Source organism: [Enterobacter] lignolyticus SCF1 (genome assembly GCF_000164865.1).
In the GTDB taxonomy this organism is placed as follows: domain Bacteria; phylum Pseudomonadota; class Gammaproteobacteria; order Enterobacterales; family Enterobacteriaceae; genus Enterobacter_B; species Enterobacter_B lignolyticus.
The window spans coordinates 1316598-1374268 of record NC_014618.1 but is presented as its reverse complement, the minus strand read 5'-3'; the positions used below and the strand labels follow the sequence as shown (position 1 = coordinate 1374268).

Sequence of the window (57671 nt, the reverse complement as noted above, 5' to 3'; positions counted from 1 at the left end):
GCGGACCTGGCCCCCAGCAACCTGACTATCTGGAAAGGCTCCCGCTCGCTTAAGGAGGACCACGCCGGCAACTATCTGCACTACGGCGTGCGCGAATTCGGGATGACGGCTATCGCCAACGGCATCGCCCATCACGGCGGGTTTATCCCCTATACCGCCACCTTCCTGATGTTCGTCGAATACGCCCGCAACGCCGCGCGCATGGCGGCGCTGATGAAGGCGCACCAGATTATGGTCTACACTCATGACTCCATCGGCCTCGGGGAAGACGGTCCGACGCATCAGGCGGTGGAGCAGCTTGCCAGCCTGCGGCTTACCCCCAACTTCAGCACCTGGCGGCCGTGCGACCAGGTGGAAACGGCGGTGGCGTGGAAAGCGGCGGTCGAGCGCAGCCACGGCCCGACGGCGCTGATTCTGTCGCGGCAAAACCTGCTGCAGATGGCGCGTTCGACGGAGCAGGTGCAGGCCATCGCCCGCGGCGGATACGTGTTAAAAGACGCGGGCGGTAAACCGGACCTGATTCTTATCGCCACCGGCTCGGAGGTGGAAATTACCGTACAGGCCGCCGAAACGCTGCGGGCGGAAGGGGTGAACGTCAGGGTGGTGTCGCTGCCATCGACCGACGTGTTTGACGCCCAGGACGAACAGTACCGCGAATCGGTGCTGCCGTCAGGCGTCACCGCCCGGGTGGCGGTAGAGGCCGGGATCGCCGACTACTGGTATAAATACGTCGGCCTTAAGGGGGCCATCGTCGGCATGAGGCAATACGGTGAGTCCGCCCCTGCGGACAAACTGTTCCCGCATTTCGGCTTCACCGTCGACAACGTGCTCGCTCAGGCGAGAAAAGTGCTTAACGGGTGATCCACAGCGTGGGCCAGGCATCTGGCCCCTGCCAGTTATCGCATACCGGCATACCGGCATACCGCACCAGGCGAAAGCGCTGGCCGTCATAGCGCCAGCGCGTCTGTACGCCGCAGTCGCCAGCGCCCCGCAGCTTTTCAAGGGTCGTCAGCTCCTGCGTTTTACCGTCAAACGTGGCATTTACCAGCTCAATATCGCGGCTGTCGCTGTCCGGGGGCAGAAACGGCAGGCGCAGGTTTATCTGCCGGGCGGTGAACGGCTTTTCGCGGGAGACCAGCCAGGCCAGGTAAATGGTGTTGTAGGCGCCGGATTCGCAGCTCTGGATCAGCAGCGCCTTTTCATCGGTCAACGGCGTGACCCAAATCTCGCGGCGCTGAGGGTCGAGCGAGCAGGCGCTGTTGTTCATGCGCACGTTGCCGTAATCCAGCAGATCGTTGAGCTCTTCGCGGCTGAACGGCGCCGCCGTGGGGTTGACTCTGGCGACCGACTTCAGCGCCGGGGCGGGCGGCACGCTCAGCGGCGGCTCGTCGCCCTTGCCAATCCAGGCGGTCTCGCTGCCCACGCGCTTTTGCCGGTCGTCAATAAACAGCAGCGCCGCCTTCAGCCCCGCCAGGGAGATGCTCTGGTTGCCCTGCTTCAGGCTAATCGCCTGCCCGTCCTGAATATGCTGCAAAAAGCGATTGATCGTCGCGCTGTCGCTGGTGCTGAGCAGCCACGGCGCCACCTGCCAGCGCTCGCCGGCCAGCGTCAGGGGGCGTCCGTCAAACAGCAGCCGCGGCGCGATGGCCGGCGTCTTCGGCAGCAGGTTCTCCGGCCCCCCCAGCTCGATGCGCAGACCGGCATCGGTGTGAGCGCCAGCGCTGCGGCCAAGCGTCATCACCAGTCCGCGGTGGTTCCCGACGTTGCGGGCAAGACAGAAATTCTGGTTGTTGCAGGTCACCAGCCAGTCGCCAAACGCCTGCTGCGCAGGGGCGGCCCACGACGTAAACGACGGGCACCAGGCCAGAAAAAGAAGGAAAATGAGACGGTAGTGCACAGAACAACCCCAGAAGAAAAAAAACATCATGCTCTGGGGTCATCCTGGCGTAACGCGGCGGTTACGCTCAATCGGATTAGTCCATTAAACCCGCGTTTTGCAGGTACTGCAGCAGAATTACCGCCTTGCCGTCACAAATTTCGCCGCGCTTCATCATCGCCAGCGCCTCAGCAAACGGCAGCTCCAGCACCTCAATGGCTTCATCTTCGACGCCGCCGCCGGCGTTCGCGCGCAGGCTGTCATCGTATTCGGCGATAAAGAAGTACACAATTTCGGTCACGCCGCCCGGCGACATATACAGCTCGAAAACTTTGCGCACCTCGCCGACCTGGTAGCCGGTCTCTTCGATGGCTTCTTTGCGGATGCAGGCTTCCGGCTCGTCGTCATCCAGCAGGCCTGCGCAGGTTTCTATCAGCATGCCGTTTTCATTGCCGTTAACCCAGGTGGCGATGCGGAACTGGCGTACCAGCACGACCGTCTGCTTGCGCGGGTTATAGAGCAGAATGGTGGCGCCATTGCCCCGGTCGTAGACCTCCCTTTTATGGCGGATGACGTCGCCATTTTTTTGCGTTAAATCGTAGGTGATATTGCGTAATATGAAGTAGTTGTCTGACAGGATCTTATCTTTGATAACATCAATCTTGAACGACATACGGTCTCCACAGCGTCAGAGTGAATAAACATCTTACGCCGCCGCTCCCGGTTTGTCGTCAGCGGGCCTTTCCGGAAAGCGTCTGTTTTTGTATGACGGTGCGCAAAAGCGGCATGATAATTTACAATATCTCCTTAATTTCTCCACGTTTGCTTCAGGCCATGCCGCTACAGTGTGCGAAGCTGTGTCATAACAAGAAAATGAGCAAAATGAGGTCCTGATTCCAATGGCGAATTTCTTTATCGATCGCCCCATTTTTGCCTGGGTACTGGCCATTCTGTTGTGCCTGACCGGAACCCTGGCAATTCTGTCGCTGCCCGTTGAACAATATCCCGATCTGGCGCCGCCGAACGTGCGCGTTACGGCCAACTATCCCGGCGCCTCGGCGCAAACGCTGGAGAATACCGTAACGCAGGTTATTGAGCAGAACATGACCGGGCTCGATAACCTGATGTATATGTCCTCGCAGAGCAGCTCCGCGGGCCAGGCGACGATTACCCTCACCTTTAGCGCCGGAACAGATCCCAACGAGGCGATGCAGCAGGTGCAAAACCAGCTGCAATCGGCGATGAAGAAGCTGCCGCAGGCGGTGCAGGATCAGGGCGTAACGGTGCGTAAAACCGGCGATACCAACATCCTGACCATCGCCTTCGTCTCCACCGACGGCAGTATGGACAAGCAGGATATCGCCGACTACGTCGCCAGTAATATCCAGGAGCCGCTGAGCCGTATTAACGGCGTCGGCGATATTTCGGCCTATGGTTCGCAATACTCGATGCGCATCTGGCTCGACCCGGCGAAGCTCACCAGCTACCAGCTAACCACCAAAGACGTCACCGACGCCATCTCTTCGCAGAACGCGCAGATTGCCGTCGGTCAGCTTGGCGGGACGCCGTCCGTCGATAAGCAGGCGCTGAACGCGACGGTTAACGCCCAGTCGCTGCTGCAAACGCCGCAGCAGTTCCGGGATATCACCCTGCGCGTTAATAAGGACGGCTCGCTGGTGACGCTCGGCGATGTCGCGAAAGTGGAGCTCGGAGCGGAAAGCTACGATTACCTCAGCTTTTACAACCGCAACCAGGCCTCTGGCCTGGGGATTCAGCTGGCGTCCGGCGCCAACGAGATGCAAACGGCCGAGCTGGTGTTGAATCGTCTGGATCAGCTGTCGCACTACTTCCCGCACGGTCTTGAATACAAAATCGCCTATGAGACCACCTCCTTCGTGAAGGCGTCGATTCACGATGTGGTGAAAACACTGCTGGAAGCTATCGCGCTGGTATTTCTGGTGATGTATTTGTTTTTGCAGAACTTCCGCGCGACGCTTATCCCCACTATCGCCGTACCGGTGGTGCTGATGGGCACTTTCGCCATCCTGTATGCCTGCGGCTACAGCATTAACACCCTGACCATGTTCGCCATGGTGCTGGCGATAGGCCTGCTGGTGGATGACGCCATCGTGGTGGTGGAAAACGTCGAGCGCATCATGAGCGCCGAAGGGCTTTCGCCGAAAGAGGCGACGCGCAAGTCGATGGGGCAGATACAGGGCGCGCTGGTGGGGATCGCCATGGTGCTGTCGGCGGTCTTTGTGCCGATGGCCTTTTTCGGCGGCACGACCGGCGCCATCTATCGCCAGTTCTCCATTACCATCGTCTCAGCCATGGTGCTGTCGGTGCTGGTGGCGATGATCCTCACCCCGGCGCTGTGCGCCACGCTGCTCAAGCCGATACACAAAGGGGAAGAGCACGGCAAAAAAGGCTTCTTCGGCTGGTTTAACCGGGTGTTCAACCGCAACGCCGAACGCTATGAAACCGCGGTGGGCAGGATCCTGCACCGCAGCGTGCGCTGGATGCTTATCTATGTGCTGCTGCTCGGCGGCATGGTCGTGCTGTTTATGCGTCTGCCGACCTCCTTCCTGCCGCAGGAAGACCGCGGTATGTTCCTCACCTCGGTACAGCTGCCCAGCGGCTCAACGCAACAGCAGACGTTGAAGGTCGTTAAAAAAGTCGAGAACTACTTTTTCAGCCACGAGCAGGCCAACGTCGCCTCCATCTTTTCCACGATCGGCTCCGGCCCCGGCGGTAACGGGCAGAACGTGGCGCGTATGTTTGTGCGTCTGAAAGACTGGGATGCGCGCGATCCGAAAACCGGCAGCTCCTTTGCCATCATCGAACGCGCCACAAAGGCGTTTAATCAGATAAACGAAGCCCGCGTCTTCGCCAACAACCCGCCAGCCATCAGCGGGCTGGGCAGTTCGGCGGGGTTCGATATGGAGCTTGAGGATCACGCCGGTCAGGGCCACGCGGCGCTGATGGCGGCCCGCGATAAGCTGTTAGCGCTGGCGGGCAATAATGAACAGCTCACCCGCGTGCGCCACAACGGCCTCGACGACAGCCCGCAGCTGCAGGTGGATATCGACCAGCGCAAAGCGCAGGCGCTGGGCGTGTCGATCGACGATATCAACGATACCCTGCAGACGGCCTGGGGCTCAGACTACGTTAACGACTTTATGGATCGCGGCCGCGTGAAGAAGGTTTACGTGCAGGCCGCCGCGCCGTATCGCATGCTGCCGGACGATATCAATTTGTGGTATGTACGCAACAGCAGCGGCGAAATGGTGCCCTTCTCCGCCTTTGCCAGCTCCCGCTGGCAAACCGGCTCGCCGCGCCTTGAGCGCTACAACGGCTACTCTGCGGTTGAGATTATCGGTGAAGCCGCGCCGGGCGTGAGTACCGGCACCGCAATGAACGTCATGGAGAAACTGGTCAGCCAGCTGCCGACCGGCTTTGGCCTTGAGTGGACGGCGATGTCTTACCAGGAGCGCCTCTCCGGCTCCCAGGCGCCCGCGCTGTACGCTATCTCTCTGCTGGTGGTCTTCCTGTGCCTCGCGGCGCTGTATGAAAGCTGGTCAGTACCGTTCTCCGTCATGCTGGTGGTACCGCTGGGGGTCATCGGCGCGCTGCTGGCCACCTGGATGCGCGGCCTGGAAAACGACGTTTACTTCCAGGTGGGGCTGTTAACGGTTATCGGCCTGTCGGCGAAAAACGCCATTCTGATCGTCGAGTTCGCCAACGAGATGAACGCCAAAGGCCAGGACCTGCTGGCCGCGACGCTACACGCCTGCCGCCAGCGTCTGCGCCCCATCATCATGACCTCGCTGGCGTTTGTCTTCGGCGTGCTGCCGATGGCGACCAGCACCGGGGCAGGCTCCGGCAGCCAGCACGCGGTCGGTACCGGCGTGATGGGCGGGATGATTTCCGCCACGGTGCTCGCCATCTTCTTCGTCCCGCTGTTCTTTGTGCTGATTCGCCGCCGTTTCCCGCTGAAGGAACCGCACGAATAATAGCCAGACACAAAAAAGGCGACCTGTCGGTCGCCTTTTCTTATCATGCTCTTTATTTAGCGCAGTGGTTTACTACAGAAAATCATTTACGAAGCATGCCTTCGATAAAGTCTTTCCAGTTCCCCAGTTCACGTTCAATCATAATGGCCTCTCTTATTATTATCGTTAGTTTAAGGAAACTCTCTTGCGATGTGAAGATCATTTAACCAATTGCTATGATTGCTCCTCCTGGGGCGGGTTACTGGCTTAAGATAACTATGGTGCTATACCTATAAATTTAATGTGACTTATCGCAATATTTTGAAACACCCAGGTAAATCAGCCAATTTCGTTATTTATGCACTTATATTGATAATTTACTCATATAAGGGCTAAACCTTTTCCGCCGCAGAACATTATCCCTCCCGCGCTAATTCGCGTATTATTCCATCGAAAAATTTGAGTAATTTGCCTGCGTTATACAAAAAGGATTAAACATGATTACGATGTACGGAATAAAGAACTGCGACACCATCAAAAAAGCCCGCCGCTGGCTGGAGTTGCAGCAGCGGGAATACCGCTTCCACGACTATCGCGCCGACGGCCTGGATCGCGCGCAGCTGGATGCGTTTATCGGCGAACTGGGCTGGGAAGCGCTGCTGAACACCCGCGGCACCACCTGGCGTAAACTGGACGAAAGCCTGCGCGCCTCGATTACCAACGCCGATGCCGCCGCCGTGCTGATGCTGGAAATGCCGGCAATCATCAAACGCCCATTGCTCTGCGCGCCGGGTAAGCCTATGCTGCTGGGTTTCAGCGATTCCAGTTACCAAACATATTTTAACGAGGTGTAGTTTATGTCTTGCCCGGTCATTGAGCTGGCTCAGCAGCTGATTCGCCGCCCTTCCCTTAGCCCCGATGATGCAGGATGCCAGGCGCTGATGATTGAGCGACTGCGCGCCATTGGTTTTACCGTCGAAGCGATGGACTTTGGCGACACGCAAAACTTCTGGGCGTGGCGCGGTAAGGGCGAAACCCTTGCCTTTGCCGGACATACCGACGTCGTCCCGGCAGGCGACGCGAACCGCTGGATCAACCCGCCGTTTGAGCCCACCATTCGCGACGGTATGCTGTTTGGCCGCGGCGCGGCGGATATGAAAGGATCGCTGGCGGCGATGGTCGTGGCGGCGGAGCGCTTTGTCGCCCAGCACCCGAACCATAAAGGGCGGCTGGCGTTTCTGATAACCTCCGATGAAGAGGCCAGCGCCACCCACGGCACCGTCAAAGTGGTGGAAGCGCTGATGGCGCGTAATGAGCGCCTGGACTACTGCCTGGTCGGCGAACCGTCGAGCACCGAAGTGGTCGGCGATGTGGTGAAAAACGGCCGTCGCGGCTCGCTCACCTGCAATCTGACCATTCACGGCGTCCAGGGCCATGTCGCCTACCCGCATCTGGCCGATAACCCGGTCCACCGCGCCGCGCCGATGATTAACGAGCTGGTGGCTATCGAGTGGGATAAAGGCAACGACTATTTCCCGCCGACCAGCATGCAGATTGCCAATATCCAGGCAGGCACCGGCAGCAACAACGTGATCCCAGGCGATCTCCACGTACAGTTCAACTTCCGCTTCAGCACCGAGCTGACCGACGAGGCGATTAAAGCGAAAGTGGTGGCGCTGCTGGATAAACACCAGCTGCGCTACACCCTCGACTGGTGGCTCTCCGGCCAGCCGTTCCTGACGGGACGCGGCAAGCTCGTTGATGCGGTCGTCAACGCCATTGAGCACTATAATGAGGTGAAACCGCAGCTGCTGACCACCGGCGGAACGTCCGACGGACGCTTCATCGCCCGCATGGGCGCGCAGGTCGTGGAGCTGGGGCCGGTGAACGCCACCATTCATAAAATAAATGAGTGTGTGAACGCGGCCGACCTGCAGCTGCTGGCCCGCATGTATCAGCGTATTATGGAACAGCTGGTTGCTTAACGAGACATTACAAAGAGGTATTGCACATGGACTGGCTGGCTAAATACTGGTGGACCCTGGTGCTGGTTTTTTTGGTCGGCGTTATCATTAACGTCATCAAAGATCTCAAGCGCGTGGATCACAAAAAATTTCTCGCCAATAAACCGGATCTCCCGCCGCATCGCGATTTTAACGATAAATGGGACGATGACGACGACTGGCCGAAGAAAGAGCAGAAGAAGTAACCCGCGCGTCACTCCGCCCTCTCCTGCAACGAAGAGGACGGAGTGAGCGATAATCACATCAGCTCAATCACATCATCATCTTTCGGCGTGCTGCCGCTGAGCGCTTCATCGAAATAGTGCTTCGGCACGGTAAAACGCAGATGGTCGAGCGCCAGCTGCACGCTGCGGTCGTCAATGGCATGCCCCAGGTCCTCCACGATATCCAGCGTCACATCGCCACCGGCGTTCACCAGCGCCTCCTGCGCCGCCACGGCGTGGGCCAGATCAATGACCCGGTCTTCTCCGCCGTGAATCAGATGAATCGTGGTCGACGTATCGGCATGCGACGGCAGCGTGGCAAAACGGCCGTTAAACGCAATGACGCGTGAGGCAAGGCCGGGTTCAGCCTTGATGCTCTCAAGCGACATAATCGCCCCCTGGGAAAAACCGATCAGCGCCGTCGCCGTCGGCCCGACGCCGCTCTGCGCCTGCCAGTACTTCACGGTGGCGATAAACGTCGGCATGATAGCGTCAACGCGCTGCTGGCGGTTCTCCTCCGTTACGCCCTGAACGGAAAACCACTGACGCCCCGGGGCGGGCCCGCAGGGTTCAGCGCCGCCGATGCTGACGATCAGCGCATCGGGAAACAGCGGCGCGAAGAAGCTGCCAATCTGCCCCATCGACACCGGGTTGTCGCCAACGCCATGAAACAACAGCAGCAGCTGTTTCGCCGGAGCGGACGGGCTTTGAACAACAAAATGGTCGTGTTTCATGGCAATCTCCTTACTGTATTGGCGAGAAGTCTACGCCGTTGACCGGTAATGACCATGACATTTAACTGAATGAGTTAGTTAAAAAAATTGCAGCTGGCCGACCTCTTCGCGCAGCGCCGCTGCGCGTAGCGGGTCGCGCGCCAGCAGCGCCCTGCCCGCCTCTTCACGCATGCGCGCCAGCAGCGCCTTACGCCCCGGCAGGCCTAACGCCTGGCACAGCGCCGACTCATCGTCCTGCTGCTGCAGCCGCCCGCGCAGCGCCGGGCAGGGCTCGTGAACCTGCAGCAGCAGGCGGTTAAGGCTGCCTGCCGCCGCCAGCAGCGGACGGTGGGCAAAGGCGAATCCGGCCGCGTCGAGCCAGTCTTCATCAGTAAGAATAGCCGTTGGCTGTCGGCCAGGCGCAAGCTTTTGCTCCCGCCAGCGGTCAAGCCACGGGGCATCGCGATATAAGCGCTGCTGCTCGTCCTGCGCCAGTTGGCGACCGGCAGACGACAGCGGATACAGCGCCATAGCGGTATAGCAGCCGCTGCTGGCCTCGCGCTGGGTGCCCAGCCGCACCAGCATGAAGCCGCAGCGCTGCCAGAAGCGCCACAGCTCCTCGGTATAGCCGAAGCTCACCGACAGATAATCGCAGCCTGACGCATTCTCCACGGCCGCCGCGATCGTCCGCTGCCCGAGGCCTTCGCGCTGGCGGTCCGGATGTACGGCAATACGGCTGATCCTTCGCCCGGTTAGCGTTGCCGCCAGCGGGCTGCCGCCGTGGGCGGCCAGAGACTGCGCCACCAGGCTGCCGCGCGGACGCCGATACCCCGCCCATACCGCTTTGCTGAGCTCAGCCGACAAACCGCCCTCATCCACCAGCCACAGCGCGCCGACCAGCGTTCCCGTCGTCAGGCGGGCGGCGGTAAAGTGCTGCCCTGGCGCATCCATCATGCGCCGCAGATCGAGGGGCGAAGTGCGGTAATGCGCCGCCGTCAGCAGCCGATACATCGCCGCAGGCAGCGCCGGACTGTCCCGCCACGCCGTCTGCCCGACCGGCTGAATCTGCACGTCACCGCCAGCGGCGGCCGGGAGCGAGTCATCAAACAGCAGCAGTTCGCTGACCACCGCCTCCAGTGGGCATCCGGCGGCCCAGCGTACCGGCATCTCTAACGTAAAGCGGCGCAGGCGGCTGAACCGGGCGCAAAACTTGAGCAAAAAACCGCGCCCGGTGCCTTCATACCCCTGCACTGTGGTCGTCAGCAGCGTACGGGGAAAACGGGAGGCAAGCTGATACAGCAGCGGAGCCGGGATAGCGGCGGCCTCATCAACGATAAGCCAGTCGGCGCGCTCGTCGGACGCCAGCAGCGCGTCCGGCGCCAGAAAGCGAAACTTATCGCCGGCAAACGCCGCAAGGACGTCGGTTGCGGCCCGGGTCGGCGCGGTGACGATGGCCGTACCGGCCAGGCGGGAAAGGTGCATCCCCGCCAGCGCCGACTTGCCCCGCCCGCGCTCCGCGGTAACCGCCGCAACGCCGGGCGGCATGGCGGCAAGCGACCGGAGGATAGCCGCCTGCTCGCGCAGCGGCTGCCCCGACGCGGCATGCCAGTGAGGTCGCGGCGCAGCGTCGATTGCCGGGAACGGCTGCGCCTGTCGCCAGACCACGGTCTGCGGCGATGCGGCGACCGTACGGCAGAAGTGCGCCACGAAATGCGGCGTCGCAATCGGCTCGGTGCCATCGCTCCAGCGCAGCGAATCGGCGTCCGGCAGGGAAACCCAGCGGTCAAAATCCGGCACCAGCAGCACCAGCCAGCTCCCCGCCCGCAGGGTACCGGCAAGCGCAGCAAACGCCGCAACGTCAAAGCCCTCGCGGGCATCAAAAAAGGCGTGGCGGTACTCGCGTCCCAGCCACGTTTTCAGTGCGCCGGGCGCGCAATAAGGCGCCGCCACCGGCTGCGGGCCGATCCACAGCCCGTCATCGCCAAGCCGCGCGCGCAGCGCGGCCGCCTGACGCTCGCACCACCCGCCGTCGCCGCTCAGCACCAGCAGGCGGCGAATGCCTTCTTCAGCCATCCGCGCGGCAAGCGCGGACAGCGCGTCCATCTCCGCCATCAACGATTACAACGCTTTGCCGAAGGTGTTGCACTGGGCCGGATCGCCGCTGTCGAAACCCCGCTTAAACCAGGTGTAGCGCTGCTCGGAGGTGCCGTGGGTGAAGCTGTCCGGCACCACGTGCCCCTGGCTTTGCTGCTGCAAACGGTCGTCGCCAATCGCCTGAGCGGCGTTCAGCGCCTCCTGCAGGTCGCCATTTTCCAGTACGCCCTGCTGCTTCATGCTGTGCCCCCAGACGCCGGCAAAGCAGTCGGCCTGAAGCTCCATACGGACCGACAGGCGGTTCACTTCCGCCCGGCTTGCCTGCTGCTGCATCTGACGGACCTTCGGCTCGATGCCCAGCAGCTTCTGCACGTGGTGGCCCACCTCATGGGCGATAACATAGCCCTGGGCGAAGTCGCCATCCGCGCCGAGCTTGTGCTTCATGTCATCGTAGAAGGAGAGGTCGATATAGACGGTGCTGTCCGCCGGACAGTAGAACGGCCCCATCACCGACTGGCCGGTCCCGCAGCCGGTGCGGGTCGCGCCGCGGTACATCACCAGCTTCGGCTGCTGGTACTGACGGCCCATCTTCTGGAAAATCTGCCCCCAGGTGTCTTCCGTGGTCGCCAGAATAACCGAGGTGAATTTCGCCGCTTCGTCGTCTTTCGGGCTGATGGACTGCTGGGTCGCGGGCGACGTCAACGGCTGGCCGGTAAGCAGGCCGGTCAGGTCGACGCCGTAGTAGCCTGCCACGACCACCACCAGCAGCAAAATAATCCCCCCCTTGCCGCTGGGGAGACGAAAACCGCGCCCGCCCATCATCGGCGCGCCGGAATCATTTCGTCTGTCTTCTACATTGTCGCTCTCGCGACGACCTTGCCAACGCATAACAACCTCTATCAGTCCTGATAATGTTCGTTAGATCGTAGGTGGTTCGGCGGAGGATTACCATAGTAAACAAGGCGGAGGGCATCAGAGGATGACGAGCATCCTCTGATGAATAGCGGGAAACGCGGTTAGTCGAGGTTAACGCCCAGACGACGCGCCACTTCTTCGTAGGCTTCGATCAGGCCGCCCAGGCTCTGGCGGAAGCGGTCTTTATCCATCTTGTCCATGGTCTCTTTGTCCCACAGGCGGCTGCCGTCCGGGGAGAACTCGTCACCCAGCACCACCTGGCCTTTGTACAGGCCGAACTCCAGCTTAAAGTCGACCAGGATAAGGCCCGCGTCGTCAAACAGCTGCTTCAGCACGTCGTTCGCTTTGTAAGTCAGCTCTTTCATGCGCGCCAGGTTTTCTTTGCTCACCCAACCAAATGTCTCGCAGTAGGACTCGTTCACCATCGGGTCGTGCATGGCGTCGTTTTTCAGGAACAGGTCAAACAGCGGCGGGTTGAGCTCTATCCCTTCCTCAATGCCCAGACGCTTGACCAGAGAACCGGCGGCACGGTTGCGCACCACGCACTCTACCGGCACCATCTCCAGCTTTTTCACCAGACACTCGGTGTCGGAGAGCAGTGCTTCCATCTGGGTCGGGATGCCCGCCTGCGCCAGCTTGCTCATAATGAAGTGGTTGAACTTGTTGTTCACCATTCCTTTACGGTCAAACTGCTCAATACGCGCGCCATCCCCTGCTGACGTATCGTTGCGGAATTCGAGCACCAACAGGTCCGGGTTTTCCGTGCTGTAAACGGTTTTCGCTTTGCCGCGATACAACTCAGCTTGCTTTTGCATTTTGAATTACTCCAGATATGAGAAATTAACAGTAAATCCCTGTATTTCTACCGACGCACACGTTTGCGTATACCGGCAGAAAAAAGGGCCGGATCGCTCCGGCCCTGTCTATTACTTACTAAACGCCGCCTGGAATACGGATACCAGCGCGTCGTTCTGCGATTGCGTCAGCGTGTGGCCTTTCGGATCGATGAACTGCATGCTGCTGCGGTTATCGAGGTCGCCCACCTGCAGTTTGTAATCGCCCGAGGTCAGACCCGGATCGCGGGTCCCCAGCGCCTGCCAGCCGCTGTCAGACAGCGGTTTGTAGGTGATGGCGACGCTGCCCTGAGAACGGGTGCTGTCGGTGACCTTCATGCCCACTTTTTCAAGCGTTGCCGGCAGACGCTGCCAGACCTGATTAAACGGCGCACGCACCACCAGCATCGGCAGACCGGTATCGTCCGCAGCGCTCTGCACGTCGAAGGTTGCCCCGGCGCGGCTCTGCGCGGCGTTCTGCGCGTTGGTCGCGTTCTTATCCAGACCGGCGGAAATCACGTTCAGCATTTCGGCGCTGTAGCGCTGCATGGACGCGGCGTCGGCCACCGGCTTGCCGCCCTGCTCCAGATTGATCAGTTTCACCACCACGGCCTGCTGATAGCCCTGCGGTTTCACAGAGATTTGATAGCGGCCGCGGTACTGCTGATCTTCATCCAGACGGTTCCACTGCACCCAGTCGGTGTTCAGCGACTGGCTGGCGTCGTCACGTTTGGTGATGGTGTAGTTTTTCGCCTGAACGATGCTCACCACCTGCGGCCACAGGGAACCGCTACGCCCGCTTTCTACCAGCAGGGTCGCCGTGTCGCCGGTAAACTGCGTGCGGGCGCCGGACACCAGCGCCAGCGGCTGAGCCGGTGGACGGATATCCAGCGATTTACCCGTTGCACCGTCGCCTCTGGCAACCGGGATGTTGTAATCACCGTTCTGAATCGGCAGGATCATTCCCGCCGGCGCATGAAGTTCAGAAAGCGGCGCCGCCTGCAGATAGGCTTCGTCGCCGCTCACCTGGCGCTTATAGCGCGAATCTGAGCTGCATGCTGCAAGGAGCAGAACAAGCGAAACACCCGCAACCTTCGCCAGCTGCGACTTCTGTACTGAGTAAGCCATCAAATCTCCCTAAACTTTACAGCAAACCGGCGTGCTTGAGCGCGGAAGCCACCACATCACGACCATGGTCGGTAATCGGTGTCATCGGCAGACGCAGCGTATCGGTCGCCACAAGTCCCAACGCCTTACATGCCCATTTAACCGGGATAGGATTGGGTTCGACAAATAATTTATTGTGTAACGGCATCAGACGCTGATTGATAACGCGGGCCTGCGCATACTGCCCTTCAGCCGCCAGTTTACACATTTCCGCCATATCGCGCGCGGCAACGTTAGCGGTCACGGAAATCACGCCGTGTCCCCCTAACTGCATAAAATCCAGCGCCGTGGCGTCATCGCCGCTCAGCAGAAGAAAGTCGTCTGAAACCAGCTCTTTGATCTGATGAACGCGACTTAAGTTCCCGGTCGCTTCCTTAATGCCGACAATATTTTTAATTTCGGCCAGACGACCCACGGTTTCCGGCAGCATATCGCAGCCGGTACGGGACGGCACATTATACAGGATTTGCGGCAGGTCAGTATGTCCGGCGATCGCTTTAAAGTGCTGGAACAGCCCTTCCTGAGTCGGGCGGTTATAGTACGGCGTCACCGTCAGGCAGCCGACGATGCCCGTGTTGTTAAAACGCTCGGTCAGGCTGATCGCCTCGGCGGTCGCGTTCGCGCCGGTGCCGGCAATCACGGGAATACGGCCATCGGCCAGCTCCACGGTCATCAGCACTACATCGCCGTGCTCGTCATGGCTCAGCGTGGCGGATTCGCCGGTCGTCCCAACCGAAACAATCGCCGACGTTCCGTTGGCGACATGATAATCAATCAGTTTTTTCAGGCTTGAACGGTCGACATTACCTTTCTCATCCATCGGCGTGACAAGCGCTACAATACTTCCCGTGAACATGGACCATCCTCAGTGCAGGAGCAGACAAGGTTCCAATGGTACGTTTGGAACTGTAATAAAAGCAAGCGACCCGAGCGACTCCGGATGTTGTATGCCGGTTTTTTTTATGCTTTCCTAGTTATTAACCCACCTTTGCAAAGGAAGAACAGGTTTGACAGCCTCATTACATCACTACCTGGTTATTACCGCACTGGGTGCCGACCGCCCTGGCATCGTGAATACCATTACCCGTCACGTCAGCAGCTGCGGCTGTAACATCGAAGATAGCCGACTGGCGATGCTGGGCGATGAGTTCACGTTTATCATGCTGCTTTCCGGCTCGTGGAACGCCATTACCCTGATTGAATCCACCCTGCCGTTAAAAGGGGCGGAACTGGATCTGCTGATTGTGATGAAGCGCACAACCGCGCGTCCGCGTCCGGCGCTCCCCTCCACCGTTTGGGTACAGGTCGACGTTCCTGACTCGCCGCACATTATCGAACGTTTCACCGGGCTCTTCGACGCCCACGAGATGAACATCGCCGAACTGGTGTCGCGCACGCAGGCGAACGAGCAAGATGCGCCCGCCCAGCTCTTCATCCAGATTACCGCTCATAGTCCTGCCTCGCAAAACGCGTCAAATATCGAGCAAGCGTTCAAAGCCCTATGTACAGAATTGAATGCACAAGGCAGTATAAACGTCGTCAATTATTCACAGCATGATGAACAGGATGGAGTTGAGTAATGAACCCACTGAAAGCCGGTGACATCGCACCGAAATTTAGCTTGCCCGATCAAGACGGCGAGCAAGTAAATTTAACCGACTTCCAGGGACAGCGAGTTCTGGTTTATTTTTACCCGAAGGCTATGACCCCAGGATGCACCGTGCAAGCCTGCGGCCTGCGCGACAATATGGATGAGCTAAAAAAAGCGGGCGTTGAGGTGCTGGGCATCAGCACTGACAAACCGGAAAAGCTCTCCCGTTTTGCCGAAAAAGAGCTGCTTAATTTTACCCTGCTGTCCGATGAAGACCACCAGGTCTGCGAACAGTTTGGCGTCTGGGGGGAGAAATCCTTCATGGGCAAAACCTACGACGGCATCCATCGCATCAGCTTCCTGGTGGATGGCGACGGCAAAGTCGAGCACGTGTTTGACGACTTCAAGACCAGCAACCACCACGACGTGGTGCTGAACTGGCTGAAAGAAAGCGCCTGACTATCCTAAGATAACGCCCCGAACCGGGGCGTTATTTTTTTATGCCTTACTCGCCAGCTTCCAGATGGCGGCAACATTGCGCGCCGTCGTTCGCAGGTTATACTCCGCTTCCTCCAGCGCTTCCGGCAGCGTCACCACGTGCGTCAGGATCGATAGCGCCGCATCGATACCGTGTCCGAACACCACCGGGTGATCGGCCTGCAGCCCGCCGGCCAGGGCTATCACCGGCTTATGGTGACGTTTCGCCACCCGCGCCACGCCGATGGGCGTCTTGCCGCAGATGCTCTGGCTGTCGAGCCGCCCTTCCCCGGTAATCACCAGATCCGCATCGATAAGCTTCTCCTCAAGCGCCAGCGTTTCGACCACTATCTCAACCCCCGCCCGCAGCCTGGCGTTGAGCAGGCCGAGCAGCGCCGCCCCCATGCCGCCCGCGGCGCCTGCGCCTGGTGCCTCCAGCACCTCAATGCCGGTAGTTTGCGCCATCAGGCGCCCCCAGTTGGCTAATGCCGCATCAAGCCGTGCGATCGTTTCGGGGGTAGCTCCTTTTTGCGGGCCAAACACCGCCGAGGCGCCGCGCGGCCCGCACAGCGGGTTATTCACATCGCAGGCGACGGTGATAGCGACATTGGCCAGTCCCGGATGCAGCCGGCTGACGTCTATCTCCGCCAGCGCCTCCAGGCCGCCGCCGCAGCGGGCGATCTCTTTGCCGTTCTCATCCAGCAAACGCGCGCCTAACGCCTGCATCATACCCGCACCGCCGTCGTTAGTGGCGCTGCCGCCGATGCCGAGGATAATCTGCTCAACGCCCTGCTCCAGCGCGGCGACGATAAGCTCGCCGGTGCCGTAGCTGGTGGTATTAAGCGGGTTACGCAGCGGCGGCGGAACGTGGTGCAGCCCGGAGGCCGCCGCCATTTCGATAATCGCCGTCCGGCCATCGCCCATCATTCCCCAGCGCGCCGTAACCGGCGTGCCCAGCGGCCCCATGACCTCGCTGTCCTGATAGCGCCCGCCGCTGGCCTCCACCAGGGAATCGACGGTGCCCTCGCCCCCGTCCGCCATCGGGACTTTGACGTACTGCGCCTCGGGATAGATTTCACGGAAACCGGCCTCAATGGCGCAGGCCACGCCCATCGCCGACAGGCTCTCTTTAAACGAATCGGGTGCAATCACAATCTTCATTAGGGTTATCCTGCAAGTCCAAACACGCCGAACATCAATGTGGAAACAACGGCAATGGTCAGGCCGACCAGCGTTTCATACGGCATCAGCTTCAGACGCTCACGAATAAGCATATTCACGCTGCCGCCCGTCGCATGGAAAAAACTGCCGTGCGGAAGGTGGTCGAGCACCGTAGCGCCAGCGTGGATCATCGCCGCGCCCGCCAGCGCGGAAACGCCCAGCTCGATAAGCGTTGGCGCGAAGACGCTGGAGGCTACCGCCGTGCCCGCCGTGGTTGACGCCGTCGCCATTGACATTATCGCCCCGGAAACCGGCGCCAGCAGATACGCCGGAAGCCCCGACGCCGTCAGCCCGTGGATCAGCACCTCTTTCAGCTCAGAGTTCGCGATAATCCCGGCCAGCGTCCCCGTGCCGAGCAGCATAATCGCCACCGGCGCCATACGGGCGAGGCCCGCCACCATAAACTGGTTGGTCTGCCGCGCGCGCCCCATCAGCAGCGTTCCGACAAGGCCGCCAACCGGCAGCGCAATCAGCGGGTCAATCGCAATGCCCGCAATCGGGCGCAGGGAGAGCAGAAGAATGGCCACCAGCGGCGCGCTGACGGAGACCCAGAAACGCGGCTGCTGGCGCGTCGCGTCGTGCGTAATCACGTCATCGGCGGTCACCGGGCTGCCTTTGTTGCTCAGTTTTTTCGCCAGCAGATACGCCACCACCAGCCCGAACAGGCCCGGGATCACCCCAGCCAGCATCACGGAGGTCAGCGGGACGTGGAAGGCATCCGCGGCGGCGATGGTATTCGGGTTTGGCGACATCACGTTCCCCGCTTTACCGCCGCCCACCATCGCCAGCAGAATCGCGGTTTTCGACAGCCCCGCTTTGTGGGCGATGGACAGCGCGATAGGCGACACGGTAATCACCGCCACGTCGATAAACACGCCGACGGCGGTGAGGCACAGCGTGGCTATCGCCAGCGCCAGCAGCGCCCGGGTCTCGCCAATTTTTTTCACCACCGTTTCGGCTATTGTGTTCGCCGCGCCGGACTCAATCAGCACCCCCGCCAGCACGCCCGCCGCCAGAATACGCAGCACGGCGTTGGTGATCCCCTGCGCGCCGGTGACCATCAGCGTGACGGTCTCAACCAGCCCGGCGCCGCCGATAAGCCCGCCCACCAGCGCGCCGGCCATCATGCCGTAGGCCGGAGAAACCTTACGTAAAATCAGAAATATGGCCACGACCAGTGCGGCTATGGCTCCCAGTGTCGATACCGATGTCATGTTCTGCGCTCCTGTTAATTGACTGGCGCAGTATGGGGAAAACCCCGGGCCCCTGAACTGGAGGTTTTAACGAACTTTCGTCGGGCGCTTTGCCGATAAATTGTGGGAATCTACAGCGTCACGCTGCAGCTCCATGCCGATAAACAGCCAAAGAACGCTTTTCATGTCATTGATTTTTATATGTGTTATATCTTCACAGCGCTGCAGGCGGTAGCGCAGCGTATTGACATGAATATGCAGCGCCTTCGCCGTTTGAGAAAGGTCACAATTATGCTCAAACCATGCCCGCAGCGTCTGCTGCAGCACCCCTTTGCTGTCGTGGTTCACCAGCTGCAGCCACAGACGGGACAGCTCCTGCACCTGCCAGCTTTCGGCCACATCGCTCAGCAGCGCCGGCAGCGCGTAGTCATGGTAGAACACGTACTGATCTTTCACTTTTTGCCGCTTCACCATCGCCTGGGTGGCGCGGGCGGTCTGCCAGGAACGGTGCAGCCCGCTCTCTCCCGGGAAATGGCCGCCGACGATAATTCGGCTAAAGCCGGAGCTGCTGGCCCAGGACTTAAAGCACTGCAGATCCTTCATTTCCTGGCCCAGATCCCAGCGCCCGCCCTTCATGGTGATGGGCTTAATGATGATCAGCTCGTTGAAATCGGTGAAGGTCACCAGATGGTCGCGGGCGCGGTTTTCAAAATAGTCCATCAGGTTGCGCAGCGCTTCCCGATCCGGCTGGCGCAGCTCGATAATCGCCACCACCATCGGCTGCTGCAGATCAATCCCCAGATAGGAGACCATCGAATGCAGCCGCTCGGCGGGCGGCTCACGCATGATGAGCTGGTGGATAAGCTCTTCGCGATAGCGCTTGTCCCACTCTTTTTGCTCAATCAGCGCCATATGTTCAATCACCAGCTCGGACGCCATTTTGACCAGCTCGGCGTAGGCCCGCACCTCGTCGGGCTCGCCGGTTATCCCCAGCACGCCAATCAGCTGCCCATGAAACGAGATGGGCAGATTGATGCCAGGACGAACGCCCTTAAGCGTAATGGCGGTGGCGGAATCAATTTCGACGACCCGGTTATCCTTCAGCGCCAGGATAGCCCCTTCGTGCCGCTGGTGGATCCGCGACGGCTCCCCGGAGGCGATGATGATGCCGTGCTCATCCATCACGTTGACGGAGTACGGAATAATACTCATCGCCCGCTGGACAATCTGGCGCGCGGTATAGTCCTTCAGATATTGCTTTTTCATCTCGCTTCTCACTCGAGCCGACAGGAGAACCAGGCAGGACGTTCTTAAATAACGAAATTCAGTTCAGAATGCTTAGTATAAAAAAACAAAAAAGCCGTCTTCAAGACGGCATTATTTGGATATTCTGACAATAAATGTCCGACCGGACGCGCATTGCCTTATCTGTCGGCCAGCCGCGACGGTATGAAGCCGTTCACGCTTTGCCGGATTGGCATTACGGTTCGTCAACCGCCGGGCTGTCCGGCCAGGCATGGACTACCGCTTTAATCAGCGTCGCCAGCGGGATAGCGAAGAAAACGCCCCAGAAGCCCCACAGCCCGCCGAAAATCACCACCGAGAGAATAATCACCAGCGGATGCAGGTTCACGGCTTCGGAGAACAGCACCGGCACCAGCAGGTTGCCGTCCAGCCCCTGAATAATCAGATACACCGCGAACAGGCTCCAGAACTCGGTACCAAGACCGAACTGGAACAGCGCCACGCACACCACCGGGATGGTCACCACGAAGGCGCCGATATAGGGGATAAGCACCGACAGCCCGACCAGCACCGCCAGCAGCAGCGAATAGTTGAGGCCGAACAGCAGGAAGCCAATCCACGTTGCGACGCCCACCACCACCATTTCCAGCACTTTGCCGCGAATATAGTTGGTTATCTGCTGGTTCATCTCTTTCCAGACCTGGCCCGCCAGCCCGCGGTTACGCGGCAGGATGCGGCGTACGGCGTTGAGCATCTGCTCTTTGTCTTTGACGAGGAAGAACACCATCAGCGGCACCAGAACGAGATATACCGCCAGCGTCAGCAGACCGACCAGGGAGGCCAGCGAGTATTTCACCACCGAGTCGCCCATCGTCAGCATCCGGTTGCGCATGTTATCGGCCATGGCGTCGATGATGCCGGCGTCCATCAGCGCCGGATAGCGTCGCGGCAGCGTCGCGGCAAAGTCTGAGAGCTTATTGAGCATGCCCGGCATATCGCGGATAAGGTTAATTCCCTGCTGCCAGGCGACCGGCATCACCACAAACGCCATCAGCAGTAAAATACCGACGAACAGTATCAGCACAATAGAGGTCGCCCAGCGGCGCGAGCAGCCGATGCGCTCAAGCCGGATTGTCGGCCACTCCAGCAGATAGGCCAGTACGATCGCCACCAGCAGCGGAGCCAGCAGGCCGCTGAAAAAGAAAAGGATGCCGAAACCGGCAAGCAAAATGACCAGTAACGCTATCGCCTCCGGGTCGCTAAAGCGACGGCGATACCACTGCATCAACATCTCAAGCATAACTACACCGTTCCCAATATGAGCGGGTCGAAAGAACCGGGTAAATTGTATCTAACTGTCACAAAAAAGACTCCGCTTTTTATAAGGAAAGCCCTAAACGTCAAAATCATGGAATGTTTGTTTTCAATGCCGCCGCGGGCGGATAAACTTTGCTGGTAGCCGACAGGGGAACGCAAAGGCGCTTTGTCGGTCAAACTGGCACACCCCACAGACAGGAACTGAGGTTATGTTCAGGCCGTTGAGAAAAACGCTGTTGGCGACACTCATAGCATCATTGACGCTGGGCCCGGTGCTGCCAGCCTTTGCCGATTCCGCAGATACGCTGCCGGACATAGGTACCACCGCAGGAAGCACGCTCTCCATCGGCCAGGAGTTGCAGATGGGGGATTATTACGTTCGTCAGCTTCGCGGCAGCGCCCCGCTGATTAACGACCCGCTGCTGGTGCAATATATTAACGGCCTCGGTATGCGGCTGGTGTCTCACGCCAACTCGGTGCGAACGCCCTTTCACTTCTACCTGATCAACAACGACGAGCTGAACGCCTTCGCCTTCTTCGGCGGTAACGTCGTTCTGCACTCGGCGCTGTTCCGCTTTGCCGATACCGAAAGCCAGCTGGCCTCCGTGATGGCGCACGAAATTTCCCACGTCACTCAGCGCCACCTGGCCCGCGCGATGGAAGACCAGAGGCGTAACGCGCCGCTGACGTGGGTGGGCGCGCTGGGGTCTATTCTGCTGGCCATGGCGAGTCCCCAGGCGGGGATGGCCGCGCTGACCGGCACCCTGGCTGGCACCCAGCAGGGGATGATCAGCTTCACCCGTCAGAACGAAGAGGAAGCGGATCGCATCGGTATCCAGGTGCTGCAGCGCTCGGGGTTCGATCCTCAGGCCATGCCGCAGTTTATGGATAAGCTGCTTGACCAGTCGCGCTACGCCTCCCGACCGCCGGAAATGCTGCTGACGCACCCCTTACCGGAAAGCCGTCTGGCCGACGCCCGCAACCGCGCCAACCAGATGCGCCCGGTGGTCGTCCAGTCCTCTGAAGATTTCTACATGGCGAAAGCACGCGTTCTCGGCATGTACAACAACGGGCAAAACAAGCTCACCAGCGACCTTCTTGATAACTGGTCGAAGGGCAATATCCGCGAGCAGCATGCCGCCCAGTATGGCCGCGCGCTGCAGGCCATGGGCGCAGATAAATACGCGGAAGCCAGCAAGCTGCTGCAGCCGCTGCTGAGCGCCAATCCGCAAAACCCCTGGTACATTGACCTTGCCACCGATATCGACCTCGGGCAGAAGAAAAACAGCGACGCCATTAACCGGCTGAAGGCCGCGCGCGAGCTGCGCACCAACCCGGTGCTGCAGCTGAACCTCGCCAACGCCCTGCTGCAGGGTGGACAGCCGGCCGAAGCGGCGACGCTGCTTAACCGCTACACCTTTACTTATAAAGACGACACCAACGGCTGGGAGCTGCTGGCGCAGGCCGAAGCACAGCTCGGCAACCGCGATCAGGAGCTGGCCGCCCGCGCGGAAAACATGGCGCTGGTCGGCCGTCTTGACCAGGCTATCTCCCTGCTCAGCGGCGCCAGCGCGCAGGTGAAGCTGGGCAGCCTGCAGCAGGCCCGCTACGACGCGCGTATCGACCAGTTGCGCCAGCTGCAGGAAACGTTCAAACCCTATACCAAAATGTAAGGACACCTGATGAGTCATGCGGTAACCATTTACCACAACCCGCGCTGCTCCAAGAGCCGCGAAACCCTGAGCCTGCTGAAGGACCAGGGCGTTGAGCCGGAGGTGGTGCTGTATCTTGAAACGCCGCCGGACGCCGTCGCCCTGACGTCGCTGCTGAAGATGCTGGGGATGACCAGCGCGCGCGAGCTGATGCGCAAAAAAGAAGATCTGTATCAGGCGCTGAACCTGGCCGACGACGCGCTGAGCGAAGCGGCGCTGCTCCAGGCGATGGTCGAAAATCCGAAGCTGATTGAGCGCCCGATCGTGGTCAGCTGCGGCAAAGCGCGCATCGGCCGCCCGCCTGAGCAGGTGCTCGACATTCTCTAATCCTCGCGCCGCAGCGCCTGAAGAAAGGCCTGCGGCGTACGCTCGCCGAGTTTTTTCTGCGTCTTCCCGGTATTCCACAGGCGGCACAGCCGCTGCGCCAGCGCGTCGGGTTCGCTCGCCGACGGGATTATCATGTGCAACGGCTCGCTGAGTGAAACGATCGTCGGCGACGCGCCTTCGCGCGGATGAACCGCTATCCCTTCCGGGCTTATCGCGAACCATTTCACAGGCTCTGTCTCAATACATTGAATAGCAGCCGGGCAGCACGCCCTGGCTTCGCCAAGCCAGTTCAGCACCAGCGCCTGCGAAATACCGCTATAGACGCGGGCATAGCACCAGCCGCTGATCGGCTCCCGCGCCCACAGCAGATGGTGGTCGCCGCCGTCGTCCATGCCCAGCGACAGCAGCCGGTAGTGCAGCGTCAGCGTGTCGGCCGCCCTGCCCGCCTTCAGCGCTTTCATCCCCTGCGGCCCGGGATCGCCGGGGCGCTGATGCGCCGGTCGCAGATAGCGGTTCAGCGTGGCCCGCGAGAGCGAAATGCCCAGCCCCTCCGTCACCAGAAACAGCAGCTCATCCAGCGGCGAGCGCAGCGTATCGCGCAGCGCGTTCACCAGCGCGATTTGCTCTTGTCTCATCGCTTTGTGTACCACATGCGGCGTGGTGTGGCGGTCGGCAACCTGCTCGCGATTACGCCAGCGGCGCACGGTCGTGACGGAAATGCCCAGCTCACGCGCCAGCTCGCGGTCGCTTTTATCCGACTGCTGCAGGTAGCGTCGAATGCGCGGCGTGGTGGTGGCATTGGCGTGCAGCTTTATTTCCATCGTATTTCCTCGGCGCTAAACGAAACCAATCATATAAGACTTATGTAACTACAAATAATACATTGTGACCGAATTCACCTTTCAATCACCCTGTTTCACTAATAATTCGCATACATAACACACAATAACCATGCCGATCTCGTACGGAGCTCACAATGAACAATGTTCTGGGATTTCTTGAAGCCAAACTGATGCCGCTGGCGGCAAAGACCGCGCAGCAGCGTCACCTGGGCGCTATTCGCGGCGCCTACGTCTCGTTCATGCCCTTTATTATTGTCGGGTCAATCCTGCTGGTCATCTCCTCGTTTCCGAACCAGGGCTACCAGCAGTTTATGTCTCAGACCTTTGGTAACAGCTGGAGCGCGATCGTCGAGATCCCGTTCAATGCGGTGTTCTCCACCATGTCGCTGTTTATCAGCTTTCTGGTGGCCTACCGTCTGGCGGAGCACTATGGCGATGATCGCGTCTCCTGCGGCATCCTCTCGCTGGTCTGCTTTCTGATCCTCACGCCGTTTCTTAAGGTTGCGGAGAACGGCGGCATCACCGTCATGCCGGTCGAGTGGATCGGCACCAAAGGCCTGTTTGTGTCGATGATAGGCTCGCTGCTCTGGACGGAGCTGTTCTGCTGGCTGAAGCGCAAAAAGCTGGTCATCAAAATGCCCGACGGCGTACCGCCCGCGGTGCAGGAATCCTTCGCCGCGCTGATCCCGGCGCTGCTGGTGATGATCCTGGTGCTGGCTATCCGCATCGCCTTTGAAAACACCCATTACCGCACCATTCACCAGTTTATTTACGAAGTGGTCGCCACGCCGGTGCGCCATTACGGAACCTCTTACTTCGGCGCGCTGATGACGGTGTTCAGCATCACCATTCTGTGGTCGGTCGGCATTAACTCCGGCTCGATGATCAACGGCATCATCCGCCCACTGTGGATGGAAAACCAGACCGACAACATCGCCGCCATTCAGGCTGGCGTCACCCCGCCGCATATTATTACCGAACAGTTTTTTGACATGATCTGGATGGGCGGCGCGGGCGCTACGCTCTCGCTGGTCATCGCGATGCTGATTTTCGCCCGCAGTAAAAACATGCGCGAGGTGGCGCGTCTTGGGGCGGGGGCGTCGCTGTTCAACATTAACGAACCGATTCTGTTCGGCCTGCCGGTTATCATGAACCCGATTATGCTGATCCCGTTCAACCTGGTGCCGCTGGTGCTGGTGACGGTGCAGTATGCCGCCATGAAGGTGGGCGCCGTTGCGGTGACGACCGGGGTATTTATTCCCTGGACGCTGCCGCCGGTCATCAGCGGCTTTATCGTTACCGGCCATTTATCCGGTAGCGTGATGCAAATCATCAATCTGCTGATTGGCGCGATGCTGTATCTGCCCTTTATGCGCATCGTCGACAAGCAGTACCGCACGGCGGAAACCGCCACGCAAAGCGAGACCAACACGCTGGCAAAACAGGAGTAAATGATGTGGGGAATTATTGCAACCTGGCGAATGGCGCTGGAAGGCGTTAGCGAATCCGCGTCCGCGCTGGCGGCAGGGAAAGCGGCGTCGACGTCGGTGGTCGATGCGGTTGCAGCCGTTGAAGACTTCCCGTTGTACAAGTCCGTCGGTTTCGGCGGCCTGCCGACGGAAAATGGCGACGTGGAGCTGGATGCCGCCTTTATGGACGGCGACACCCTCGCCTTCGGCGCAGTGGGCAACCTGGTGGATATCGCCAATCCGGTCAGGGTTGCCCATGCCCTTAGCCGCCAGCGCTATAACTGCCTGCTGGTCGGCCAGGGGGCGCGGGAATGGGCGCTGGAGCAGGGTTTTCGCGAGAAGACCATGCTGACCGAACGCGCGATGCAGCACTACCGCAAGCGCTGCCGGGAGACGCTCGATAAAGGTCTCAGCCCGTACGACGGTCACGACACGGTAGGGATCATCGGCCTTGACCGCCACGGTTCGATGAGCGTGGCAACCTCCACCAGCGGGCTGTTTATGAAAAAACGCGGCCGTCTCGGCGACTCGCCCATTATGGGGTCCGGCTTCTATTGCGACAGCGAGGTCGGCGCCGCAACCGCCACCGGCGTTGGCGAAGACCTGATGAAGGGCTGCACCAGCTACGAGATCGTGCGCCGCATGGCGGACGGGATGAGCCCGCAGCAGGCTGCCGATTCGGTGGTGTGCGAGCTGGAAGACCGGCTGATGTCGCGCTTTGGCCGCGCGGGGGATCTCTCGGTCGTGTGCATGAACCGCCGCGGCGAGTTCGGCGCCGCGACCAATATCAAAACCTTCTCCTTTGTGGTGGCGAGCGAAACGCAGCCGCTGACCGTGTTCCGCGCCGACCGCCTGCGGGAAAAAACCCACTACGTCCCGGTGGACGATGAATGGATGCAGGCCTACGCCGCGCGCATTCGCGCCCCGATTGAGGAATAAGCCATGGAATATCGTCTGATTACCCGTCTGGCGGAGCAGCCGCAGCCGGCCCATCTCATTAGCTGGCCCGGCAGCCCGCTGCTGGCGGAGGTCGACTGCCCGGCGCTTGCCGCGATGGTGGATCGCGCCGCGGCGGGCGACATCGCCGATACGCAGTTCGCCTGCGCGCCGTTCGCCCGCATCACGCTGATTCCGGTCGCCGCCTGGCAGGATGCGCTCACCGATACGCTACTCGGCCACCTGCGTCCGCTGTTTGCCGCTCCGGCTAGCCCGCAGGTGCTGCTGGACTGCACCCGGCTGGAGAACGCCAGCGTGCTGGCAAAAACCCTGCGCTTCTTGTTCAACCTCGACCATCAGCTGAGCGACCTGGGGTTAAAAAGCCAGACCGCGCCGACCACCCGCGTGACGCAGCTCACCGGCTATTGCCAGCCCCGGGCGCTGGCGGAACTTACGGAAACTTTCCGCCTGCAGCACGCTATCGCCCACGGCATGCTCGCCGCCCGCAGGCTGGCGGATATCCCGTCCGAACAGTGCACGCCGCAGTTTGTGGTGGAAGAGGCGCAGCGCCTGTGCGCCAGCTGGCCTCAGCTGCGCTGCGAGGTGCTGGACGAGCGCGCCATTGGCGAACAAGGGCTGGGGCTGCTGCACGCGGTCGGCAAAGGCGCCTCCCGCCCGCCGCGCCTGCTGGCTATCCACTACGACGGGCGACAGGACGGCCCGGTTCGCAGCTACGTGGGCAAAGGCATTACTTTTGATACCGGCGGGCTGTGGCTGAAAGAAGGCGCCGGCATGTACACCATGAAGTACGACATGTGCGGCGCCGCCAACGTGCTCGGGCTGATGCTCAGCATCGCCCGCCTCGCCCTGCCGGTGCGGGTCATGGGCGTGCTGGCGCTGGCGGAAAACGCCATTGGCCCTGAGGCGATGCAGCCGGGAAGCGTGGCCCGCGCCTGCAACGGCATGACGGTGGAAATCAACAATACCGATGCCGAAGGGCGGCTGGTGCTGGCGGACGCCATCGCCTGGGCGGCGAAGCGCCATCCGCAGACCCGCTTTATTATCGATCTGGCGACGCTGACCGGCGCGGTGGTAAAAGCGCTTGGCTACGAGCTCAGCGGGCTGATGACCCAGAATGAGGCGCTACGCGCCTCCCTGACCGCGGCAGGTATCGCCAGCGGCGATGAGGTGTGGTCGCTGCCGCTGGATAAACGGCTGAAAAAACAAACCGACAGCGCCATTGCTGACCTGTGCAACACGCCGGGCAACAACGCCGCCATCAGCGCTTCCGCCGCCTGGCTGCTGCACCATTTTTGCCCGGCGGAGATCCCGTGGGCGCATCTTGACGTCAGCGGCACGGCGCTGTGGCGCGAGCATGGCCGCAGCGTGGCCTCGGGCAGGCCGATCCCGCTGCTGATGCAGCATTTGCTTGATGATATCGTGCAGTGATGGCGTTCCTCTCTTTCGGGAGAGGAACCGCTACAGCTTCAGAATCTCTTTGACGAACGGAATGGTCAGCTTGCGCTGGGCGGTAATCGACGCCCTGTCGAGCTGATCGAGCGTCTGGAATAAAGAACGCATTTCGCGATCGAGGCGCTTTAGCAGAAAGCGGCAGACGTCTTCCGGCATCTCAAAACCGCGCAGCCGCGCTCTCAGCTGGAGCGCCTGCAGCTTGTCTTCGTCGGAAAGCGGCTGCAGCTTGTAGATTTGCCCCCAGTCGAGACGCGAGGCGAGATCCGCCAGCCCCAGCTTCAGCTGCCGCGGCGGGCGATCGCCGGTAATCAGCAGGCGGGTTTTGCCCGATTCGAGGATTCGGTTGTAGAGGTTGAAGATCCCCATCTCCCAGGGCTCGTCGCCCGCGATGCATTCGATATTATCGATACACACCAGCGCCAGATGCTCCATCCCTTCCAGTACCTCCGGCACAAACCACGTGCGCTTATCCAGCGGCACATAGCCCACGGCATCGCCGCGCTGGGAAAGCTCAGCACAGGCGGCATGCAGCAAATGGCTGCGGCCCGCGCCTTCGCGCGACCATAAATAGATGTAACCGCTATGCTCCTGACGCAGCATCGTTTGCAGGGCAGCAAGAAGAGAAGGGTTATCACCCGGCCAGAAACTGGTAAAAGTCTCGTCGTCGGGAAGATAGAGTGGCAAAGAGAGCTGTGCCGGTACGTTCAGAGTAACCTCAACATGGGCTTGCGAAAAACGCACAGAGTGTAACACAAAAAGCGCGGAAGAGAGAACCGGGCGGAGCGCCGCCCGGCAGGGGATCAATGGGACGGCGTCTCGCTGTCCTCGGCATCCAGCACCACTTCTTCCGGGCGCAGGACGCTAATCAGTTTGAAGATCAGGCTCAGGCAGATCCCGACGATGGTCGCCAGCGCCATCCCCTTAAGCTCCGCCGCGCCGATGTGCACCTTCGCGCCGCTGACGCCGATGATCAGAATCACCGAGGTCAGGATCAGGTTCTGCGCTTTGCTGTAGTCCACTTTGGATTCGATCAGCACGCGGATACCGGAAGCGCCGATCACCCCGTACAGCAGCAGCGATACGCCGCCCATCACCGGTACCGGGATAATCTGGATAGCCGCCGCCAGCTTGCCGATGCAGGACAGCAGAATCGCGATCACCGCCGCGCCGCCGATAACCCAGGTGCTGTACACGCGGGTGATCGCCATGACGCCGATGTTCTCGCCGTAGGTGGTGTTCGGCGTGGAGCCGAAGAAACCGGAAATCACGGTGGAGAGACCGTTAGCAAACATCGAACGATGCAGGCCCGGGTCGCGGATCAGATCTTTTTTCACGATGTTCGCGGTGACCACCAGGTGCCCTACGTGTTCGGCGATAACCACCAGCGCCGCCGGCAGGATGGTGAAGATAGCGAACCACTCAAAGCGCGGGGTATAGAAGGTCGGCAGCGCGAACCAGTGCGCCTGCGCGATAGCCGCGGTATCGACCATGCCCATGGAGAAAGAGAGCGCATAGCCGACCAGCACACCGATAAGGATCGGGATAATCGCCAGAAAGCCGCGGAACAGCACCGAGCCAAAGACGGTGACCGCCAGCGTCACCAGCGAAACGGTGACTACTTTACCGTCAGCGGCCTGGCCGTCGGCCGGCAGCAGCCCCGCCATGTTCGCCGCAACGCCCGCCAGCTCCAGACCGATAACCGCCACGATGGCGCCCATCGCCGCCGGTGGGAACATCACATCCAGCCACCCGGTACCGGCCTTCTTCACGATAAAAGAGACCAGGCAGAACAGCACGCCGCACATAATGAAGCCGCCCAGCGCCACCTCATAGCCCAGCGGCAGCAGCAGCAGGACCGGAGAAATAAAGGCAAAGCTGGAGCCCAGGTACGCCGGAATTTTACCTTTGCATATGAACAGATACAGCAGCGTTCCGACGCCGTTAAACAGCAGGACCGTGGCCGGGTTAATATGAAAAAGCACAGGCACCAGCACGGTAGCGCCAAACATGGCGAACAGGTGCTGCAAACTAAGCGGGATGGTCTGCAAAAGCGGCGGTCTTTCACTAACCCCGATAGCACGGCGCGTCATAGTTATTTCCTCAGTCGATTGTTGTTGTGTTTTAGTCAAAAAAAAGCCGACTCTCAAAGTCGGCTCTTTTTAATGAATCGCTTATTTAGTACCAAAAATCTTGTCGCCAGCATCGCCGAGGCCCGGGATGATGTACCCGTGCTCGTTCAGTCCCTTGTCGATGGACGCGGTGTAGAGCTCTACGTCCGGGTGCGCTTTCTCCAGCGCGGCGAGACCTTCCGGCGCCGCCACCAGCACCAGCACTTTAATGCTATGGCAGCCGGCATTTTTCAGCAGGTCGATGGTTGCGATCATTGAACCGCCGGTCGCCAGCATCGGGTCAACCACCAGCGCCATACGCTCGTCGATGTTAGAAACCAGTTTCTGGAAGTACGGTACCGGCTCCAGGGTCTCTTCGTTACGATAAATACCCACGACGCTGATACGCGCGCTCGGCACGTGCTCCAGCACGCCTTCCATCATGCCCAGACCTGCGCGCAGGATAGGCACCACGGTGATTTTCTTACCTTTGATCTGCTCAACTTCAACCGGACCGTTCCAGCCTTCGATGGTCACTTTCTCGGTAGCGAGATCGGCGGTAGCTTCGTACGTCAGCAGGCTACCAACCTCTGAGGCGAGTTCACGGAAGCGTTTGGTGCTGATGTCGTGCTCGCGCATCAGGCCCAGCTTGTGTTTGACGAGTGGGTGTTTCACTTCCACAATCTTCATTCTCTTTCTCCTCTGAGGGGCAGCCACAAAAAAAATCGCGGGATTATACCGCTTTTTTTCGTTAACGCCATACCTGTTCTCATTGATGCGGATCAAGCAAAGTGATTAACGCTTTGTTACTCGCTCTAAATTAAAGCAAAAATAAACCCCGCCGGGGCGGGGTCTGGTCATCATGGCGTTTATAGTGTCTCGCCGTTGCTGCTAATCACCTTCTGGTACCAGAAGAACGACTTCTTGCGGCTTCGCGCAAGCGTCCCCTGCCCTTCGTTGTCCTTATCGACATAAATAAAGCCGTAGCGCTTTTTCATCTCTCCGGTGCCCGCCGACACCAGATCGATACAGCCCCACGGCGTATAGCCCATCAGCTCGACGCCGTCTTCCACCACCGCCTTCTTCATTTCGCGGATATGCGCGCTGAGGTAGTCGATACGGTACTGGTCATTAACGCTGCCGTCGCTTTCCCGCACGTCGATCGCGCCAAAGCCGTTTTCCACAATAAACAGCGGCAGCTGGTAGTGGTCCCAGAACCAGTTCAGCGAGTAGCGCAGGCCCACCGGGTCAATCTGCCAGCCCCAGTCCGATTGTTTCACATACGGGTTGGTGACAAGGCTCTTCGATTCATCGTAGTCCAGTTGCGGATTATCGGCTGTGGCTTTGGTGGCAAACGACATGTAATAACTAAAGCCGATGTAGTCGACGCAGCCCTGGGCGAGCGCCGCGCGGTCTTCTGCAGTGATATCCAGCGCAAAGCCGCGGCGCGCAAAGTAGTTCAGCAGATGCTGCGGGTACTTACCGCGCACGTGAACATCGGTAAACCAGTAGCGGCGATGCATGGCGTTCATCGCCATCATCATATCGTCCGGCGCGCAGGTCAGCGGGTAGATAGGACACATCGCTATCATGCAGCCGATCCGCAGCGTCGGGTTAATCTCCCGCGCCGCCTTCACCGCCAGCGCGCTCGCCACCAGCTCGTAGTGCGCGGCCTGGAACATCACCGGTTCGCGATCTTCCCCTGGCCGGTACTTAATGCCGGAGTTGGTAAACGGCGCGAAATCTTCATGGAAATTCGCCTGGTTGTTGATTTCGTTGAAGGTCATCCAGTACTTCACTTTATGCTGGTAGCGCGCGAACACCACTTTCGCAAAGCGCACAAAGAAGTCGATAACCTGACGATTGCGCCAGCCGCCGTACTCTTTAACCAGATGGTACGGCATCTCGAAATGCGACAGCGTAATCACCGGCTCAATGCCATGTTTCAGGCACTCATCGAACAGATCGTCGTAAAATTTCAGCCCGGCCTCGTTCGGCTGCCGCTCATCGCCGAGCGGAAAAATACGCGTCCAGGCAATAGAGGTGCGAAAGCATTTAAATCCCATTTCCGCAAACAGCGTAATGTCGTCTTTATAGCGATGATAAAAATCGATGGCCTGATGGTTGGGGTAGTTTTTCCCCGGCAGCACGCCGTCGGTAATCTCCCGCGGCACGCCGTGGGCGCCTGCGGTCATCACGTCGGCGACGCTTGCGCCTTTGCCGCCCTCCTGCCAGCCGCCTTCCAGCTGATGCGCCGCCACCGCGCCGCCCCACAGAAATCCTTCTTTGAATCCCGACATGCCTTTTCCCTCATTCTGCGTTATTTGCTGCAAAAACAATTAAAGAAACCGGTTTCATTAAAATATTGTCCGCTTATTCAGCATGATGCAAGATGAAGAATGTACCCGGTTTCATTTTCGTGAAGCGCTTCAAAATTGACCGATTGAAAAGAAAAAAAGATATCCGCCACCCAGGCTCGCAAACGTTTGCTTTGACTGTTAGAATGGCGCCGATTTTACGTGCTAACGCAAACGTGTGGAGACTTTGCAGTGACCGACAAAACCTCTCTCAGCTATAAAGACGCCGGTGTTGATATTGACGCGGGTAACGCTCTGGTTGATCGCATCAAGGGCGTGGTGAAGAAAACCCGCCGTCCGGAAGTGATGGGTGGTCTGGGCGGATTCGGCGCCCTGTGCGCACTGCCGCAAAAATATCGCGAGCCGGTGCTGGTATCCGGCACTGACGGCGTCGGCACCAAGCTGCGTCTGGCAATGGATCTCAAACGTCACGACACCATCGGCATCGACCTGGTCGCTATGTGCGTGAACGACCTGGTCGTACAGGGCGCTGAGCCGCTGTTCTTCCTCGACTACTACGCGACGGGCAAGCTTGACGTTGATACGGCGGCAAGCGTTATCGGCGGCATCGCCGAAGGCTGCCTGCAGTCCGGCTGCGCGCTGGTGGGCGGTGAAACGGCGGAAATGCCGGGGATGTACCACGGCGAAGACTACGACGTTGCGGGCTTTTGCGTCGGCGTCGTGGAAAAATCAGAGATTATCGACGGTTCAAAAGTCGCTGACGGCGACGTGCTGGTGGCCCTGGCCTCCAGCGGCCCGCACTCCAACGGTTACTCCCTGGTGCGTAAAATCATCGACGTGAGCGGCTGCGACCCGCTGACGACCGAGCTCGACGGCCAACCGCTGGCCGACCACCTGCTGGCGCCGACCCGCATCTATGTGAAGTCGGTGCTTGAGCTGATTGCGCAGGCCGACGTTCACGCCATCGCCCACCTCACCGGCGGCGGCTTCTGGGAAAACATTCCACGCGTACTGCCGGACAACACCCAGGCGGTGATTGACGAGTCCTCCTGGCAGTGGCCGTCGGTCTTTAACTGGCTGCAGAGCGCAGGCAACGTCAGCCGCCATGAAATGTACCGTACCTTCAACTGCGGCGTCGGCATGGTCATCGCCCTGCCGGCCAGCGAAGCGGACAACGCCATTAACTTACTGAATGAAAAAGGTGAAAACGCGTGGAAAATTGGCTATATCAAAGCCTCTGATTCCGAACAGCGTGTGGTCATCGAATAATGAAAAACATTGTGGTGCTGATTTCCGGCAACGGCAGTAATCTGCAGGCGGTTATTGACGCCTGCAACCAACAAAAAATCAATGGCACCCTGCGCGCCGTCTTCAGCAACAGGGCCGACGCGTTCGGCCTTGAGCGCGCGCGCGACGCCGGTATCCCGGCCCATACCCTTTCCGCCAGCCAGTTTGCCAGCCGCGAAGCGTTCGACCGGCAGTTGGTGCAGGAAATCGACGCCTACGCGCCGGATGTGGTGGTGCTTGCCGGCTACATGCGTATCTTAAGCCCGGCGTTTGTCGCGCACTATCAGGGCCGCCTGCTGAATATCCACCCTTCCCTGCTGCCCAAATATCCGGGGCTCCATACCCACCGCCAGGTGCTGGAAAACGGCGACGACGAGCATGGTACCTCGGTGCATTTCGTCACCGACGAACTGGACGGCGGCCCGGTTATTCTGCAGGCCAAAGTCCCGGTCTTCGACGGCGATGACGAAGCGGAAATCGCCGCCCGCGTTCAGGCGCAGGAGCACGCAATTTACCCGCTGGTCATCAGCTGGTTTGTCGACGGCCGCCTGCAGATGAAGAACGGTCAGGCCTGGCTTGACGGTGACCGGCTGCCCGCCCAGGGCTATGCCGCAGAAGAGTAATTTTTTCCCCGCGTTCGCCCTCCTGCGGCGAACGCGCTTTCCCTCGTCTGAAAATAAAAGATACCCAAACACTTCTTTGTAAACAGAATATTGTCATACTGATCTGGCACAGTTGGACATTGGAGTAAAAAGCTCGCCATAATGAAGTGGCTGCATCAATCAATCGGAGTTTGAGGATTCATGGGTCAGGATAAGCTTTATATCGAAAAAGAACTCAGCTGGTTGTCCTTTAACGAGCGCGTTCTCCAGGAAGCGGCGGATAAAAGCAACCCGTTGATAGAGCGCATGCGATTTTTGGGAATCTACTCCAATAACCTTGATGAATTCTATAAGGTACGATTTGCGGAACTGAAGCGACGTATCATCATCAGCGAAGAACAGGGCATTACCGCGCATTCCCGCCATTTATTGGGCAAAATTCAGGCCCGGGTGCTGAAGGCCGACCAGGAGTTTGACAGCCTGTATAACGAGCTGCTGCTGGAAATGGCGCGCAACCAGATCTTCCTGATCAACGAGCGGCAGCTGTCGGTCAACCAGCAGAGCTGGCTGCGCCACTACTTTAAGCAGTACCTGCGCCAGCATATCACCCCTATTCTTATCAACCGCGAAACCGATCTGGTGCAGTTCCTGAAAGATGACTACACCTATCTGGCGGTTGAAATTATCCGCGGCGAAGAGATTAGCTACGCGCTGCTGGAGATCCCGTCCGACAAGGTTCCGCGCTTCGTGAACCTGCCGCCGGAAACGCCGCGCCGCCGCAAGCCGATGATCTTGCTGGATAACATTCTGCGCTACTGCCTGGATGATATCTTTAAAGGCTTTTTTGACTACGACGCGCTCAACGCCTACTCGATGAAAATGACCCGTGACGCCGAATATGACCTGGTGCACGAGATGGAATCGAGCCTGATGGAGCTGATGTCGTCGAGCCTGAAACAGCGCCTGACCGCCGAGCCGGTGCGCTTCGTCTATCAGCGCGATATGCCGGACGCGATGGTCGAAATGCTGCGTAAAAAGCTGACCATTTCGCGCTACGACTCCATCGTTCCGGGCGGACGCTATCACAATTTCAAAGACTTTATCGGCTTCCCGAACGTCGGCAAAGCCAACCTGGTCAACAAGCCGCTGCCCAGACTGCGCCACCTCTGGTTCGACAAGTTCCGTAACGGCTTCGACGCCATTCGTGAACGTGATGTGTTGCTCTACTACCCTTACCACACCTTTGAGCACGTGCTGGAGCTGCTGCGTCAGGCCTCGTTTGACCCCAGCGTGCTGGCGATCAAAATCAACATCTACCGCGTGGCGAAAGACTCGCGCATTATCGACGCGATGATCCACGCCGCGCATAACGGCAAGAAAGTCACCGTGGTGGTGGAACTGCAGGCCCGCTTTGACGAAGAGGCCAACATCCACTGGGCCAAACGCCTGACGGCCGCCGGCGTCCACGTTATCTTCTCGGCGCCGGGGCTGAAAATTCACGCCAAGCTGTTCCTTATCTCCCGTAAAGAGGGTGATGAGGTGGTGCGCTACGCCCACATCGGCACCGGGAACTTCAACGAGAAAACGGCGCGTATTTACACCGACTACTCGCTGCTTACCGCCGATGCGCGTATCACCAACGAGGTGCGCCGGGTGTTTAACTTTATTGAGAACCCCTATCGTCCGGTGAATTTCGACTACCTGATGGTGTCGCCGCAGAACTCCCGTCGCCTGCTGTATGAGATGATCGACAAAGAGATCGCCAACGCGCAAAACGGGCTGCCGTCCGGTATTACGCTGAAGCTGAACAACCTCGTCGATAAAGGGCTGGTGGATCGTCTGTATGCCGCCTCCAGCTCCGGCGTGCCGGTCAACCTGCTGATCCGCGGCATGTGCTCGCTGATCCCGCAGCTGGAAGGTATCAGCGAAAATATTAACGTCATTAGCATCGTTGACCGCTACCTTGAGCACGACAGGATCTATATTTTTGAGAACGGCGGCGAGAAAACCGTCTGGCTGTCATCGGCAGACTGGATGACGCGCAACATCGATTATCGTATCGAAGTGGCGACGCCGCTGCTCGACCCGCGTCTGAAGCAGCGTATTCTGGACATTATCGACATTCTGTTCAGCGATACGGTGAAAGCGCGCTACGTCGACAAAGAACTGAGTAATCGTTATGTGCCCCGCGGCAACCGCCGCAAGGTGCGGGCGCAACTGGCGATTTACGACTACATCAAATCACTTGAGCAACCCGACTAATCTATGCCCATAAAAAATAAAACACCGCGACCGCAGGAAATCGCTGCGATAGATCTGGGATCAAACAGCTTTCACATGGTGATTGCGCGCGTCGTTGACGGCGCGATGCAGATAATCGGTCGCCTGAAACAGCGCGTGCATCTGGCCGATGGCCTGGACGAAAACAACATGCTCAGCGAAGAGGCAATGGAGCGCGGGCTAAGCTGCCTGTCGCTGTTTGCCGAACGCCTGCAGGGGTTCTCGGCCTCCAGCGTTTGTATCGTCGGCACCCACACGCTGCGCCAGGCCCTGAACGCGCAGGAGTTCCTCAAGCGGGCGGAGAAAATCATTCCGTATCCGATTGAAATCATCTCCGGCAACGAAGAGGCGCGCCTGATTTTTATGGGCGTTGAGCATACGCAGCCGGAAAAAGGCCGCAAGCTGGTTATCGATATCGGCGGCGGCTCTACGGAACTGGTGATCGGCGAAGACTTTGAGCCGCAGCTGGTCGAAAGCCGCCGTATGGGCTGCGTCAGCTTTGCCCAGCTCTTTTTCGCCGGACGCGCTATCAGCAAAGAGAACTTTCAGCGCGCCCGCCTGGCCGCGGTGCAGAAGCTGGAAACCCTCGCCTGGCAGTACCGCATTCAGGGCTGGAACGTCGCGCTCGGCGCGTCCGGCACCATTAAGGCGGTCCACGAAGTGCTGATCGAGATGGGCGAAAAAGACGGCATTATCACCCCGGAGCGGCTGAACCGCGTGGTCGAAGAGGTGCTCAAGTTCAAATCCTTCGACGCGCTCAGCCTGCCGGGCCTGTCCGAAGACCGCCAGGCGGTGTTTGTCCCCGGGCTGTCGATTCTCTGCGGCGTATTTGACGCGCTGGGGATTAAAGAGCTGCGGTTGTCGGACGGCGCGCTGCGCGAAGGCGTGCTGTACGAGATGGAAGGCCGCTTCCGCCACGACGATATTCGCAGCCGGACGGCGCAAAGCCTGGCCAGCCAGTACAATATCGACCGCGAACAGGCGCGGCGCGTGCTGGAGACCACCACGCAGATGTACGAGCAGTGGGTTGAGCAGAATCCGAAACTCGCTAATCCGCAGCTGGCGGCCCTGCTGAAATGGGCGGCGATGCTGCACGAGGTGGGGCTTAACATCAACCACAGCGGCATGCACCGCCATTCGGCGTACATCCTGCAAAACAGCGACCTGCCCGGCTTTAACCAGGAGCAGCAGATACTGATGGCGACGCTCGTGCGCTGCCATCGCAAAGCGATTAAGCTTGATGAGCTGCCCCGCTTCACCCTGTTTAAGAAAAAACAGTTTCTGCCGATGATTCAGCTGCTGCGCCTCGGCGTGCTGCTCAACAACCAGCGCCAGGCGACCACCACGCCGCCGAAGCTGACGCTGAAGATGGAGGCCCATCACTGGACGCTCATCTTCCCGCACGACTGGTTCAGCCAGAACGCGCTGGTGCTGCTGGATCTCGAAAAAGAGCAGCTGTACTGGCAGGGCGTGCCCGGCTGGCTGCTGAAAATTACCGAAGAAGCATCACCAGATATCGCCGCTGCCTGAGGGTTTCGGCGGCGCATCTGCGGCAACCAGCGCCTCCAGCGGCGCTGGTTTGCCGATGCAATACCCCTGCAGATAATCGATACCCAGCGCGATAGCCGCCGCCCGCATCTCTTCGGTTTCGACATACTCCGCCACCACCTGCATCTTTTTCATTCGCGCCAGATGGCATATTGAGGTCACAATCTGGTGATCGAGGCTGCTGCTCGCCAGATTGCGGATAAAGCTGCCGTCAATCTTCAGGATATCGGCGTTGACCTCTTTGAGCCGCGCATAGCTGGCGTAGCCGGTGCCGAAATCATCAATGGCGATACGGCAGCCGAGCAAATGCAGCTGCTCCAGCGTCTGATAGGCCTGCGCCGGGTGGTTCAGCGACTGGCTTTCGGTTATCTCAAAAATCAGCTGCCACGCTTCAACGCCGTACGTCGCCAGAAGCGCTTCGACGCTGCGTGGGAAGTGGGTATTGCACACCGACGACGGCGACAGGTTAATGGACAACCGCAGCCCTGGCAGCGCGTCGCGGTGTTCGCTCATAAAGCGCAGCGTATTCTCCACCACCCACATGTCAATGCGCGACGACAAGCCGAACTCGTGCGCCACGGGCAGGAACGCATCCGGACCGATAAGCTCCCCCTGATCGCCGACCATACGCAGAAGGATCTCGTAATAATCATCGCCGCGAATCCCCACGATGGGCTGCGCCATCAGGCGAAAACGGCCCTCCTCCAGCGCCAGCTGCAGGCGGTTCATCATCGCTATCTTATCTTTAAGCCGCTGCTGCAGGCGCATGGCGCTACTGCGCTGCAGGCTTTCCGGATGGCTGGTGGTCAGCGACAGATCCGCAATGGTGCTCAGCTCCCCGAGCAGCAGCGGCAGATGCAGCACCGGCGAACGCACGTAGCAGTAGCTGATGCCGACGTTGGGCTGCAGCGGCATGCCGTCCCAGATGAAGCGGAATTTTTTCACCAGAATATCCAGCGCCTCAATACGCTTCTGATGCGCGTCGGTATTCATCCGGATAACGAGATCGTGGCCCGACATCTGATAGACGCACTCGCCCGGCTGCAGAAAATCGTTCAGCCATTGCGCCAGCGTTTGCTTGTACTGAATGCGCAGCATCATGCCGTAATGACGGCCCAGCACCTCCAGCTCGGGAATACGTAAAAAGCAGATAACCGACCAGGGCGTGGCGGCCAGCGCCCGGCTGAGCGCGCGCAGGTTCGGCATATGAACGAGCGGATCGATAAACGCCATTCGCTTTACCCGCTGATGGATTAAGCGCTGCTGGGTTGCCAGCATGGAGGTATAAACCACGATAAAGGAGAACACCAGATAGCTCGACGAGGTGATCGCCATCTGGCTGCTGTTACCGCCAAAATCAGGGATATAACGGTAATAATAATGAATACTTATAATCAATATCGACGTCCAGAGCACCGACATAAACCGATAGCCAAAGCGCATCGATCCCCAGAGCATTACCGGAAGAAGTAAAGATAATGTGTAGTTTGTGCTAAATATCGTGCTCGACTCGGTCATTGGCATTAATAACAATGATAAGACAAACAGCAATACTATTACCCAGATAATAATTTCCACCGGGGAAACTTTTTTATCAATCTGCAGGAGCAGCTGGGAAATAAAGCCGCGAAGATGGCGTGGATTACGAATAACGCGAATAATAAAATAGCACAGCGGCACACCGGTCAGACAGCCAACCAGCAGCGCCTGATAGTTAATCAGGCTGTTGAGCGTAAAGGGCGCAATTCCCGACATTGAGGCGGTCACCGGCAGCATGCCGAAAAACACCGCGAACTGCAGCAGCAGCTGAAATACCGAAGAGGGAAAAAACATCTGCCAGAACAGGCGCTGAGCCATCAGCCTTGGCGTGCCATGGGACACGTGGTGCCGCCTGGGCGCAAAGATCCGGTAGCCGCCCCAGCTGAGGACAATCGGGATCAGAAAATGCAGCGTAACGCCAAACGAATCGGCGAGGCTCATGCCTCTGGCAATGACGCACCAGACCCCCAGCACGATGCCGGGCAGCGCCTCCCAGCCGAAAAACAGCATCATGCTGAGCAGCAGCGCCAGCGGCATATAATAAAGGGCGACGACCCCATTATCGAGACGAACAAAGGTATTTGCATCGCGGGCAAGGGGCAACAGCAGCAGGGGCAATACCAGCGGTAATCCCCACCATTTATCACGATTATTTTTATACCATTCAGTAAAACGCATAGATGCTCTACAGATACCCCAATTCCTGATGGGTATATTCAGACAGGCATCCAACCTGCGTTAATCGCCGCAAAAAATTATAATGCGGAACAGATAAGGAATTCTAATTACCACCCCGGCATTGCATTTGACTTAAATCAATAAAAGCACGACCACGATTGATGAATCCTGCGTTTTTCGGATTCGATCGGGTAAAAAAATTTTAATGTGAAGAGAATTATTCTTTATATAACATTACGTCATCTTTTTTCTGACGGAATTTTACATCGCCGTCAATTGACCCCACCGCAAGGCTGTGCCTTAATGTACGAACCGCCCAGGAAATGGGCATCATTTAAGGACCCTTTGTGAACCAGGCAACCAGTATGCGAAAACGACACCGCTTTAACAGTCGCATGACCCGGATCATTTTGCTCATCAGCTTTCTCTTCTTCTTTGGACGTTTTGTCTACTCTTCTGTCGGCGCCTGGTATCATCACCAGGACAAAAAAGCCGCCCAGGAGTCAAGCCAGGTCTCCGACACGCCCGCCCAGCGCTGACAACGGCTAGCTGCGCCAGAAGGTTCTGGATAACAGAATAAGCACCGGATAGATCTCCAGACGCCCCAACAGCATGGCCGCACACATCAGGTACTTCGACGTATCGTTCAATGTCGCGAACCCGGCCGCCGTTTCGCCAAACCCCAGCCCCATATTGTTGATGCACGCCGCCACCGTGGCAAACGACGTCATCAGGTCGTATCCCTGCAGATTCAGCAGCCAGATAAACGCGCAGGTGGTCAGGATGTAGAGGAAAAAGAAGCTCCAGACCGAACGCAGCACGCGGTCGTTGATGATGGCTTTACCGACGCGAATGCTCATGATGGCGCGCGGATGCGCCAGCTGGTGAATCTCATGGCGGCTTTGCTTGAACAGAATCAGAAAACGCAGCGCTTTAATCCCCCCGCAGGTCGACCCCACGCAGCCGCCGAAAAAGCTCGCGGACAGCAGCAGTACGATAATCTCCCGCGGCCAGGAGGCGTAATCCGCCGTCGCCAGCCCGTTGTCCGTCATCATCGAACTGGTCAGAAAGAAGGCGTGAACAAACGACTGCGGCAGACTATACATCCCCGCCCGCCAGACGCCCACGGTCACCACCGCCACCACGATAGCCACCATCATTAAAAAAAAGCGCAGCTCCGCGCTGTGACGCAGCGGCTTCAGGCTGCGGCGGGTAATGGCGACAAAATAGAGGGTAAAGTTAACCGCCGACAGCAGCGAAAACGCCCCGGCCACCAGCTCAATCGCATCGCTTTGGTAGAAACCAATGCTCTCGGTGCGGGTGGAAAAACCGCCTAACGAGACGGTTGAAAGCCCGTGGCACAGCGCGTCAAAAAACGACATGCCGGCCATCCAGAACGCGAGCGTACAGGCGCCGCCAAGCATCATGTAGGTCAGCCACAGGCTCTTCGCCGTATCGGCAAGCCGCGGCGTCAGGCGCTCTTCTTTAAACGGCCCCGGCATCTCGGACTGATACAGCTTCATGCCGCCGATCCCCAGCAGCGGCAGCACCGCGACCGCCAGCACGATAACCCCCAGGCCGCCGACGAAGTTGAGCTGCGCGCGGTAATAGAGTACCGATTTGGGCAACGGCGTGACGCTGTGAAACACGGAGGCGCCGGTCGTGGTAATACCGGAGACGCCCTCAAAAATCGCGTCCGCCAGCGACAAAGACAGCCCGTCATCCATCCACAGCGGCAGGGCGCTGATGATAGAAAACAGCAGCCAGAACAGAACGATAATCAGAAAACCGTCGCGGGTCTCAAGGCTGACCTTCTCCTGGCGAGTCGCCGCCCAGCACAGCATCCCGGCGCTGAACGCCATCACGAAGGTGGAGAAAAACGCGAACAGGCTGCGCTCTTTTTCAATCAGCGCCAGCAGCATTGGCGGGATCATCGTCAGGCTGTACAACACCACGAGAAACGCGCACAGATGGAGAACGATTTTGAACCGGGTTGAGATGTACATCGGAGGTGCCGGGAGTCAAAGTGAAAGACTTAATAAAACAAAGGATAACACCGTCTCCGCGGTATGCTGAATATTTAAGAGGTCTGAGCAGAGGCTACCACCCTGCGCCGACAGGCAAAGGGCGGTAGCCTCTTAAACGCGATGGCTCACTTTCGCGGATAATCGGTGTTAATCCACGCGTGGTCATCTTCCCAGGTGAACATCCACCGCCGTACCGGTCCGGCCATGACGTTGAGGTAATAGCTGTCGTAGCCCGCCATCGTCGCCACCGGGTGATACCCTTTCGGCACTATCACCACGTCGCGGTTGTACACCGCCATGCACTCATCGAGCGTCCGATCGTCGGTATACACCCGCTGCATGCAGAACCCCTGCTCCGGGTTGAGGCGATGGTAGTACGTCTCCTCAAGCCGGGTTTCCTGCGGCGGATTGTCGGTATCGTGCTTATGGCTGGGGTAGGAGCTGGTGCAGCCTTCGCGGGTCCACACCTCCACCACCAGCAGGCTGTCGGCGGGCTTGTCCTCCGGCAGAATGTTGTGCACATAGCGCTGGTTATTTCCCTTACCGCGGGCTTCGGCATCAATATCCTGCGGCGCGATGAGCCGGGTCGGCCAGCCGCCTTTGCCCGGAGCGGCGCACACCGCCAGCTCAAGCCGGGTTACGGCCTGCACCTGCACGGTTTCACCGGGCGTGACGTATACCGCCCACGGTTTTTTCCGCTCGAACGGGCTCATCCGCTCGCCGATATCGGCGAACCGCGCGGTCGGCGTGCTGACAGAGGCGCGTCCGGCCACCAGCACCAGACAGCGCTCTTCGCCGACCGCAGGCAGCGTGAGCTGCTGCCCCTCGCTGAGTTCAAACACCTCAAAGCCGACATAGCCCCAGCCCGCGCGCTCCGGCGTGACGGACTGGGTGCGGCCCTGCGCGTCCGGCTGCTGCCAGCGCGAGAGTAAACGCGACATATCGCCTCCTCAGATAAGCCCGGCGTCACGCGCCAGACGGCTCAGGTTGTTGTAGCCCAGACGCGCGTAGGTCAGCGGATGGGCGACCGCCGGGTCCTGCTCGGCCTCCACCACTAACCAGCCCTGATACTGGCTCTTTTTCAGCAGCGACAAGATCGGCGCATAGTTGACGCAGCCATCGCCCGGCACGGTGAACACGCCACTCAGCACCGCGTCGAGGAAGCTGGTTTTACGGTTTTTCACCTCCGCCAGCACGTCGGCGCGCACGTCTTTGCAGTGGACGTGATTAATGCGCGACGCCCAGCGCTGGGCGACCAGCAGCGGATTGGCGCCCGCAAAGGTCAGATGGCCGGTATCCAGCAGCAGCCCCACGTCGTCGCCGGTATGCGTCATCAGATTATCCACATCCTCGGCGGACTCAATCACCGTGCCCATATGGTGATGGTAGGCAATCTGTACGCCCTGCTGGCGGGTGTAGCGGGCGAAAGCGGTCAGCTTCTCGCCGTACTCCGCCCAGCGCGCCTGCGGAAAACGCGGGCGCAGGTGCACCGGCGTCTGCTGGTCGCCGTGGATGCAGTGCGTCACCTCGGCAAACACCATCACCTTCGCGCCCAGCTCGCGCAGCAGCGTCAGATGCGGCTGCACCGCGGCAATCTCCTCCTCCACGCTGCGCTCCAGCAGGCGGCCTGAGTACCAGCCGGACACCAGCTGCAGGCCGTGGCGCTGCAGAATCGGTCCGAGCAGGCGCGCTTCCCGCGGGAATTTGTTGCCCAGCTCAAAACCGGCGAACCCGGCCTCTTTGCCTTCGCTCAGACAGGTTTCCAGCGGCGTTTCCGCGCCGAGAGACGGGAGATCGTCGTTGGTCCATGTCAGCGGGTTAATACCTAATTGCACAGCCATAGTCTGCTCCTGAATTATGCTTGTCCGCGCTCGCGCCACCAGGCGATGAGCTGCAGGTAGTTGTCCCGAATGCGCGCCACCAGCTGCGCATCGTCGATATCATGCTTCAGCCACGCGCGGGAGGCGTCGCCAAACAGCGTGCGGCCCACGGCGAACCCTTTTACCAGCGGGTGACCGGCCGCCGCGTTAAACCCGGCGCGCAGCTGTTCCGCCGGGGCGTCGAGGCCGAGGATAACCACGCCGCGACAGTGCGGGTCGCGCCGTTCGATAATCTCGCTAAGCGCCGCCCAGCCCGCGGAAGAGAGCGGCGGCAGCTTCCACCAGTCGGGATAAATCCCTAAGTTGTAGAAGCGGGAAATCGCCCGCTGATAGAGTTCGTCGCTGCGCGGCATCCCGGCCGGTAAAATCACCTCCAGCAGCAGCTCGTGCCCTGACTTACAGCAGGCGTGGTAGACCTCCGCCACCTTCTGCTCCTGCTCCAGACGCAGGCCGTGCGCATCCTCCGGGTGGAAGAAGACCAGGCATTTCACCACATGCTCCTGCGGCCAGCTGATAAGCTGGGTGCCGATGTTGCCGTGCTCCATTTCCAGCGGTCGTGATCCCGGCAGCTCGATAGGGCGGCCAATCCACCAGCCCTCGCCGGTTATCGCATTCAGCGCATCCTGGCCGAAGGTGCCGTCGCACAGCAGTCCGGCTTTCCCCTCAAGCCCGGCGCGCTGCGCGGCTTCGCGGCTGGCCTGCAGGATCAGGTTTTTCAGCGTCGGTATGCGCTTCAGGCTGGCGCCGCACTGCATCGCCATCTCCTCAAGCTGGCTGCGGTGGTCGAACGCCATGACGCACAGCTCCGGCCACGCGCGACGGCGGGTGGTGACCCGGTGCAGATGGTTAAGACGCGGGTCGAGATCCGGACGCGGCACGTCGCGTTCGCGCGACAGGTAGTCATCAAGCTCGATTTTGCTCGGCATGGCGGGGGCGCAGCCGTGGCGCGATACCACCAGCGCGCCGCAGGCGTTGGCATAACGGCAGGCCTGCTCCCAGCCCTCATCGTTAAGGTAGCCGCGCAGCAGGCCGGACATAAACGCATCTCCGGCGCCCAGCACGTTGAGCACCTCCACCCGCACGCCGGTGACGGTCAGGCCGTCGTCAAGCCGGGACGGGATCGCCTCGGTATACACCGAGCAGCCCAGCGCGCCGCGCTTGCACACCAGCGTCGCCTTGCTCACGCGGCGCACCTGCGCCAGCGCCTGCAGCGTATCGGTGCTGCCGCCCGCGATGTGGAACTCCTCTTCGGTGCCGACGATAACGTCGAACAGATGCAGCACCTCCTGCAGCTCGCGGGTCACCTGCCCTGCGGCGATAAACCGCGTCTCGCCGTCGCCCAGCGAGGTCAGCCCCCACAGCACCGGGCGGTAGTCGATATCCAGCACCGTGCGCACGCCGTGACGGCGGGCGTAACCGAGCGCCATCAGCACCGCTTCGCGGGTTTGCGGATGCGACAGGTGCGTGCCGGTAATCGCCAGGCAGCGGGACGACGCAATGTACGCTTCGTCCACGTCGTCGGCGGTAATCGCCATGTCGGCGCAGTTGTCGCGGTAAAAAATCAGCGGGAAGGTGTCCCGATCCTTGATGCCGAGCAGCACCAGCGCCGTCAGCCGCGCTTTATCGGTTATCAGATGGCGGGTGTCGCAGCCGACCTGGCTGAGCTCCTCGCGCAGGAAGCGCCCCATATGCTCGTCGCCGACCCGCGCCAGCATCGATGAACGCAGCCCCTGGCGCGCCGTACCGTAGGCGACGTTCCCCGACGACCCGCCAAGGTATTTGGCAAAACTCGACGCATCCTCAAGCCGCGCGCCAATCTGCTGGCTGTAGAGGTCAACCGCCACCCGTCCCATGCATATCACATCAAACTGCTTTTCCACGTTGCTACCTCGTCAGACAATGTCAATCACGTTCAGCCAGCGGCCTTCGCGGTGAGAGAGGGCGATAGCGTCAAGCACCCGCGACACCTTCCAGCCCTCTTCGAAATCCGGCCACATCGGCGCATCGGCAGCAATGCCGTCCACCAGGTCGCGAACCTCCACCGTTTTTTGATCGTTAAAGCCGATGCCGTGTCCCGCCCCCAGGCAGAAAGCGGCATACTCCGGGTGTGCTGGCCCAACCAGCAGCGTGCGGAAACCCTGGCGATTCACCGGGTCCTCATGCAGATACAGCTGCAGCTCCGCCATCCGCTCCTGGGTAAAACTGATGGCGCCTTTGGTGCCGGTAATGACGTACGACAGCCCCATCTTGCGCCCGCAGGCGACGCGGGAGGTCTCTATCACGCCCTGCGCGCCGCTGGAAAAGCGCACCATGGCGTGCGCCTGGTCCTCGTTTTCCACCGCCACCTTCTGCGAGGAGCCGGCGTGCGCCGGACGCTCGGGCACGACGATTTTTAAGTCGCCGCAAACCTGCTCGATATCGCCGACCAGATAGTGCGCCATGTTGACGATGTGCGCGGCCAGGTCCCCCAGCGCGCCAAGCCCGGCGGTTTCCTTAAAGCAGTGCCAGTGGATGGGCGAGAGCGGGTCGGCCATATAGTCTTCGTTGTGGGTGCCGTAAAAGTGGATAACCTCGCCAATCTCGCCGCGGGCGATAATCTCTTTCGCAAGCTTTGCCGTCGGGTTTTTCATGTAGTTAAAGCCGACCAGCGTTTTCACCCCGGCCTGCTGCGCCGCCTCGACCATTTCACGGGCATCGTGCGCGCTCAGCGCCAGCGGTTTTTCCGAGTACACGTGCTTGCCGTGGCGTATCGCCTCCAGCGCCATCTCTTTATGCAGATGGTTCGGCGAGCAGATGTCCACCACATCGACGTTCGGGTCGGCGACCAGCGCGCGCCAGTCGCCGGTGGAGCGGCTAAAGCCAAAGGCCTGCGCCCGCTGCGCCGCCAGCTCCGGCGTGACTTCCGCGACCATTTCGCGCACCAGCCTGCCGCGCAGGTTGAACACCGTCGGCGCCTGCGCATAGGCAATGGCGTGCGCTCTGCCGATATAGCCGGTACCGATTAACCCAATGCGTACGTCTTTCATCATCCGTTCCCTCACAGTGCGCCGCGGCGGCTCTTGGCATAGGTGTCAAAGGCGACAGCCAGCACGATAATTAACCCGGTAATAATTTGTTGGTAGTAGGCCGACACGTTCATCAGCACCAGACCGTTAATCAGGATGCCCATAATGATCGAGCCGATAATGGTGCCGCCGATGCGGCCATAGCCGCCCATCAGCGACGTTCCGCCGATCACCACGGAAGCAATCACCCGCAGCTCAAACGAGATCCCGGCGACCGCTTCCGCACTCCCCAGACGCGCGCTGAGGATAAAGCCCGCCAGCCCGGCCAGGCAGCCGATCAGCACATATACGCTCACCAGCACGCGCTTAACGTTCACCCCCGCCAGGCGCGCCGCCTCCGGGTTGCCGCCGATGGCGTACACAAAGCGCCCCCAGCGGGTTTTGTGCAACGCCAGATAGCCGCCGACCGCCACCAGCGCAAAGATCCAGATAGGAATCGAGATCCCCAGCAGCTCGCCGCGCCCCCACCAGCGGTAGCCGGCGTCAAAACCGGCAATCGGCGCGCCGTCGTTAATCACCAGCGTCAGGCCGCGCCAGATGGTCATCCCGCCGAGGGTGACGATAAACGGCGGCAGGCGCAGGCGGGTGACGCCGAGGCCGTGCAGAAAGCCAATCACCGTTCCCATCGCCAGACAGATGCCCAGGCCAAGCAGCCAGCTCATACCGCCCCAGGCGTTGGGATCGACGGTGGTAAAGTTATCGCCTTTGATGACGTAAGCCGCGGTCATGGCGCACACCGCCAGGATGGAGCCGACGGAGAGGTCTATCCCGGCGGTCAGAATCACGAAGGTCATCCCTACCGCCATGATCCCGTAGATGGATACCTCAGTCAGGATGTTGAAAATATTGCGTTCAGACAGGAAGTTGCTGTTCTGCAGCTGAAAGAAAATCAGTAGCAGGATCATAAAGATCAGCACCCCGAAGCGCTCAAAGAAGGCGATCGGATCGATACGCCCGGTACGCTTTACCGGCGTCTGCGTTTTGGAAATTATCTGCGTCATGGGAAACTCCGTTATGCCGCGTTCAGGGCGTTGTGGTTGATGGCCATCATCATCATGAGGCGCTCTTCAGTGGCGTCGTCACCGTGAATTTCACCCGTCACCCGGCCTTCGCTGAGGGTGATGATGCGATCGGACACCGCCATCACCTCCGGCAGATCCGACGAAATCACGATCACCGCTACCCCCTGCTTTGCCATATCAAACAGCACCTGGTGCACTTCTGATTTGGTGCCGACATCTATACCGCGCGTGGGCTCATCCACGATCAGCACGCGCGGGCTGAGCGCCATACAGCGCGCGAGAATCACCTTTTGCTGGTTGCCGCCGGAGAGCTTGCGCACCTCCTGATCGCTGTTCACCATTTTGATCTGCAGCGCCTGGCGGTAGGACTCGATAAGGGAATCCTCTTTGCGGGTGTTGACAAAATAACGCCAGCGCAGCAGCGAGGAGAGGCAGGAGAGCGACAGGTTGTCGCGGATAGACAGCCCCAGCACCGCGCCCTCTTTTTTGCGATCTTCCGGCACCAGCGCAATGCCCTGATCGAGGGCGTACAGCGGATCGCGCGGCCGGTAGGCCACGCCGTCAAGCTCAAAGCTGCCGGAGGTAAAACCGTCGGCGCCGAACAGGCAGCGCGCCACCTCGGTGCGCCCGGCGCCCACCAGCCCGGCGATGCCCAGCACCTCGCCGGCGTGGACGTGGAAACTGATGTCATGCAGCGCAATACCGTGCGGGTCCAGCGGCGGCTTTTCGCGGCACAGCCCTTTCACCGCCAGGCGTACGGGTTTGTCCTCATGGTGGGTTTCGCTCGCCGGGCGGCGGTTGAACGCCACGTCGCGCCCGACCATCAGGCGAATCAGCTGCTCTACGGTGGTGTCCGCCACCGCGCCAGTGCCGGTAAAGCGGCCGTCCTGGAACACGGTGAATTTGTCGCAGAGCTGGAAGACTTCGTGCAGGCGGTGGGTGACGTAAATAATGCTCACCCCGCGGCCCTTCAGTTCGCGCACCACCCGGTGCAGGCTTTCCACTTCGCTGTCGCTCAGCGCCGCGGACGGTTCGTCCATGATTATCAGCCTGGCGTTCAGCGTCAGCGCGCGGGCGATCTCCACCATCTGCTGCTGCGCTACGCTCAGGCGTGCCACCGCGGTCGTCGGCGCAACGTTCAGCTGCAGGTAGTCGAGGATCACCTGCGCCTCCTGGTTGACCGCCTTTTCATCGACGAAAAGATTACGTTTGCGCGGCTCGCGGCCGAGAAACATGTTTTCCGCGACGGTCATGTTGGGCAGCAGGTTAAATTCCTGATAGATGGTAATAATGCCCTTGTTTTGCCGCTCTACCGGCGAGTCATCCACCGACAGCGTTTCGCCGTTAAACCAGATTTCGCCGCTCGTCTGCGGCTGCGCCCCGGCCAGCGCCTTCAGCAGCGTGGATTTCCCCGCGCCGTTTTCCCCCAGCAGCGCATGAATTTCGCCCGCGCCGACGGTCAGCTGCGCGCTGCTCAGCGCCCAGACGCCGGAGAAGCTTTTCGCCAGATGGCTGACGTTGAGTAAAGGTTGCGACATCGACCTGCTCCTTCTTCATGGTGGGCCGCCGCCGCGGCGACGGCCCAGGACAAATCAGTTACCGGCCTCGTTAATGCGCTCGGCCTGCTGCAGGTTGTCTTTGGTGATGAGCGTCGGCGGGTAATCTGCGCCCGCGATCGCCTTCTTCTCACGCACGTTAGCGACCAGCTGGCTCATCGCGGTCTGCACCGCATAGCCCGGACGCTGATCCGCCGTCACCGCCATCCAGCCGTCGCGCACGCGCGCCAGCGCTTCCGGCACCGCGTCAAAGCCCGTCACCAGCACGTCGCCCGGCTTCAGCCCCTGGCCCTGCAGCGCTTCGATCGCGCCCAGCGCCATATCGTCATTGGCGGAGAGGATCACCTGCGGACGCTTCGGCAGCGACGGCAGCACGCTCTCGACAATGCGCATCCCTTCAGAACGCATCCAGTTACCGGTCTGATCGGCGACGATCTTGTACTTATCCCCGCCCGCCTTCAGGCTGTCGCGAATGCCTTTGGTGCGCTCAATGTTGGACGACGACCCCGGCTGCCCGGTCAGCAGAATGATGTCCGCGCCGTTGGGGAATTTGTTTTTCACAAAGTCGCCGATGGCCTGGCCGCCCTTGTAGTTATTCGCGCCGAAGTGCGGCACCTTTTTCTGGCTGTCGACGGAGCGGTCGAGGGTCACCACCGGCAGCTTCGCATCCTGAATCTCATCGACCGCGCTGGACACGGCGTTGACGTCATTGGGCGAAACGATAAACCCCATCGCGCCGCGGGTGATGGCGTTTTCGAGGTCAGCGACCTGCTTCGGCGAGCTGCCCTGCCCGTCCAGCACCTGCAGGTTTACGCCCATCTCTTTGGCGGCTTTCACCGCCGTGCGCTGCATATGAACTTCAAACGGCATGGCCAGGTTCGGCGTACTGAACACAATCTGCTCGTTCTCGGCCAGGGCCACCCCGGATGTCACGGCGATGAGGGCGGCTAAGATCAGCTTTTTCATTGTTATGTCTCTCTGTGTAGGGGAAGTTATTAGTCTTATTAGAGGGAGACTTCTCGCTGGCTATGCAGCGACTCCAGCGCTTTATCCGCCAGATACAGCGCCCGTTCACCATCGTCGCCGCTGCATTCAGGAACCGCTTCGCCGCGCAGGACAGCGACAAAGTGCTCCCATTCCGCGGCGTAGGCGGATTGGTAACGTTGCAGGAAGAAGTGTTCCGGCAACGCGCTGGTGCAGCCGTTTTGACCGTAGTGCTGCACCTGGTTTTCCAGAATATTACCCGCGCACAGCAGCCCTTCCGAGCCGTGCAGCTCAAGGCGCTGGTCGTAGCCGTAGGCGGAGCGGCGGCTGTTGACGATGGTCGCCATCGCGCCGGAGGCGTACTTGAGGACGATAAACGCGGTATCGATATCGCCCGCGGCGCCAATAGCCGGGTCGACCAGGTTGCTGCCCTGGGCGTACACCGATACCGGCTCTTCGCCCATGATAAAGCGCGCCATATCGAAATCGTGGATGGTCATGTCGCGGAACATACCGCCGGACACGCGCACGTAGTCCGCCGGCGGCGGCGACGGGTCGCGGGAGATGATCACCAGCGATTCCGGCGTGCCGATCCGCCCGGCCAGAGCGTCGGTTTTTACGCGACGGAACTGCGGATCGAAACGGCGGTTAAAGCCGATAAACAGCGGCACGTCGTACTCATTGACCACCTTCAGGCAGTCGCGCACGCGCGCCAGATCCAGATGGACCGGTTTTTCACAGAAGATGGCCTTGCCGTGACGGGCGGCCAGCTCAATCAGATCGGCATGGGTGTCGGTCGCCGAGGCGATCAGCACCGCGTGAACGTTAGGGTCGGCCATCGCCTCGTCGATACTCTGCAGGCGGGCCTGATACTGCGTGGCGAGACGCGCGGCGAATTCGTGGTTGGGATCGACGACGGACCACAGCGTCGTCGCTTTGTGGGTGGCGATGTTAGCTGCATGTACCTGGCCGATACGGCCAGCGCCCAGTAAAGCAATGTTAAACATAACGGCTCCCGGTGTTGGTGAATGCGGTGAACTAACGACCCCACAAATAAAACATTTATTTCATTTTTATAAATAGTGAAAATTATGTTTTTTGAGTGTGAGTTAACAGTTTTGAGATGAATGAGATAAATTTTGTTATCAATCTCACAACACGGAAGGAAGTACATCTTTCCCTCACCCCGGCCCTCTCCCCACGGGAGAGGGAGTAAAAACCGCACCGGGCCGTCCCCTCTCCCTGAGGGAGAGGGTTAGGGTGAGGGGAAAGAAAAATGAAATAAAAATTTCGTTAAGGCGGGAAAACTTAATACTGACGCGCGTTTTTCACCTGCGCCTGGGTCTGCTCCGCGGCGTCGCGTACCGCAGGCGATGCCGCCACCTGCGCGTCGCCGGTTCGCCACCAGGCGGCATAGTCGTGGGTCATGGTTTTCGGCAGCACCTTGATATCCAGCAGCGCTGGCCCCGGATGGGCCCGGGATTCCGCCAGCGCCGCCAGCAGGCTTTGCTCGTCGTGCACCCGCCACGCGCGGCAGCCGTAGCTTTCGGCATTCTGCGCGAAATCCACCTTCACCAGCGGCCCGTCAAGCTGCCCGGTTTGCGGGTTGCGGTGACGGTTTTCGGTGCCGAAGCTGCCCATCCCGTGCCCCATTTGCAGATTGTTGATGCAGCCGAATCCGGCGTTATCAAACAGCAGAACGGTGATTTTAATGCCCTCCTGCACCGCCGTTTGCAGCTCGGAGTGCAGCATCATGTACGAGCCGTCGCCCACCATGGCATAGACCGGCTGCTGCGGCATAGCGAGCTTCGCGCCAACGGCGGCGGCAATCTCGTAGCCCATGCAGGAGTAGCCGTACTCCAGATGATAGCTATCGGGCGTTTTGACCTGCCACAGCCGCTGTAAATCCCCCGGCAGCGAGCCCGCCGCGCCGACCACAATGGCGTTATCTTCAATATGCTGGTTGATAAGCCCCAGCACCCGCGTCTGGGTCAGCCGGGTGCTGAGCGTCTCGCCATATTCGCGCAGCTGCGCATCAAGATGCCCGGCGATTTCCGGCGCCTCGCCGGGGGTCCACGCCCGCGCCCACAGGCGGCGGCACTCGTCCTGCCAGGCGGCTTTCGCCTGTGCGGTTTCATCGCCCCAGCCGCTGCGATAGCCCTTCAGCGCCTGCGTCAATAGCGAAAGCCCGGTGCGGGCGTCGGCCACCAGCGCCGTGGCGTCGAGCTTTAAGGCGTCGAACTCCGCCGCGTTGAGCAGCAGGAAGTCGACGTCAGGATGGGAGAACAGCGCTTTCGACCCGGTGGTGAAATCGGTCAGCCGCGTGCCGACGCCGATCACCAGATCCGCCTGCGGCGCCAGCCGGTTCGCCGCCAGCCCGCCGGTGACGCCGATACCGCCGAGGTTCAGCGGATGATCGCTGGCCAGCGCGCCTTTTCCGGCCTGGGTTTCGGCGAACGGCAGCTGCAGCGTCTCGACGAATTCGCGAAACGCATCATTCGCGCCCGAGTAGCGAACCCCGCCGCCGCACACCACCAGCGGACGGCGTTTGCGGGCAATCAGCGCCTGCGCCATCGCCAGACGCTGCGCGTCCGGCGGGCGGCGTTCGATATAGTGCACCCGGCGGGCGAAGAAGCTTTGCGGGTAATCCCAGGCTTCGCCCTGCACGTCCTGCGGCAGGCAAATCGTCACCGCGCCGGTGACCGCCGGATCGGTGAGCGTGCGCATGGCGTTGAGCATCGCGCTCATCAGCTGCTCCGGGCGGTTGATGCGATCCCAGTAGCGGGAGACCGGACGGAAGCAGTCGTTGGTGCTGATGCTGAGGTCGTGATACTGCTCGATTTGCTGCAGCACCGGGTCCGGCTGACGGCTGGCGTAAATATCTCCCGGCAGCAGCAGCAGCGGAATGCGGTTCGCCGTGGCGGTCGCCGCCGCCGTCACCATGTTGGCCGCGCCCGGGCCGACCGACGAGGTGACGGCAAAAATGCGCAGACGGCGGTGCTGCTTCGCAAACCCGGTCGCCATATGCGCCATCCCCTGCTCGTTGCAGCCCTGCATGACCTTCAGATGGCCTGCATCCTGCTCCAGCGCCTGCCCGATACCGAGCACGTTGCCGTGGCCGAAAATCGTCGCCACGCCCTCCACGAAGGGCGTCTCCTGCCCGTCGACGCAGACATACTGTTGATTAAGGAATTTGACCAGCGCCTGCGCCATGGTCATACGTTCGGTGTTCATAATCCCTCCTGTCAGCCCAGTGTCGGCATGGAGAACGCGGCGCCGGTATCCTGCTGCATTTCAGGCCAGCGGGCGGTCACGGTCTTCATCCGGGTATAGAAGCGGACGCCGTCGCTGCCGTGAACGTTGAGCGGCCCGAAAACAGAGCGCTTCCAGCCGCCAAAGCTGTGAAACGCCATGGGCACCGGAATCGGTACGTTAACGCCGACCATCCCCGCCTGAACCTCTTCGCAGAAGCGACGCGCGCAGCCGCCGTCGCGGGTGAAAATCGCCGTGCCATTACCATATTCATGACGGTTAATCAGTTCCACCGCGCTGGCGTAATCTGCAACGCGCACCACAGAAAGCACCGGGCCAAAAATCTCCTCTTTGTAGATAGTCATGTCGGCGGTGACGTTATCGAACAGCGTCGGGCCGACGAAATAGCCCTGCTCATGCCCTTTGACATGAAAACGGCGGCCATCCGTGCGCAGCGTCGCCCCCTGCGCCTCGCCGCTGTCGATATAGCCCAGCACCTTAGCGCGATGGGCGGCGGAGATAAGCGGACCCATCTCATTCTCCGGCGTCTGGTCGAGCCCCGGCCCGACCCGCAGCGCGGCAATCTGCGTCTCCAGCCGCGCGCACAGGTCATCGGCCGTCTTATCCCCCACCGCCAGCACCACCGAGAGCGCCATACAGCGTTCGCCCGCCGCGCCGTACGCGGCGCCCATGATGGCATTGGTCGCCATCTCCATATCGGCATCCGGCATCAGGATGCAGTGGTTTTTCGCCCCGCCCAGCGCCTGACAGCGCTTACCGTGCGCGGATGCGGTCTGATAAATGTATTCGGCAATCGGCGTCGAGCCGACAAAGCTCACCGCCTGCACGCGCGGGTCGGTCAGCAGGACGTCAACAGACTCCTTATCCCCCTGCACGACGTTGAACACGCCGTCCGGCAGCCCGGCCTCTTTCAGCAGTTTCGCCAGCGCCAGCGCCAGCGAAGGGTCTTTCTCTGACGGCTTCAGCACAAAAGTGTTGCCGGTCGCCAGCGCAATCGGGAACATCCACATCGGCACCATCGCCGGGAAGTTAAACGGCGTGATCCCCGCGCATACGCCCAGCGGCTGCATCAGCGAGTGGCTGTCGACGCCGGTTCCCACGTTAGCGGAGTGCTCCCCCTTTTGCAGATGCGGGATCCCGCAGGCAAACTCCACCACCTCAAGACCACGGGTCAGCTCGCCTACCGCATCGGAGTACACTTTGCCATGTTCTTCGCTGATGAGCCGGGCCAGCGCGCCCATGTGCTGCTCAAGCAGCACCTTAAAGCGGAACATCACCCGCGCGCGTTTGAGCGGCGACTGGCGGGCCCAGGCGGGGAACGCCCGCGCGGCGGCGGCAACGGCCTGCTCCGTTTCCTGCGCCGTGCTCATCACCACCTGGCGAATTTGTTCGCCGGTGGCCGGGTTGAAGATTGCCTGCACGCGCTGGCCTGAACCGGTGACACATTCGCCGTGAATAAAATTTGCTACCGTCTCCATCCTGAACCTCTCGCTGTTGATATGTGACTGTGACCTGAACACCATACATGAAATAAACATTTCATTTTAAGTTGAAATAAAACAAAAATTAATTATTGTGATCAAGCATGGGTTTTTATGTTAATGACCAGCATCACCGTCATCGCCTGCGCGATCCAGAGAATTCAGACCATCCCTGGCTGAAGCTGTTGTTTCATTTTTACGCGGTCTGAATGACCGACATTTTAAAAACGCGGTGTAGCGTTTAGAATCAGAGAACTATGCAATGGGGGTAAAATGACGACAGCATCCAGCCTGAATGAGCTACAGCAACAAATCCGCAGCCGCTACGACAGCCTGAGCAAAAGGCTGCAGCAGGTATCCCGCTACGTGCTGGACAATACCAACAGCGTGGCGTTCGATACGGTTGCCGTCATCGCCGAGCGCGCCGGGGTGCCACCGTCGACGCTTATCCGCTTTGCCAACGCGTTTGACTTCACCGGCTTCAACGAAATGAAACAGCTATTTCGTATGAACCTGGTGGAAGAAACCGCCAGCTACAGCGACCGCGCGCGGATGTTCCGCGAGATGGAGAGCGAGGCCGTGCCGGAAACGCCGCTGGATATCCTGCAGGAGTTTGCCCGCTCCAACGCCCAGGCGCTACAGCAGCTGGCCGCCCGCGCCGAACCGGAGATGCTGGAGCGCGCCGTGCAGCTGCTGGCGGAAGCCGACACCATTTACATCGCCGGTCTGCGCCGCTCGTTTAGCGTCGCCGCCTATTTAACCTACGCGCTGAGCCACCTCGACTGCCGCCCCGTCCTGCTCGACGGCATGGGCGGGATGCTGCGCGAGCAGATCAACCGCATCAAAGCGCGCGATATTGTGGTATCGATTAGCTTCTCCCCCTACGCGGAGGAGACGGTGATGGTCAGCGAAACCGCCGCCAGCGCGGGCGCGCGGCAGATAGTCATTACCGACAGCCAGATAAGCCCGCTCGCCACCTTTAGCGATCTCTGCTTTGTGGTGAAAGAGGCGCAGGTGGACGCGTTTCGCTCCCAGTCCGCCACGCTGTGCCTGGTGCAGTCGCTGGTGGTGGCGCTGGCGTATCAGCTGGGGAGTGCGAAAAGTCAGGCGTCCTGAACCACAGCGTCGATAAAACGCTCCCGCACCACATCCTGAACTAACGGGTTCCAGGCAATCCCCACCTGCCATTGCGCGCTGTGGCCTTCCACAGCAACCAGCGTTACCCCTGCGGGCACGATATGGCTGGCGCCGGAGGGAAGCAGCGCGCGCTTCTAGACCGAAACGCCGGTATTTAAGTAATTCTGTAAAGACAGAGGAAGTCTGACTGCAATCGCCCGGTGGCGCTAACGCTTACCGGGCCTACGATGTTTTGGCTTTGTGTCGGTCATGCAAACGTTGTGTAGCCCAGCAGAAATATTTTCAGACCATGATTAGACGTTTAAACAGCAGTTGCTGGATGTCCTGTCGATGTGACAAAACAGCATGTGCTGTCACTAACGTTCCGTCTACTGAATATAAAACCCGGTAGCCTTCAGCGTGGTTAAACTCCCGATACCTGGCACAGCCAATTTTCAGCAGCTCAGGACAAATCTGGCATCCCAGCGGAAACTGGCCAACAGTACGCTCAAACTCTGTGAGTATATCTGCGATAACCGGACGCGGCTCAACATCAACACGCCGGAGGAAACCCGCGATTGTATCGATGCAGAGCTTTACCGTAAGCGTGTACTCAAAGGTCACCTGCTTTTCCATGGAAGTCCCTTAACGTTGAGCACGCTGCGTTTAATCCGCAATTCCATCCAGCAACTGGTTTTTTGAGAAGACGTGCCCTTCAGCCTTATCTTTCTCTGACAGGGTAAGCAGCTTCAGCAAAGCAATAGCGTTTTCCCGTTCCTGCTGCTGCTCCCAGGACTCTATAACATAAGCAGGCACACCATTTTGCGTGACCAGGATGGGTTCTGACAGATCCAGCGTCGCCGCGTTTTTTTTAACGTAGCTGATTGTCTCTATTTTCATGATTCGTCCACCTGAAGGTCATATCCTGGTTTTAATATAGACCATATTTAAACCACAAGCCAGATGCGAAAACAAAAAAGCCCGCTATTACACGGGCTTAGAGGTGTTTTACTGCTTATACGTGCAGGCTGTTGCCAGACGCGAAATCATTCCCACTCAATCGTCGCCGGCGGCTTACCGCTGATGTCATACACCACGCGGGAAATGCCGTTCACTTCGTTGATGATGCGGTTAGACACGCGGCCTAAGAAGTCGTACGGCAGGTGCGCCCAGTGCGCGGTCATAAAGTCGATGGTTTCGACCGCACGCAGGGAAACAACCCAGTCGTATTTACGGCCATCGCCCATCACGCCTACAGAGCGAACCGGCAGGAACACGGTGAACGCC

At 59.8% G+C, this 57671-nt stretch carries 52 protein-coding genes (2 of these 52 cut by a window edge); 18 read left to right on the top strand and 34 right to left on the bottom strand.

Annotated features, from left to right (window positions below; all coding sequences use genetic code 11):
- A protein-coding gene (gene tkt / locus ENTCL_RS06475; protein ID WP_013365315.1) for a transketolase crosses the window boundary here: on the top strand, positions 1–861 show its end. The gene continues 1134 nt to the left of window position 1, outside the view; the window shows 861 of its 1995 coding nt (coding positions 1135–1995); its start codon lies beyond the left edge, outside the window; the stop codon is at positions 859–861.
- On the opposite strand, the gene ENTCL_RS06470 is transcribed toward tkt, so the two are convergent.
- Both ENTCL_RS06470 and nudK read right to left on the bottom strand, forming a co-directional pair.
- Entirely contained in the window at positions 851–1897 is a 1047-nt protein-coding gene (locus ENTCL_RS06470; RefSeq protein ID WP_044612076.1) for a DUF1176 domain-containing protein, read from the bottom strand. The genes tkt and ENTCL_RS06470 overlap by 11 nt on opposite strands.
- A gap of 76 nt (positions 1898–1973) precedes the next feature.
- Entirely contained in the window at positions 1974–2549 is a 576-nt protein-coding gene (nudK, locus tag ENTCL_RS06465; RefSeq protein ID WP_013365313.1) for a GDP-mannose pyrophosphatase NudK, read from the bottom strand.
- Positions 2550–2775: 226 nt separating this feature from the next.
- Between nudK and acrD the strand changes: the two genes are divergently transcribed.
- Positions 2776–5889: a multidrug efflux RND transporter permease AcrD gene (gene acrD, locus ENTCL_RS06460; protein WP_013365312.1), complete on the top strand. Its 3114-nt coding sequence runs from the start codon at positions 2776–2778 to the stop codon at positions 5887–5889.
- An 82-nt stretch (positions 5890–5971) separates the two neighbouring features.
- Here the strand turns inward: acrD and ypfM are convergent, their stop codons facing one another.
- A complete protein-coding gene (gene ypfM / locus ENTCL_RS23600) occupies positions 5972–6031 on the bottom strand; it encodes a protein YpfM (protein WP_015572204.1) in 60 nt (19 codons plus the stop codon).
- A gap of 334 nt (positions 6032–6365) precedes the next feature.
- Between ypfM and ENTCL_RS06455 the strand changes: the two genes are divergently transcribed.
- Genes ENTCL_RS06455 through ENTCL_RS06445 form a run of 3 tightly spaced genes read left to right on the top strand, consistent with a single transcriptional unit; the run spans position 6366 to position 8077 of the window.
- Positions 6366–6722: an ArsC family reductase gene (locus ENTCL_RS06455; protein ID WP_013365311.1), complete on the top strand. Its 357-nt coding sequence runs from the start codon at positions 6366–6368 to the stop codon at positions 6720–6722.
- A 3-nt stretch (positions 6723–6725) separates the two neighbouring features.
- Entirely contained in the window at positions 6726–7853 is a 1128-nt protein-coding gene (dapE, locus tag ENTCL_RS06450; protein ID WP_013365310.1) for a succinyl-diaminopimelate desuccinylase, read from the top strand.
- Between the two features lie 26 nt (positions 7854–7879).
- Positions 7880–8077 carry a YpfN family protein gene (locus ENTCL_RS06445; RefSeq protein ID WP_013365309.1) on the top strand — a complete coding sequence of 66 codons (198 nt, stop codon included), beginning with the start codon at positions 7880–7882 and terminating at the stop codon, positions 8075–8077.
- 53 nt (positions 8078–8130) lie between these two features.
- On the opposite strand, the gene ypfH is transcribed toward ENTCL_RS06445, so the two are convergent.
- From ypfH to dapA, 6 genes are all read right to left on the bottom strand, one after another.
- The gene (ypfH, locus tag ENTCL_RS06440; RefSeq protein ID WP_013365308.1) at positions 8131–8829 is read right to left on the bottom strand and encodes an esterase; all 699 of its coding nucleotides are present in this window, start codon (positions 8827–8829) and stop codon (positions 8131–8133) included.
- A 78-nt stretch (positions 8830–8907) separates the two neighbouring features.
- On the bottom strand, positions 8908–10911 hold the full coding sequence (locus ENTCL_RS06435; protein WP_044611910.1) for a tRNA(Met) cytidine acetyltransferase TmcA: 2004 nt from the start codon (positions 10909–10911) through the stop codon (positions 8908–8910).
- A 15-nt stretch (positions 10912–10926) separates the two neighbouring features.
- Positions 10927–11790: a KPN_02809 family neutral zinc metallopeptidase gene (ypfJ, locus tag ENTCL_RS06430; RefSeq protein ID WP_013365306.1), complete on the bottom strand. Its 864-nt coding sequence runs from the start codon at positions 11788–11790 to the stop codon at positions 10927–10929.
- 128 nt (positions 11791–11918) lie between these two features.
- The gene (purC, locus tag ENTCL_RS06425; protein WP_013365305.1) at positions 11919–12632 is read right to left on the bottom strand and encodes a phosphoribosylaminoimidazolesuccinocarboxamide synthase; all 714 of its coding nucleotides are present in this window, start codon (positions 12630–12632) and stop codon (positions 11919–11921) included.
- Positions 12633–12743: 111 nt separating this feature from the next.
- Complete coding sequence (gene bamC / locus ENTCL_RS06420) at positions 12744–13778, bottom strand: outer membrane protein assembly factor BamC (RefSeq protein WP_013365304.1); 1035 nt, start codon at positions 13776–13778, stop codon at positions 12744–12746.
- 16 nt (positions 13779–13794) lie between these two features.
- Complete coding sequence (gene dapA / locus ENTCL_RS06415; protein ID WP_013365303.1) at positions 13795–14673, bottom strand: 4-hydroxy-tetrahydrodipicolinate synthase; 879 nt, start codon at positions 14671–14673, stop codon at positions 13795–13797.
- Positions 14674–14824: 151 nt separating this feature from the next.
- Between dapA and ENTCL_RS06410 the strand changes: the two genes are divergently transcribed.
- Together ENTCL_RS06410 and bcp are read left to right on the top strand one after the other, a co-directional pair.
- Entirely contained in the window at positions 14825–15397 is a 573-nt protein-coding gene (locus ENTCL_RS06410; protein ID WP_013365302.1) for a glycine cleavage system transcriptional repressor, read from the top strand.
- Positions 15397–15867 (top strand): thioredoxin-dependent thiol peroxidase, encoded by a 471-nt coding sequence (gene bcp, locus ENTCL_RS06405; RefSeq protein WP_013365301.1) that lies wholly within the window; start codon positions 15397–15399, stop codon positions 15865–15867. Before ENTCL_RS06410 ends, bcp begins: the two co-directional genes overlap by 1 nt.
- Before the next feature lie 39 nt (positions 15868–15906).
- On the opposite strand, the gene ENTCL_RS06400 is transcribed toward bcp, so the two are convergent.
- The 4 genes from ENTCL_RS06400 to ENTCL_RS06385 all read right to left on the bottom strand — a co-directional run bounded on the left by ENTCL_RS06400 (position 15907) and on the right by ENTCL_RS06385 (position 20844).
- Positions 15907–17046: a glycerate kinase gene (locus tag ENTCL_RS06400; protein WP_013365300.1), complete on the bottom strand. Its 1140-nt coding sequence runs from the start codon at positions 17044–17046 to the stop codon at positions 15907–15909.
- A 5-nt stretch (positions 17047–17051) separates the two neighbouring features.
- Positions 17052–18320 carry a GntP family permease gene (locus ENTCL_RS06395; RefSeq protein ID WP_013365299.1) on the bottom strand — a complete coding sequence of 423 codons (1269 nt, stop codon included), beginning with the start codon at positions 18318–18320 and terminating at the stop codon, positions 17052–17054.
- Between the two features lie 66 nt (positions 18321–18386).
- Entirely contained in the window at positions 18387–19565 is a 1179-nt protein-coding gene (locus tag ENTCL_RS06390) for a sugar diacid recognition domain-containing protein (RefSeq protein WP_013365298.1), read from the bottom strand.
- Between the two features lie 214 nt (positions 19566–19779).
- A complete protein-coding gene (locus tag ENTCL_RS06385; RefSeq protein WP_044611909.1) occupies positions 19780–20844 on the bottom strand; it encodes an AI-2E family transporter in 1065 nt (354 codons plus the stop codon).
- Positions 20845–21070: 226 nt separating this feature from the next.
- Here ENTCL_RS06385 and bepA point away from each other — a divergent pair, with 226 nt between their 5' ends.
- Positions 21071–22534, top strand: a complete 1464-nt coding sequence (bepA, locus tag ENTCL_RS06380) for a beta-barrel assembly-enhancing protease (RefSeq protein ID WP_013365296.1) — start codon at positions 21071–21073, stop codon at positions 22532–22534.
- Between the two features lie 9 nt (positions 22535–22543).
- Positions 22544–22900 (top strand): arsenate reductase (glutaredoxin), encoded by a 357-nt coding sequence (gene arsC, locus ENTCL_RS06375; protein WP_013365295.1) that lies wholly within the window; start codon positions 22544–22546, stop codon positions 22898–22900.
- Here the strand turns inward: arsC and ENTCL_RS06370 are convergent.
- Complete coding sequence (locus ENTCL_RS06370; RefSeq protein ID WP_013365294.1) at positions 22897–23721, bottom strand: helix-turn-helix domain-containing protein; 825 nt, start codon at positions 23719–23721, stop codon at positions 22897–22899. The genes arsC and ENTCL_RS06370 overlap by 4 nt on opposite strands.
- A gap of 155 nt (positions 23722–23876) precedes the next feature.
- On the opposite strand from ENTCL_RS06370, the gene celB reads away from it, so the two are divergent.
- The 3 genes from celB to ENTCL_RS06355 are packed head-to-tail and all read left to right on the top strand — an operon-like array spanning position 23877 to position 27596.
- Positions 23877–25193 carry a PTS cellobiose transporter subunit IIC gene (gene celB / locus ENTCL_RS06365; RefSeq protein WP_013365293.1) on the top strand — a complete coding sequence of 439 codons (1317 nt, stop codon included), beginning with the start codon at positions 23877–23879 and terminating at the stop codon, positions 25191–25193.
- Between the two features lie 3 nt (positions 25194–25196).
- Complete coding sequence (locus ENTCL_RS06360; protein ID WP_013365292.1) at positions 25197–26150, top strand: glycosylasparaginase; 954 nt, start codon at positions 25197–25199, stop codon at positions 26148–26150.
- Between the two features lie 3 nt (positions 26151–26153).
- Complete coding sequence (locus ENTCL_RS06355) at positions 26154–27596, top strand: leucyl aminopeptidase family protein (RefSeq protein ID WP_013365291.1); 1443 nt, start codon at positions 26154–26156, stop codon at positions 27594–27596.
- A gap of 30 nt (positions 27597–27626) precedes the next feature.
- Here ENTCL_RS06355 and ENTCL_RS06350 read toward each other — a convergent pair whose 3' ends face one another.
- The 4 genes from ENTCL_RS06350 to ENTCL_RS06335 form a co-directional block, all read right to left on the bottom strand.
- The gene (locus ENTCL_RS06350; protein ID WP_044612075.1) at positions 27627–28328 is read right to left on the bottom strand and encodes a DnaA inactivator Hda; all 702 of its coding nucleotides are present in this window, start codon (positions 28326–28328) and stop codon (positions 27627–27629) included.
- A 92-nt stretch (positions 28329–28420) separates the two neighbouring features.
- Positions 28421–29710 carry a uracil permease gene (gene uraA / locus ENTCL_RS06345; protein WP_013365289.1) on the bottom strand — a complete coding sequence of 430 codons (1290 nt, stop codon included), beginning with the start codon at positions 29708–29710 and terminating at the stop codon, positions 28421–28423.
- A gap of 81 nt (positions 29711–29791) precedes the next feature.
- Positions 29792–30418, bottom strand: coding sequence for a uracil phosphoribosyltransferase (gene upp, locus ENTCL_RS06340; protein WP_013365288.1), 627 nt, complete (start codon positions 30416–30418; stop codon positions 29792–29794).
- 179 nt (positions 30419–30597) lie between these two features.
- Positions 30598–32028, bottom strand: a complete 1431-nt coding sequence (locus ENTCL_RS06335) for a 6-phospho-beta-glucosidase (RefSeq protein WP_013365287.1) — start codon at positions 32026–32028, stop codon at positions 30598–30600.
- 249 nt (positions 32029–32277) lie between these two features.
- On the opposite strand from ENTCL_RS06335, the gene purM reads away from it, so the two are divergent.
- The 4 genes from purM (at position 32278) to ppx (ending at position 37745) form a co-directional block, all read left to right on the top strand.
- Positions 32278–33315, top strand: coding sequence for a phosphoribosylformylglycinamidine cyclo-ligase (gene purM, locus ENTCL_RS06330; RefSeq protein ID WP_013365286.1), 1038 nt, complete (start codon positions 32278–32280; stop codon positions 33313–33315).
- Positions 33315–33956 carry a phosphoribosylglycinamide formyltransferase gene (purN, locus tag ENTCL_RS06325; protein WP_013365285.1) on the top strand — a complete coding sequence of 214 codons (642 nt, stop codon included), beginning with the start codon at positions 33315–33317 and terminating at the stop codon, positions 33954–33956. Before purM ends, purN begins: the two co-directional genes overlap by 1 nt.
- Before the next feature lie 180 nt (positions 33957–34136).
- Positions 34137–36197, top strand: coding sequence for a polyphosphate kinase 1 (gene ppk1, locus ENTCL_RS06320; protein WP_013365284.1), 2061 nt, complete (start codon positions 34137–34139; stop codon positions 36195–36197).
- Between the two features lie 3 nt (positions 36198–36200).
- Positions 36201–37745, top strand: coding sequence for an exopolyphosphatase (gene ppx, locus ENTCL_RS06315; protein ID WP_013365283.1), 1545 nt, complete (start codon positions 36201–36203; stop codon positions 37743–37745).
- Here ppx and ENTCL_RS06310 read toward each other — a convergent pair.
- The gene (locus ENTCL_RS06310) at positions 37722–39980 is read right to left on the bottom strand and encodes an EAL domain-containing protein (protein WP_013365282.1); all 2259 of its coding nucleotides are present in this window, start codon (positions 39978–39980) and stop codon (positions 37722–37724) included. The two genes, ppx and ENTCL_RS06310, sit on opposite strands and share 24 nt — an antisense overlap.
- A gap of 347 nt (positions 39981–40327) precedes the next feature.
- Here ENTCL_RS06310 and ENTCL_RS22750 point away from each other — a divergent pair, with 347 nt between their 5' ends.
- Positions 40328–40519: a YfgG family protein gene (locus ENTCL_RS22750; protein ID WP_071841381.1), complete on the top strand. Its 192-nt coding sequence runs from the start codon at positions 40328–40330 to the stop codon at positions 40517–40519.
- 6 nt (positions 40520–40525) lie between these two features.
- Here ENTCL_RS22750 and ENTCL_RS06300 read toward each other — a convergent pair whose 3' ends face one another.
- From ENTCL_RS06300 to ENTCL_RS06250, 11 genes are all read right to left on the bottom strand, one after another.
- On the bottom strand, positions 40526–41986 hold the full coding sequence (locus ENTCL_RS06300; protein ID WP_013365280.1) for a TrkH family potassium uptake protein: 1461 nt from the start codon (positions 41984–41986) through the stop codon (positions 40526–40528).
- 146 nt (positions 41987–42132) lie between these two features.
- Positions 42133–42948 carry a 5-deoxy-glucuronate isomerase gene (iolB, locus tag ENTCL_RS06295; protein ID WP_013365279.1) on the bottom strand — a complete coding sequence of 272 codons (816 nt, stop codon included), beginning with the start codon at positions 42946–42948 and terminating at the stop codon, positions 42133–42135.
- Positions 42949–42957: 9 nt separating this feature from the next.
- Positions 42958–43848 (bottom strand): myo-inosose-2 dehydratase, encoded by an 891-nt coding sequence (gene iolE, locus ENTCL_RS06290; protein ID WP_013365278.1) that lies wholly within the window; start codon positions 43846–43848, stop codon positions 42958–42960.
- A gap of 14 nt (positions 43849–43862) precedes the next feature.
- Positions 43863–45767 (bottom strand): bifunctional 5-dehydro-2-deoxygluconokinase/5-dehydro-2-deoxyphosphogluconate aldolase, encoded by a 1905-nt coding sequence (locus ENTCL_RS06285; RefSeq protein WP_013365277.1) that lies wholly within the window; start codon positions 45765–45767, stop codon positions 43863–43865.
- 12 nt (positions 45768–45779) lie between these two features.
- Entirely contained in the window at positions 45780–46913 is a 1134-nt protein-coding gene (locus tag ENTCL_RS06280) for a Gfo/Idh/MocA family protein (protein WP_013365276.1), read from the bottom strand.
- 11 nt (positions 46914–46924) lie between these two features.
- Positions 46925–47953 carry an ABC transporter permease gene (locus ENTCL_RS06275; RefSeq protein ID WP_013365275.1) on the bottom strand — a complete coding sequence of 343 codons (1029 nt, stop codon included), beginning with the start codon at positions 47951–47953 and terminating at the stop codon, positions 46925–46927.
- 11 nt (positions 47954–47964) lie between these two features.
- Positions 47965–49512 carry a sugar ABC transporter ATP-binding protein gene (locus ENTCL_RS06270; RefSeq protein WP_013365274.1) on the bottom strand — a complete coding sequence of 516 codons (1548 nt, stop codon included), beginning with the start codon at positions 49510–49512 and terminating at the stop codon, positions 47965–47967.
- Positions 49513–49566: 54 nt separating this feature from the next.
- On the bottom strand, positions 49567–50496 hold the full coding sequence (locus ENTCL_RS06265; protein ID WP_013365273.1) for a substrate-binding domain-containing protein: 930 nt from the start codon (positions 50494–50496) through the stop codon (positions 49567–49569).
- A gap of 38 nt (positions 50497–50534) precedes the next feature.
- Positions 50535–51521, bottom strand: coding sequence for an inositol 2-dehydrogenase (iolG, locus tag ENTCL_RS06260; RefSeq protein WP_013365272.1), 987 nt, complete (start codon positions 51519–51521; stop codon positions 50535–50537).
- Positions 51522–51822: 301 nt separating this feature from the next.
- Positions 51823–53748 (bottom strand): 3D-(3,5/4)-trihydroxycyclohexane-1,2-dione acylhydrolase (decyclizing), encoded by a 1926-nt coding sequence (gene iolD, locus ENTCL_RS06255; protein ID WP_013365271.1) that lies wholly within the window; start codon positions 53746–53748, stop codon positions 51823–51825.
- A gap of 11 nt (positions 53749–53759) precedes the next feature.
- Entirely contained in the window at positions 53760–55265 is a 1506-nt protein-coding gene (locus ENTCL_RS06250; protein ID WP_013365270.1) for a CoA-acylating methylmalonate-semialdehyde dehydrogenase, read from the bottom strand.
- A 276-nt stretch (positions 55266–55541) separates the two neighbouring features.
- Here ENTCL_RS06250 and ENTCL_RS06245 point away from each other — a divergent pair, with 276 nt between their 5' ends.
- Positions 55542–56384 (top strand): MurR/RpiR family transcriptional regulator, encoded by an 843-nt coding sequence (locus ENTCL_RS06245; RefSeq protein WP_013365269.1) that lies wholly within the window; start codon positions 55542–55544, stop codon positions 56382–56384.
- Here ENTCL_RS06245 and ENTCL_RS24030 read toward each other — a convergent pair.
- From ENTCL_RS24030 to guaA, 4 genes are all read right to left on the bottom strand, one after another.
- Complete coding sequence (locus ENTCL_RS24030; RefSeq protein WP_275248957.1) at positions 56372–56503, bottom strand: hypothetical protein; 132 nt, start codon at positions 56501–56503, stop codon at positions 56372–56374. The two genes, ENTCL_RS06245 and ENTCL_RS24030, sit on opposite strands and share 13 nt — an antisense overlap.
- Before the next feature lie 184 nt (positions 56504–56687).
- A complete protein-coding gene (locus ENTCL_RS06240; protein WP_013365268.1) occupies positions 56688–57020 on the bottom strand; it encodes a type II toxin-antitoxin system RelE/ParE family toxin in 333 nt (110 codons plus the stop codon).
- 30 nt (positions 57021–57050) lie between these two features.
- On the bottom strand, positions 57051–57284 hold the full coding sequence (locus ENTCL_RS06235) for a type II toxin-antitoxin system Phd/YefM family antitoxin (protein ID WP_013365267.1): 234 nt from the start codon (positions 57282–57284) through the stop codon (positions 57051–57053).
- A 146-nt stretch (positions 57285–57430) separates the two neighbouring features.
- A protein-coding gene (guaA, locus tag ENTCL_RS06230) for a glutamine-hydrolyzing GMP synthase (RefSeq protein WP_013365266.1) crosses the window boundary here: on the bottom strand, positions 57431–57671 show its end. Its footprint extends 1337 nt past the window's final position; only the last 241 of its 1578 coding nucleotides appear in the window; its start codon lies off the right edge, out of view — the gene reads right to left on this strand; it ends in the stop codon at positions 57431–57433.

Bases quoted from the DNA above. Each gene is read 5' to 3' on its own strand.
- nudK (WP_013365313.1), bottom strand. From the start codon at position 2,549: ATGTCGTTCAAGATTGATGTTATCAAAGATAAGATCCTGTCAGACAAC.
- acrD (WP_013365312.1), top strand. From the start codon at position 2,776: ATGGCGAATTTCTTTATCGATCGCCCCATTTTTGCCTGGGTACTGGCC.
- ENTCL_RS06455 (WP_013365311.1), top strand. From the start codon at position 6,366: ATGATTACGATGTACGGAATAAAGAACTGCGACACCATCAAAAAAGCC.
- dapE (WP_013365310.1), top strand. From the start codon at position 6,726: ATGTCTTGCCCGGTCATTGAGCTGGCTCAGCAGCTGATTCGCCGCCCT.
- ENTCL_RS06445 (WP_013365309.1), top strand. From the start codon at position 7,880: ATGGACTGGCTGGCTAAATACTGGTGGACCCTGGTGCTGGTTTTTTTG.
- ypfH (WP_013365308.1), bottom strand. From the start codon at position 8,829: ATGAAACACGACCATTTTGTTGTTCAAAGCCCGTCCGCTCCGGCGAAA.
- ENTCL_RS06435 (WP_044611910.1), bottom strand. From the start codon at position 10,911: ATGGACGCGCTGTCCGCGCTTGCCGCGCGGATGGCTGAAGAAGGCATT.
- ypfJ (WP_013365306.1), bottom strand. From the start codon at position 11,790: ATGCGTTGGCAAGGTCGTCGCGAGAGCGACAATGTAGAAGACAGACGA.
- purC (WP_013365305.1), bottom strand. From the start codon at position 12,632: ATGCAAAAGCAAGCTGAGTTGTATCGCGGCAAAGCGAAAACCGTTTAC.
- bamC (WP_013365304.1), bottom strand. From the start codon at position 13,778: ATGGCTTACTCAGTACAGAAGTCGCAGCTGGCGAAGGTTGCGGGTGTT.
- dapA (WP_013365303.1), bottom strand. From the start codon at position 14,673: ATGTTCACGGGAAGTATTGTAGCGCTTGTCACGCCGATGGATGAGAAA.
- bcp (WP_013365301.1), top strand. From the start codon at position 15,397: ATGAACCCACTGAAAGCCGGTGACATCGCACCGAAATTTAGCTTGCCC.
- ENTCL_RS06400 (WP_013365300.1), bottom strand. From the start codon at position 17,046: ATGAAGATTGTGATTGCACCCGATTCGTTTAAAGAGAGCCTGTCGGCG.
- ENTCL_RS06395 (WP_013365299.1), bottom strand. From the start codon at position 18,320: ATGACATCGGTATCGACACTGGGAGCCATAGCCGCACTGGTCGTGGCC.
- ENTCL_RS06390 (WP_013365298.1), bottom strand. From the start codon at position 19,565: ATGAAAAAGCAATATCTGAAGGACTATACCGCGCGCCAGATTGTCCAG.
- ENTCL_RS06385 (WP_044611909.1), bottom strand. From the start codon at position 20,844: ATGCTTGAGATGTTGATGCAGTGGTATCGCCGTCGCTTTAGCGACCCG.
- bepA (WP_013365296.1), top strand. From the start codon at position 21,071: ATGTTCAGGCCGTTGAGAAAAACGCTGTTGGCGACACTCATAGCATCA.
- arsC (WP_013365295.1), top strand. From the start codon at position 22,544: ATGAGTCATGCGGTAACCATTTACCACAACCCGCGCTGCTCCAAGAGC.
- ENTCL_RS06370 (WP_013365294.1), bottom strand. From the start codon at position 23,721: ATGGAAATAAAGCTGCACGCCAATGCCACCACCACGCCGCGCATTCGA.
- celB (WP_013365293.1), top strand. From the start codon at position 23,877: ATGAACAATGTTCTGGGATTTCTTGAAGCCAAACTGATGCCGCTGGCG.
- ENTCL_RS06360 (WP_013365292.1), top strand. From the start codon at position 25,197: ATGTGGGGAATTATTGCAACCTGGCGAATGGCGCTGGAAGGCGTTAGC.
- ENTCL_RS06355 (WP_013365291.1), top strand. From the start codon at position 26,154: ATGGAATATCGTCTGATTACCCGTCTGGCGGAGCAGCCGCAGCCGGCC.
- uraA (WP_013365289.1), bottom strand. From the start codon at position 29,710: ATGACGCGCCGTGCTATCGGGGTTAGTGAAAGACCGCCGCTTTTGCAG.
- upp (WP_013365288.1), bottom strand. From the start codon at position 30,418: ATGAAGATTGTGGAAGTGAAACACCCACTCGTCAAACACAAGCTGGGC.
- ENTCL_RS06335 (WP_013365287.1), bottom strand. From the start codon at position 32,028: ATGTCGGGATTCAAAGAAGGATTTCTGTGGGGCGGCGCGGTGGCGGCG.
- purN (WP_013365285.1), top strand. From the start codon at position 33,315: ATGAAAAACATTGTGGTGCTGATTTCCGGCAACGGCAGTAATCTGCAG.
- ppk1 (WP_013365284.1), top strand. From the start codon at position 34,137: ATGGGTCAGGATAAGCTTTATATCGAAAAAGAACTCAGCTGGTTGTCC.
- ppx (WP_013365283.1), top strand. From the start codon at position 36,201: ATGCCCATAAAAAATAAAACACCGCGACCGCAGGAAATCGCTGCGATA.
- ENTCL_RS06310 (WP_013365282.1), bottom strand. From the start codon at position 39,980: ATGCGTTTTACTGAATGGTATAAAAATAATCGTGATAAATGGTGGGGA.
- ENTCL_RS06300 (WP_013365280.1), bottom strand. From the start codon at position 41,986: ATGTACATCTCAACCCGGTTCAAAATCGTTCTCCATCTGTGCGCGTTT.
- iolB (WP_013365279.1), bottom strand. From the start codon at position 42,948: ATGTCGCGTTTACTCTCGCGCTGGCAGCAGCCGGACGCGCAGGGCCGC.
- iolE (WP_013365278.1), bottom strand. From the start codon at position 43,848: ATGGCTGTGCAATTAGGTATTAACCCGCTGACATGGACCAACGACGAT.
- ENTCL_RS06280 (WP_013365276.1), bottom strand. From the start codon at position 46,913: ATGAAAGACGTACGCATTGGGTTAATCGGTACCGGCTATATCGGCAGA.
- ENTCL_RS06275 (WP_013365275.1), bottom strand. From the start codon at position 47,953: ATGACGCAGATAATTTCCAAAACGCAGACGCCGGTAAAGCGTACCGGG.
- ENTCL_RS06270 (WP_013365274.1), bottom strand. From the start codon at position 49,512: ATGTCGCAACCTTTACTCAACGTCAGCCATCTGGCGAAAAGCTTCTCC.
- ENTCL_RS06265 (WP_013365273.1), bottom strand. From the start codon at position 50,496: ATGAAAAAGCTGATCTTAGCCGCCCTCATCGCCGTGACATCCGGGGTG.
- iolG (WP_013365272.1), bottom strand. From the start codon at position 51,521: ATGTTTAACATTGCTTTACTGGGCGCTGGCCGTATCGGCCAGGTACAT.
- iolD (WP_013365271.1), bottom strand. From the start codon at position 53,748: ATGAACACCGAACGTATGACCATGGCGCAGGCGCTGGTCAAATTCCTT.
- ENTCL_RS06250 (WP_013365270.1), bottom strand. From the start codon at position 55,265: ATGGAGACGGTAGCAAATTTTATTCACGGCGAATGTGTCACCGGTTCA.
- ENTCL_RS06245 (WP_013365269.1), top strand. From the start codon at position 55,542: ATGACGACAGCATCCAGCCTGAATGAGCTACAGCAACAAATCCGCAGC.
- ENTCL_RS06240 (WP_013365268.1), bottom strand. From the start codon at position 57,020: ATGGAAAAGCAGGTGACCTTTGAGTACACGCTTACGGTAAAGCTCTGC.
- ENTCL_RS06235 (WP_013365267.1), bottom strand. From the start codon at position 57,284: ATGAAAATAGAGACAATCAGCTACGTTAAAAAAAACGCGGCGACGCTG.